Below are 57,671 nucleotides of genomic sequence, written 5' to 3' on the forward strand. Positions count from 1 at the left end.
GGGGCCGCGCTGCGCAGGGCGCGGCGCATGCCGGCGAACCCGAGGCCCTTGTCGGCGACGACGACCACGGCGCCGGCGCGCCAGACGGCGTACACGGCGGCGGTGAGGTCGGCCGAGGGCTCCACGAGCAGGGCGACGCGCTGCCCGGGGCGGATGCCGGTGACGGCCAGTCCGGCGGCCAGGTGCCGCACGCGGGAGGCCAGCGCCGACCAGGTCACCGTCGCGCCGCCGACCTCGACCACCGCGGGCGCGTCGTCGCCGGACCGCTCGTCCAGGGCGGTCCAGGGACGGCGCCCGGCGTCGCCTGCCGGGCGGGCCGCCGACCCGGCCGGGGCGGTCCCGAGGTCGGTGACCCACTGCGCCACGGCCTCGGCGTACTGCGGGGCGTCCTCGGGGAGCAGGTGCGAGGCCCCCTCGTAGCGGTGCAGCCGGGCCTGCGGCATCCGGCGGCGCAGGTCGGCGAGGTAGCGCTCGCCGAAGACCGGGTCGCGGGGGCCCCACAGCAGCAGGGCCGGGACGTCGAGGGTGCGGATGCCCTCGGCGATCGCCTCCTGCACCGGGCGGGACGGGTGGCCGGGGGCGAAGGGGATGTCGGCGACGAAGTCGCCCACCGCCCGGCGCCGCTCCGGCGACCGGTAGGGCGCGGCGAAGGCGCGCCGGACGTCGCCCGGCAGTGCCGGGCGGGACAGCGCCGTCGTCGCCTTGACGAACACCGGCGTGCCGACGGTGACGGCCGTGCGCACCCCGGGCGCGTGCGCCATCCGGATCAGCGCCGGGCCGAGGTCGCCCTCGGGCATGGCGACGGCGGTGTTGGCGAGGACGACGCCGCGCAGGTCCTGCCGGTGCTCCAGCGCCCAGCCGAGGGAGATGACGCCGCCCCAGTCGTGCCCGACGGTGACCACCGGGCCGGTGAGGCCGAGCGCGGCGGTGAGGTCCCCGAGGTCGGCCACCCGCTGCCGCAGCGACCGCGGCTCGGGCAGCCGGTCGGAGAACCCCATGCCGAGGTGGTCGGGGGCGAGCACCCGCCAGCCGGGTGGGGCCGCGGCGAGCAGCCGCCGCCACAGGTAGGACCAGGTCGGGTTGCCGTGGACGCACAGCAGCGTGCCGACCGGGTCCTGGACGCCGTTGTCGAGGACGTGCCAGGTGTGCTCGGCCCCCGCGGCGTCGGCGACGGCGAGCGTGCGGGACCACGCCGGGTCCAGCCCGGGCAGTGCCGGCACGACGGGGGAGGGCGACTGCCCTGCGCCGCCCGCCGTCACCAGGCGAGCTCGAGGCAGGAGACGTTGAGGCCCGAGCCGATGCCCATGAGGAGCACGCGGTCGCCGCCGGCGAGGGAGTCCTGCTGGCCGGCCAGAGTGTAGGGGACCGACGCCGGGCCGAGGTTGCCCCGGGTCGGGAACGTCGTCGGGACCAGGGCGGGGTCGATGCCGAACCGGTCGCACATCGCCTTGGTGTGCACCTTGGAGACCTGGTGGACGATGTAGCGGCTCATGCCGCCGGCCCAGTCGACGTCGGCGGCGGCGTCGGCCCACATGTCCTCGGACAGCGCCAGGCCGGCGTCCAGCAGGCCCTTGAGGTCGGTCCGCATGAGGTCGTTGTCGCCGACGCACAGCTCGTGGTGCTCGGTGCCCGCGCGGCTCACCGACGCGACCAGGCGGTGCCCCTCGGGGTGCCGGTCGGCGCGGCCCAGCACCATGGCGACGGCACCGGAGCCCAGCGTCAGGGTGGCGAACTGGGCGATCACGTCCTTGGACGTCGTGCCCGGCTGGTCGAGCCGGTCGAGGGTGCGCTCCTGCACCGGCTGCGAGTCCTCGCCGTTGACGACGAGGGCGTACTCGACCAGGCCGGAGTCGATCATGGCGGCCGCCAGCTCCATGCCGTTGACGAAGCCCAGGCAGGCGTTGGTCACGTCGAAGTTCTGACAGGAGCGCGGCAGGCCGAGCGCGTGGTGGACCGCCACCGCGGTCGAGGGCTCGAGGTACTTCCGGCTGACCGACGTGTTGATCATGAGGCCGATGCCGGCCGGGTCGACGCCGCTCTCGCTGATCGCCTTCGCGCCGGCCTCGGCGGCACCGTCGACGAAGGTGACGCCGTCGGCCCACCAGCGGCGCTCGCGGATGCCGGCCAGGCGCTCGAGCAGGCCGCGCCGCAGCCCCACGCGCTGGTAGGTCCCGGCGAGCGCGTCGTCGAGCGCGTCGGAGGTGACCACCCGGGTGGCGTCGGCCGTCTGCAGCGCCAGGACGGCGGTGTTGCTGAACCGGTGCGTGGCGTTGCCGTTCGTGCCTGAGCCGTTCATGTGTGGGCCGATCATCCGTGGGGTCCAGTCCTCTGAAGGGCCGACCTCTCACGCGCCGCCCTCGTCGTCGGGTCCACTACCCGGCCTTCTCCCTGCCATTCCGCGAGCCCCGACACCCCAGGAACGGTACGTGCGCCCGCGTGGAGGGGTCCGGTCGGCCGGGACGGCACCCGGCTCACGGGGCGTCGAACCAGGTGACGTCGACCGGCTGCGTGGTGAAGGGGTTGGCCCACTCCGACGGCGTCCCCGTGATCGGCTGGGCGTCGGTGACGACCACGAAGGGCGTCCCGGGGTAGACGGCGAGCACCCGGGCGGTGGAGGCGAGCATCTCGGTGCGCTCGAGGAGCTCGCCGCGGCGCAGCTGCTGCGTCGTCCGCTGCCCGCGCAGCTCCTCCCCGACCTCGGCGACCCAGCGGGCGCCGTCCTGGGTGAAGGCGATCGCCTGCACCCGCCGTCCCGGGGGAGCGGGCTCGCAGCCGGCGAACTCGGCGAGGGCCTCGTAGAGCCGCTCCGCCTGGTCGTCGTCGCTCGCCCGCGGGAGGAAGAAGGCAGCCATGCGCGCATCCTCTCCGCCGCTACCGACGATCGGCCGACGACGGTGTCCGTGCCGGGTCCGCGCCGGCCCGCTGCCGCCACCGGACCGCCGACCACACGCTGGTCGCCGAGGCCCGGCGCTCCGGCGGGTGGGCGCCGACCAGCACCGACAGCGTGGCCGGCATGACCGCCGCTCCCCCCGCCCCGGCCAGCCCCCGCAGCACGATGACGTGCGGGCGAGGGCGGCGCAGATGACGGCGAGGAGAGGGCCGAGTCGGCCCCGGATCGCCCGGACGTGGGGGATGCTGTTCCAGACGACCGATTGACACGCTCGTGTCAGGCGGGCACGGCACGGAGGCCGGATGTCCCAGTGCACGACCCCCGGGCGTCTGCTGGACGCCGCGGAGGAGCTGCTCGCCGTCCACGGACCGGCGGGCACCTCGGTGCGCCAGGTGCTGCGCCGGGCCGGCGTCGCCAACGCCGCCGCGGTGGGCTACCACTTCGGGGACAAGGCCGGTCTCGTCGCGGCGGTGGGCCGCCGGGTGGTCGACGGGGTGGTCGCCGACCGCGAGCGGGTGCTGCAGGACCTGCCGGACGCGGCCGGCGTCGAGGCGCTGGTCGACGGCTGGGTGCGGCCGATCGTCGCGCTGCGGTGCGCGGGGCGGGGCCGCTACGCCGCACGCGTCTTCACGCGCCTGTTCGACGAACCGCGGGAGCGGTGGGAGGCCAACGGCGCGGCGGCGGTGCGGGCCTCGGCCGACCGCTACTGCGCCGCCCTGGCGCCCCTGCTGCCGCACCTGGGCGGGAGCGAGCTGGCGTGGCGCTGGCAGTGCGTCACCGCGACGACGGACTTCTACGCCGTCGGCGCGCTCGACTCCGGCGAGCCGGCCCCGCGCCCGGACGACGTCGACCGGCACGTGCGCCGGCTGGTGGTGCCGGGGAGCGCGCTGCTGCGTGCGGACGCGACGGACCGACGGGGGACGGGATGAGGGCACTCGTGGTGGGCGGCGGTGTCGCCGGCCCGGTCACCGCCATGGCGCTGCAGAAGGCGGGCATCGACGTCACCGTGCACGAGGCGCACCCGGCTCCCGCCGGTGACGTCGGCGCGTGGCTCGGGGTGCAGGTCAACGGCCTCGACGCGCTGCGGGCGGTGGACGCCGAGCAGCCGGTCCGGGACGCGGGCTTCCCGACGCCGGTGATCGAGTTCCGCAACGGGTCCGGGAGGGTGCTCGGGACGCTGCCGACGGGCCGGGACGGCGCCGACGGCGTGTCGCTGCGGCGGTCGGACCTCTACCGGGTGCTGGGCGCCGAGGCGCTGCGCCGCGGCATCGACGTCCGCCACGGCTCCCGGCTGGTCGCCGCGCGCACCGGCCCCGACGGCGTGCGGGCCAGCTTCGCCGACGGCACGACGGAGTCCGCCGACCTGCTCGTCGGTGCCGACGGCGTCCGCTCCACCGTGCGCGCGCTGCTGGACCCGGGTGCCGCCCCGCCCCGCTTCGTGCCGGTGCTCAACACCGCCGGCTACGCCGAGCACGCACCGGCCGGTGCCGAGGTGGGCCGGCTGACGATGGTCTTCGGCCGGCGCTCCTTCTTCGGCTGGCTCCCGGCCCCGGACGGGCGCACCTGGTGGTTCGCCAACCCGCCCGCGCCGCGGGAGCCGGCGCCCGACGAGGTCGCCGGCAGGTCGGACGCGGAGTGGCGCGCGCTGCTGCGCGACCTGCACCGGGTCGACCGCTCACCGGCGGTCGCCCTCGTCGACGCCACCCCGCACGCGCTGCGCGGGTGGACCACCTACGACGTCCCCGCCGTCCGCCGGTGGCACGACGGGCGCACGGTGCTCGTCGGCGACGCGGCGCACGCCACCTCACCGGCCGCCGGGCAGGGGTCCTCGCTGGCCATGGAGGACGCCGTCGTGCTGGCCCGCTGCCTGCGCGACCTGCCCCTGGCCGAGGCGCTCGTGGCGTACGAGCGGGCGCGCCGCGAGCGGGCCGAGCGGGTCGTCGCCCAGGGGTTCCGGACCAGCAGCGCGAAGGCGCCGCCCGCCGTGGGCCGCGTGGTGCGGGACCTGGTGATGCCGCTGGTGCTGCGGCGGCGCGACCCGCAGGCCTGGGTGCGCGACCACCACCTGGAGTGGGACGACCCGGTGGAGGCGGTCAGCGCGTGACAGGCTCGGCGCATGACTCGCGTCGGCCTGGTGCTGGGTGGCGGTGGCGTCGTCGGGCAGGCCTACCACTCGGCCGTGCTGGCGGTGCTGGAGCACGACTTCGGCTTCGACGCGCGCCGCGCCGAGGTGGTCGTCGGGACGTCGGCGGGGTCGATCACCGGGACCCTGCTGCGGCTCGGCGTCTCGGCGGAGGACCTCGCCGCCTGGACGGTGAAGGCGCCGCTGTCCGGTGAGGGCGACGTGATGCGCGCCGTCGCCGCGACGCCCGTCCCCGAGCTGGCGCCCTTCCGCCCGCTCGACCTGCTCCGCCGCCCGCTGCGGCTGCCGGGCCCGTCGATGGTGCACCGGGCGCTGACCCGGCCGTGGCGGTTCCGGCCGATGGCCGCGGGGATGGCCCTGCTGGCGCCGGGACAGCACGACATCGTCGAGCAGCTGGCCGCGCTGCGCGAGCTGGAGGAGAAGGCGCCGGGGTGGCCGGCCGCCTCGCTGTGGATCACCGCGGTCCGCCGGCGGGACGGCCGCCGCGTCGTCTTCGGACGTCCCGGCACGCCGCCGGCACCGCTGCACCTCGCCGTCGCGGCCTCGTGCTCGGTGCCCGGGTACTTCGCGCCGGTCCGCATCGACGGCCGCAGCTACGTCGACGGCGGGGTGCACTCCCCGACGAACGCGGCGGTGCTCCGGGGTCTCGGGCTCGACCTCGTCATCGTGGTCTCGCCGATGAGCGGCTCGGCCGGGTGGTCCCCCGACTTCTTCGCCGCGGCCCGCCGGCACGCCACCCGGCTGCTGGACCGCGAGGTCCGGGCGCTGCGGGCGGAGGGGATCGCGACGGTGGTCTTCGCCCCCGGTGCCCGCGAGCAGCAGGTCATGGGCAACGACATGATGTCGCGCGCCCGCCTGAACGAGGTCATCTCGGAGTCGTTCCTCGCCGCGGGCCGGCAGGCGGCCGAGCCCGCGGTCGCCGACCTCGTCCGGCGGGCGGCCGCGGCCGCATAGCGGCCCCCGCGACGTGCCGGTGGGGCACAGCGGAGTCCCGCCGTGCCCCACCGGAGCGATCAGAGGGCGATCAGATCGCGCGGACGTTCTCCGCCTGGGGGCCCTTCTGGCCCTGCGTGACGTCGAACTCGACGCGCTGTGCCTCCTCCAGCGACCGGTAGCCGCTCCCGGAGATCGCCGAGAAGTGGCAGAAGACGTCGGCGCCGCCGCCGTCCTGCTCGATGAAGCCGAAGCCCTTCTCCGCGTTGAACCACTTCACGGTGCCCTGCGTCATGTCGTTCTCTCTTCCGTACTGGGGTGTCAGGACGGCCGAGTGCCGGTCCCGGGTCGCCGCACCGACCGGCAGGACCGAGAGGAACGTCAGGCAGAGACGACTGCGGACGTTCGGGAACGAAGCAGAGGTACGACAGCGACCGAGGTCGACTGTACGGGTTCCTCACCGTCGCGGGGGCCGGCGCCCCCGCCGGGAGCCGGACCCGCCGGGACCCGGCCGTCGGTCCCGCCCGCACGGACCGGTGGGCCGCGACGTCCACGAGCGGCGCGCGCCGCCGTCCTGATCAGGCGAGGTTCCGCTCGATGGCCGCGCGGGCGACCTCGAGGACCGCGGTCCGTCCGGGGACCGGCCGACCGGGTGGCGCCGGCGCCACCGGGGCGCCGCGGCCGACGGCGGGAGCGTCCGGGGCCCGGTCGGCCGCCGCGTCGATCAGCGCGGCCGGTTCCGGGTCGCCGAGGCGGCGCAGCAGGTCGGCGAGGTTGCGGAGGGTCGTCCACTGGTGGGTCCAGTTCCCGGTGCGGGCGAAGTAGTCGACCACCTCGCGGTAGCCGCTGAGCGCCTCGCGGACGTGGCCGGCGCCGGCGCGCGCCGTGACCAGCCCGACGGTCGCCACGCCGACGAGGAAGGTGGCACCGGAGGCGCGACAGAGCTCGACGGCCCGGAGGTAGTGCTGCGCCGCCGGTCCGAGGTGCCCGGCCCGGTTCTCGATCTCCCCGGCGACGTAGTGCCCCCAGCCGACCATCGAGGGCGACACCGCGTCGTCCAGTCCGCGCGCGTTCAGCGTCCGCGCCCGGTCCAGGTCGCCGGCGTAGGCGCTGGCGAGGGCGGCGATGCCCAGGTTCTCCCGGTGCCGACCCGCGCCCGTCACCGCCGCGGCGAGGGAGTGCTCGACGGCCTCCGCGTACGCCCCGCGCGCCAGCGCGACCACCGACAGCGGCAGCAGGCACTGCCACCTCCCGGCGTCGTCGGTCGCCAGGTCCAGCCCGGTGCGTGCGAGCCGCTCGGCGCGGGGGTGGTCCCCGCGGTGGTAGGCGGCCTCGGCGGCGGTGCCGAGCACGGCGGCCGCGCGCGGGTGGGTGGCCGTCGCCGGGTCGCCGGCCAGCTCCTCGGCCCAGCCGCGGACCTCCACCAGGTCCCGGTAGCCCACGGTCTCGAACAGCGCGGTGATCACGGCGGCGGCGGCGTCGAGCGATCCGCGGCTGCGGGCCAGCCGCCACGCCGCCCGCAGGTTGGGCAGCTCGCGGCGCAGGACGGCGTCGGCCCGGGGCTCGTGCTCGGTGCGCATCGTGGCCCCGATCCAGCCGGTCAGCTCGACGGCCCAGCGCAGCAGCCGCCCGGTCGCCGCGCCGTCCTCGCCGGCGGCCGTGAGCCGGTCGAGGCCGAAGGCGCGCAGGGTCTCCAGCAGGCGGTACCGGGGACCCCCCTGCAGGTCGGCGATGACCATCGAGGCGTCCACCAGGCGCGCCAGCACGCTCCCGGGGTCGCCGTCGAGCCCCAGGTCGGCGGCGAGCCACTCGGCGGTGTCCAGGCTGAACCCGTCGACGAAGACCGCGAGGTGCCGGAAGAGCCGCTGCTCCTCCCCGGCGAGGAGGCGGTGGGACCACTCGACGGTCGCGCGCAGGGTGCGGTGCCGGGGGTCGCCGCTCGGACCGGCCCCGCCGAGCAGGTCGAGCGAGCGGTCGAGCCGGTCGCGCAGGTCGGCGAGCGAGAACGTGGACAGCCGCCGGGCGGCCAGCTCGATCGCCAGGGGCATGCCGTCGAGCCGGGTCACGACGTCGGCGACCGTGCGCAGGTCGGCCCGGGGGAGCGGTGGACCGGAGCGGACCCGGTCGGCGCGGTCGAGGAACAGCGCCACGGACGGGACCCGGGCGAGGTCCTGGCCGGGGCCGGGCAGCGGGAGCGGTGCCAGCCGGAAGGTGTGCTCGGCGGCGAGGCCCAGCGGTTCGCGGCTGGTGGCCAGCACGGACAGCCGGGGACAGGCGGACAGGAGCCGGCCGACCGTGTCCCGGGCGACGTCGAGCAGGTGCTCGCAGTTGTCCACCACCAGCAGGCCGGGCCGGTCGCCGAGGACGGCCAGGCAGGCCGCCAGGACGTCGCCCTGGACGACGTCCAGGTCCAGGGCGGCCGCGAGCGCGTGCGGGACGGCGGCGGGATCGGTCACCGGCCCCAGCAGCAGGACCGTCGCGCTCCGGTCCCCGCGGACGACCTCCTCGGCGAGCCGGGTCTTGCCGACGCCGCCCGGCCCGACCAGCGTGACCAGCCGTTCCCCCGCGAGCAGCCGGTGCAGCGCCGCGGCCTGGGCCTCGCGGCCGAACAGCCGGGTCGTCGGCCGGACCGGTACCTCGTGTCGGGGGGACGCCGGCCCCGCGGCGCCGCCGGCGATCCCGCGCTCGAGCCCCGCCAGCGCCGGGGACGGGTCCAGCCCGGCCTCCTCGGCCAGCCGGGACCGGTACCGGCGTCCGGTCTCCAGTGCCTCCGGCGCCCGGCCGGTGGCTGCCAGTGCGCGCATCAGCAGCAGGACCGCCGGCTCGCGCAGCGGGGCCTCGGCGACGGACGCGGTGGCGAGGTCCACGACGCTCCCCGCCTCGCCGGCGGCGATGGCCGCGGCGACCAGGGCGTCGGTCACCTCGCAGCGCAGTCGCGCGCACTCCTCGACCGCCGCGGCGACCGGCGCGACCTCGGTGAGGTCGGCGAGGAGGGGGCCCCGCCAGATCGCGTGCACGCGGCGCAGGAGGGTGTACGCCGCGGCCGGCTCCCGCGCACCCCCCTCCCGTGCCGCCGCCAGCAGGGCCCGCGCCTCCGCCAGGTCGAGCTCGTCCTGGCCGAGCGCGAGCCGGTAGCCCTCCTGCCAGGTCTCGAGCCGGACCGCGGCGGGACCCAGGTGCGCCCGCAGCCGGGACACGTGGCTGTGCAGGGCCTGCCGGCCCGACTCCGGCACCTCCGCGGGCCACAGCGCGTCCACCAGGTGGTCGACCGGCACGACCCGGCCCTCCGCGACCGCCAGCAGGGCGAGCACGGCGCGCCGCTTCGGGCCGCGCACGTCGACCGCCTCGCCGCCGACCAGCAGGCGCAACGGCCCGAGCACCTCGACCCGGACCCGTGGCCCGCCTCCTCCGGCCATGTCCCCACCCCGGCGGTCAGCATGCCCGCCTCCCGGGGCGGACGGGGAGGGGAACGGAGCTGCCAGCGCCGTGACAGCGCCTGCCAGAGCCGTGCGAGCGCGCCCCCCGACCGTGAGTGGCGACCGGCACCGTGCCGGCGGGACGGGAGGGACATCCAGATGGACCACGCACAGCTGGCCGAGTTCATGGGACGGGTCGTGTCGGACCTCGGCGCGACCGGCGCCGCCGGCGGGGTGGTGATCGGCCACCGGCTCGGGCTCTACCGTGCACTGGCCCAGGGCCCGGCCACGCCCGAGCAGTTCGCGGAGCGCACCGGCTGCCACCCGCGCTACCTCACCGAGTGGCTGCGCGGTCAGGCCGCCGGCGGGTACGTGACCCACACGCCCGCGACGGGGGAGTTCTCCCTCACCGACGAGCAGGCGTTCTGCCTGGCCGACCCGGACGGCCCCAACGTGCCGGCGGCCTTCCTGACCGGCCTCGGGTACCTGCGCGCCGAGCCGAGGCTCACCGAGGCCTTCCGCACCGGTGCCGGCATCGCCTGGCACGAGCACGACGAGGACGTCTTCGTCGGGTGCGACGCGTTCTACCGCCCCGGCTACGTGGCCGACCTGGTGTCGAACTGGATCCCGGCGCTCGACGGCGTCGAGGCCAAGCTGACCGCCGGTGCGCGCGTCGCCGACGTGGGCTGCGGGCTGGGCTCCTCGTCGCTGCTGGTCGCCGAGGCCTACCCACGCACCACCGTCGTCGGGTCGGACCTGCACGCGCACTCGCTGGAGCTGGCGCGGCAGAAGGCCGCGGAGGCAGGGGTCGGGAACCGGGTCGTCTTCGAGACGGCGGCGGCCCAGGACTTCCCCGGCGCCGACTACGACCTGGTGATGATGTTCGACTGCCTGCACGACATGGGGGACCCGCTCGGGGCAGCCCGGCGGGTGCGCGAGGCCCTGGCTCCCGACGGCACGTGGCTGCTGGTGGAGCCGTTCGCTCCCGACCGCTTCGAGGGCACCGTCGACCCGGTGGCGCGGCTGTACTACGCCGGCTCGACGTTCCTCTGCGTACCCAACGCGCTGTCCCAGCCCGGCGGCTCCGCACTGGGCGCGCAGGCCGGGGAGACGGCGGTCCGCGAGCTGACCGCGCAGGCCGGTTTCACCCGGTTCCGGCGGGCGGCGCAGACACCGTTCAACGCGGTGTACGAGATCCGGCCCTAGCACGCCTCCCCTGTGGCGGCCGTGCCCCGGCGCGGCCGCCGCAGGCCCGGGTGCCGTCCCCCGCCCTCCACCCGACCTCCCGAGAGGAGCCGACATGGCCATCGAGGACTACCGGCCGCTGCTGATCGCCGGCCTGGTCGTCACCGAGGTCGCCCTGTGGCAGTGGCGGATGGTGGTCGCGGCCCGCGGCCACCGCACGGGCGCCTTCGCCCTCGGGGCCGTGGGCGCCGTCCTGCAGATCACGGCGATCACCCAGGTCGTGTCCGGCGTGTCCGACCCCCTGAGCGTCACCGCGTACGCCGTCGGGGTCGGGGCCGGGGTCCTCCTCGGGATGCTCGCCGGGGACCGCTTCTCCCCGGGGGCGGTCCGGATGACGATCGTGACCCCCGAGGACGACGTCGCCGAGGCCCTGTGGTCACGCGGCTGGCCGGTGACGGTGCAGGAGGGCCAGGGTGCGACCGGTCCGCTGACGGTGCTGTCGGTCGCGGTCGAACGGCGGCACGAGGCCCGGCTGCACCGGGACCTGGCCGTGCTGGCCCCCGACGCGTCCTGGGTCACCGACGACCTGCGCCGCCGGGCGCCGGTGCCACCCGTGCCGGTGTGACCCGCGGGTCCGGACGGGCCGGCCGTCCACCGAGGAGGGCGCGGTGCTCCTCAGGGAGGGGGCGCCGGGTCCGCGGGTCCCGGTGCGGCATCCCCGGCACTGCCGGCCGGGACCCCCGCCGTCCGGGCGCGGAGGGCCTCGACCTCGGCGGTCAGGGCGCCGATCCGCTCGCTGGCGCGGCGTGCCGTCGCCTCGGCGTCGGCCGCTCGCCGGTCGGCGTCCTCCGCGCGCTGGGCGGCCCGCGCCGCCTCGGTGAGCGCCTCCTGGCGGACCTGCTCGGCGGCCGTCGCCCGGTCGGTCGCCTCCTGCGCCCGGGTGCGCGCGTCCCGCTCGCCGCGGCGGGCCTCGTCCCGCTCCCGCTCGGCGTCGCGGGCCCGTTCCCGTGCGGTGGCCACGGCGGTTCGCGCCTCGTCCCGGGCGGTGACGGCCGTGTCGCGCTCCGCCGTCCGCGTCCGGACGGCCTCGGTGAGCGTGCGCTCGGTGACGCCCCACTGCGCGCGGGCCTCGACGAGGGCGTCGTGCTCGCGGGCGGCGTCCTCGCGGGCGCGCCCCTCGGCCCGCCGCGCCTCCTCGGCGTCGCGCTCGGCCGCCTCCCGCCGGGTCTCGGTGTCGCGCACCTGCCGCCGGGCGGCGGCCCGCTCCTCCACGGCCCGGTCGCGCTCGGCCTCCACCTGCTGGCGGGCCGTCTCGGCCTCGCGGCGCGCCTCCTCGGCGAGCTCCACCCGGTGCGCGGCCTCGGTCCGGGCGTCGGCGACCTCCTGCTCGGCGGCGCCGCGTGCGGCCTCGGCGGCCCGCTCGGCCGCCTGCCGTGCCTCCTCCGCCGTCCGCCGTCCGTCCTCGGCCCTCTCCCGGGCCTCCTCGGCCTCCGCGCGGAACCGCGCGGCCAGCCGGGCCTGCTCCTCGGCGCGCAGCTGGGCGGCGTGGGCGGCGTCGACGTCGGAGCGGGCCTGGGCGATGCGGGCCTCCACGGTCGTCTCGTCCCGGTACTGGTCCAGGGCCTCGACGGCGGCGGTGAGCAGGGCGGCCTGCGCCTCGGCCGCGGCGGCGGCCTCCCGGGTCGCCGCCGCCCACCGGCCCACCAGCTGCCGGACGCGGCCCTCCGGGGGGAGGTCCTCGGCCAGCGCTGCGGCGGTCGTGGCGAGCCCGGCGGACCGCCGGCCGGTGGTCCGGGCCCGGGCCTGCCGGGCCGTCTCCGGGTTGTGGTCGGGGCGCGCGCAGAACTTGGGGGAGGGGCCGCTGCGCCCCGGGACCCGGGGCCGGGGCGGCTCGGTGCAGCCGGGGAAGGCGCACCGCCCGCCGTCCTCCTCGTCGACTGCACCGGTCACGGATGAACGATAGACGGACGGACGCACAATGGACCATCCATCCATCGTGGTGGGTCGACGTACTCCTGGAGGGATGGCGAGTTCACTTCCGAGAACCACCTACTCTGCGAAGTGATCGGTGACAGGTGTGCAGCAGCCAGGGGGAGCGTGCGATGACCCGTCCGACCGGCCCGGAGGGCGACCGGGAGGCCGCCGTCGTCCCGGCGACGACGGACGACGGACTGCTGCTGCCCGGTGACCTGACCTCGGTCGGCTCGTACGTCGCCGCGGCGCAGGCCGACGCCACGCGGGAGGCCTACGCGCGGGACGTGGCGGCCTGGGCGACGTGGTGCGCCGGCCGGTCGCTGCCGAGCGCGCTGCCCGCCGACCCGTTGACCGTCGCCGCCTGGCTCGCCGCGATGGCCGACGAGGGGCGCAGCCCGCGGTACGTCTCCCGGCGGCTGTCCGCCCTCAACGACGCGCACCGCACCGCCGGGCACCCCGCGCCGGGGGACAGCGAGGGCGTGCGGCGGACCCTGGCCGGGATCCGGCGGACCGCCGTCCGGGCCGGCTACCGCCCGCGCCGCGCCCGCGCGGTGGACACCGCGACCGTGCGGGCCCTCGTCGAGGACCTCCCCGACACCCTCGGCGGACTGCGCGACCGCTGCCTGGTCCTGGTCGGCTACGCCCTGGGCCTGCGCGCCTCGGACCTGTGCTGGCTGCGGATCGAGGACCTCACCCCGGCCGGGCACGGCGGCCTGGACGTGCTGCTCCGCTTCTCGAAGACCGACCAGGAGGGCGCGGGGGAGACCCTCGCCCTGGCGGAGGGCGTCCGCGAGGTCACCTGCCCCGTCCGCGCCGTCCGCGCCTGGCTCGCCGCACTGGCCGAGCAGGGCGTCACCTCGGGCCCGCTGTTCCGGTCGGTCGGCAAGGGGCGCAGCCCGCGGCTCGGGGCGACCCCGCTCACCACCCGCAGCGTCGACCTCGTCCTGGCGCGCGCCGCCCGGCGCGCCGGCGTCTCCACCGAGGGCCTGTCGCCGCACTCGCTGCGGCGCGGCTTCGCCACCACCGCCTACGCCCAGGGAGTGTCGGAGAAGGAGATCAGCCGGACCGGCCGGTGGCGGTCCCTCGTGGTCCGCTCCTACGACGCCTCCAGCCGGTGGGCCGACCCGGCCTCCGGCTCGCTGGGCCTGTGACGCACCGGCTCGACCGGGTGGCGGTCAGGCGCCCGCCTCGAGGAGGTCGCGCAGCTGCTCGGCCCGCTCGGCGTCCCAGCCCGGCGGCTGCAGGACGGAGGCCCAGGCGTCGACGTACTGGGACCGGTAGACGTGCCCGTGCCCGTCCGGCACGTTGCCGGCGAACGGGAGGTCGGCGGTCACCTGCCAGAAGGTGACGAACGGGATCCACCGCACCGCGTCGACGACGTCCTCGCCCCGGTCCTCCTCCAGCCAGGTCGGGCGGGCGTACACCAGCTCCGGGGTCCACCACACGACGGGGTCGGAGGGGTGCAGCAGGTACAGCACGCGCGAGCCGTCCCACGGCTCGGTGGCGGGCGCGATCTCCTCACCGGGGTCGTCGGTGAAGCGGACGGTGCGGCCGTCGCGGTACTCCGGCTCGACCTCGGGGCTGCCCTCGTCCCGGTCGTCGACGAACTCCCGGTACAGCGTGTTGAACTGCGGTGGGCCGGCGAAGACCGCCCCGCCGGTCCGGTTGCGCATGTCGTACTCGCCGCTGAACGCGGTCTCGGCGCCGAAGGAGCCCAGGCTCTCGCCCGCCACGACCAGGCGGGGGCGGTCGTCGAGCGGCAGCCGGTTCCAGCGCTCGTACACCGCGTCGAAGAGCTCCCGGCCGGCCTCGCGGGCCCGGTCGCTGTCGACCAGGTAGGAGATGAACGACGGCAGGTAGGAGTACTGGATCGCCACCGCGGCGCTGTCCCCGCCGGCCAGGTACTCGACGGAGTCCACCGCACCGGGGTCCACCCAGCCCGATCCCGTCGTGGTGACGACCACGAGGACGCCGCGGTCCAGGCCGCCGGCGCGCACGAGGTCGTCGACGGCGAGGCGGGCGCGCAGCTCGGCGGTGGGAGCGGAGTCCAGCCCGGCGTAGGCGCGCACCGGCTGCGGGGCCGGGGCCCCGGTGAACGCCGCGATCTCGTCGGCCGACGGCCCTCCCGCCACGAACGTGCGGCCCTCCCGGCCGAGGGACGCCCAGCTGATCAGGGACCCCGGTCCACCCGACCGCTCGGCCCCGGTGGGCGCGACCACCCCCTCGTCGGTCCGGTCGTCGCGGACGGAGAAGACCTTGTCGGCGGCCGCGACCAGCTGGTCGCGCACGACCCCGCTGAGCAGGAGCGCCGAGCCCACCAGGACGACGGCCCAGCCGGCCGCCCGGGCGGCGCGGGCGCCGATCCACCGGTCGAGCAGCAGCGCGATCCAGCCGCAGACGCGCCGCACCGCGCGGGACAGCGCGACCAGCAGGACGAGGACGACGCCGGCGACCGCAGGCACCACGACCACGGACAGCGCGCTGTCGGCGGGGGCGTCCATCAGCTCCCGGATGCGTGCCTGCCAGTAGCGGCCGTACGCGGTGGCCGCCACGAAGGAGACGAGCGCGACCCCGCCGAGGACGAGCCACGAGCGCCGCCGGGCGGGCCGCGCCTCCCGGTCCACGACCGCCCGCCAGGCGCCGGCGGCCAGCACCCCGACGCCGTAGCCGAAGGCGGCGGTGATGCCGCTGATCAGCCCCTGGGTCAGCCCCGTCCGCGGGAGCAGCGAGGGGGTCAGCGACAGGCAGAGGAGGACCAGCGCACCCACCAGGCCGGGCAGGGTGTAGCGGAACGGCCGTCGCCGCGGTCGTCGCCGGACCGATCGCCGTGCGCGCTGCGGGTGGCCCGTGTCGGTCCGGGTGCGGTCCTCGGGGACCGTGAGCTGGTCCACCCGGCACATCCTCTCCCCGGAGGAGCACCGTGGGTGCCCTTCGGGACCTCGTGACCTCAGGGCGCCGGCGTCCGGGTCCTCGTGGCGTGTCGTCCGGCGGTCGCCGAGGGGTCGCGCGTCAGCGGCCGGCGCCGGCCGGGACGGGCTCGGCGTCGACGGCCGACTCCGGCGCCCTGCGCCAGGCCGCACGGTCCAGGGACACCACGGCCACCACGGCGACCACGAGGACGCCGCAGTAGACGTAGGCGGCACGGTCGGCGTCGGCACCGTCGAAACCGAGCATGCCGAAGGTGAACGCCCCCTGGCTGGCGTGGAACAGCACCGCCATGAGCAGGCTGCCGCCGGACCGGTTGAACAGCCAGACGTACAGGAAGGTGATCACCACGGTCGAGGGCAGTCCGATCCAGCCGAGGTTCCCGAGCGCGACCAGCGGGACGTGCCAGCCCGCGGCCAGGACGCCCAGCACCCCGGCCGCCGCCAGCGGGGACAGCCGGTCCTGCAGGTGCGGCAGGGCGTAGCCGCGGAAGCCGGGCTCCTCGCCCAGCGCGCTGTCGGCCGGGTTGACCAGGCGGATCGCCAGCAGCAGGGCCACGTCGGCCCAGACGATCGAGGAGAGGTCGGGTGCGGGAGCGCCGGTCCAGGACGTGACGAGGCCGGTCACCAGCACCATCAGCACGGGGAGGCCGAGTGCGACGAGGTACCAGACCCAGCCGACCCGCCACCGGACCAGCCGCGAGCCGAGCTCCCGGAAACCCCGCCGGCCGTCGACGACCGCGATGACGACGAGCGCCGCCACGAGCGGACCGCCGGGGAAGAAGGGGGTCCCCAGCGAGAACCCGGCCGCGTCGAACGCCCAGGGCGTCCACGACAGCACGTAGGCGAGGACGAAGAAGCTGGTCAGCCGGTGCTGTCGCACCCAGGACACGGTGCTGGACATGGGGGCCTCCGTCGGGTGAGGGGATCGGGACCGAGGGTGGGCCCGGCGACCGGGACGGGACCAGCAGGCAGACCCTCGACCGTCCTCAGGGCTGACCCTGCAGCCGGCGGCCGCGACGCCGGCCAGGCCGCGGTGGTCCGCGGCCGGCGCAGCCGCCCGACCCCACGCGTGATCGGCACTGGACGCCGTCCCGCGACGCTGAGCAGAATCCGGTCCGCGCCGGGTGCGACGGCGCCCGGGCCGGACGACGGGAGCCACCGGGTGGACGGTCTTCTCGGGGTCGACACGCTGGTGGCCGTCGCCGCCGTGGCGCTCGTGGCTCCGCTGGTGGTCGGGTTGCTGCCGCGGCTGCCGGTCCCGCAGGTGGTCCTCCTGCTCGCCGGCGGCATGCTGATCGGACCGCAGGTCCTGGATCTCAGCACCCCCGGCGAGGTCCAGGTGCTGGCCGACGTCGGCCTCGGCTTCGTCTTCCTCCTCGCCGGTTACGAGGTGGACCTGCGGCTGTTCGGCCAGGACGCCGGCCGACGTGCGGTCGTGGCCTGGTCCGCCTCGGTCCTGATCGCGATCGGTGTGGTCGCCCTGCTGTCCGGAGCCGGGGTCGTCCGCGCCTTCGTGCCGGTGGCCCTCGGCCTGACCACCACCGCGCTGGGGACCCTGCTGCCGATCCTGCGGGACAACGGCCTGCTGCGCGGCCGGCTCGGGAGGTACCTGCTGGCGGCGGGAGGGGTGGGGGAGCTGTTCCCCGTCCTGGCGATCGCCCTGTTCCTGGGCACGCAGAACCGGTTCACCGCGCTGGCCTCGCTCGGGGCCGTCGCCGTCCTCGCGCTGCTGCTCGGCCTGGCCCGCCGCGCGGTCCGGGCGGGCGGGCGGCTCGCCTCGGTCATCACGCGGGGACAGGACGAGACCGCCCAGATCACGCTGCGCGGGACGATCCTCCTGCTCGTCGTGCTCATCGCCGTGACGGACCGCTTCCACCTCGACGCCGTGCTCGGCGCGTTCCTCGCCGGCGTCGTCCTCCGCCGCTGGGTGGGCACGTCCTCGCCGGCCCTGGAGTCGAAGCTGGACGCGGTCGGCTACGGGTTCTTCATCCCGGTCTTCTTCGTGTACTCCGGCGTGGCCCTCGACCTGCGCTCGATCGCCGAGGCGCCGCTGCGGGTCGTGCTCTTCTTCGTCCTGATGCTCGCGGTCCGGGGGCTCCCCGCGCTGGTGGTCTACCGGGGCGTGCTGGACCGGCGCGAGCGTGCCCAGACGGTCCTGGTGACGGCCACGGCCCTCCCGGTGCTGGTGGCGCTGACCGAGATCGGCCTGCGCAACGGGACGATGCTGCCGGAGAACGCCGCCGCCCTGGTCGGCGCCGGCGTGCTCACCGTCCTCGTGTTCCCCGCCGTGGCCGTCGCGCTCGGTCGGCCGGGCAGGGACGTCGTCCCGGCAGCCGCCGACCCCGGCGGGTCGCGGCCGCCGTCCGCCGGCTGAGCCGGACGGGCGCGGTCAGTCCCGTGGTCGTCCCCGGTCGGTCCGCCCACCGGGCACGGTGCCGCGCACCGGTGTCGCCGACCCGGCGGAGCGGCCGGGGCGCGGGCGGAGCAGCCGGCGCACCGCGGGCCCCGCGGCCAGGGCGGTACCGCCCAGCGCGATCACCCCGACACCGACGTCCACGGAGACGCGTCCCTGTCGCTGCCAGTAGACGTCCCGCAGGTCCAGCAGGAGGGCGAACTCGTCGACGACCAGTGCCATCCCGGTCCCGTAGCCCAGCGCCACGAGCGGGTGCCTGCGGGTGCGGTCCTCCCCACGGACGGCCACGCCGCCGATCACCGACAGCAGCGCGATGCCCCACAGGTAGTGGTGCAGGTGCATCCCGCCGGGGGTGACGTCGCGGAACGGACCGCGGCCGTCCCGGATGCTGTACGTGATGGCCCGGACCGTGCCGAACGTCGTGGCGAAGGCCAGCCAGGACAGCACGGCCGCCCGCCGCAGCGGAGGGAGCTCCTCGCGGAAGGCCCGGGACACCGCATCGGCCGGGAGCGGTGCGGGGAACTCCACGGCGGGCAACCTAGCGCTCCGGACGCGGGCCAGGGGCGTTGCCGGCGGCGGGACGACAGGCGGGATCCCCGCGGGTGGCGTAGGACTGCGCGACGAGGAACGGGGACGAGGAACGGGGGTACGACACGTGGCACCCGACCGGACGTCCTTCGTCCTCCCCGGGCTCACCGCACCGGCCGAGATCGTCGTCGACCGGTGGGGGGTGCCGCACGTGTACGCGGCGACCACCGACGACGCCTTCCGGGTGCAGGGTTTCAACGCCGCCCGTGACCGGCTCTGGCAGATCGACCACTGGCGGCGGCGGGGACTCGGGCAGCTGGCCGAGGTCTTCGGGCCGGAGCACGTCGACCGCGACCGTGCCGCACGGCTGTTCCTGTTCCGTGGGAACGCGCGGCGTGACTGGCCGGCCTACGGGCCGGACACCGAACGCGCGGCGACGGCCTTCGTCGAGGGCGTCAACGCCTTCGTGCAGCTCACGCGGGAGGACCCCGCTCTGCTGCCCGCCGAGTTCGGGCAGCTGGGCTACCGGCCGGCGTTCTGGGACCCCTCCGACGTGACCCGCATCCGCAGCCACGGGCTCTTCTCCAACCTCCGCGACGAGGTCGCGCGGGCCCTGACGCTCCGGGACCACCCGGCCGCGGTGGAGGACCTCCGCAGGAAGCGGGAGCCCCCGCGGCCACTGGTGGTGCCCGAGGGGCTGGACCTGAGCCTGATCCCCGACGACGTGCTCGCCGTGTACGACCTGGCCACCGTTCCGCCGGTGTTCGGGGCGCCGTCCCCGGACGCGGTGCAGACGGGGGTGCTCCCCGAGGGCAGCAACAACTGGGTGCTCTCCGGCGCGCGCACGGCGACCGGCCGTCCCCTCCTGGCCAACGACCCGCACCGGGCCGCCGCGGCGCTCCCGGGGCTCCGCTACCTCGTGCACCTGAGCGCGCCCGGTCTCGACGTCATCGGCGCCGGTGAACCGGCGCTGCCGGGGATCTCCATCGGCCACAACGGCCGCATCGCCTTCGGGCTCACCATCTTCCCCGTCGACCAGGAGGACCTCTACGTCTACGCGACCGACCCGGACGACCCACGCCGGTACCGCTACGGGGACGGCTGGGAGGCGATGCGGGTCGAGCGCGAGACGATCGCCGTCCGGGACGGGGAGCCGGTCGAGGTGGAGCTGCTGTTCACCCGGCACGGGCCGGTGATCCGGACCGACCCGGCCACCTCCACGGCGTTCGCCGTCCGGGCGGCGTGGCTCGAGCCGGGGATGGCCCCGTACCTGGGCAGCATGGACTACGTGCGGGCCCGCGACTGGGACGAGTTCCTGGCCGCGATGGGCCGCTGGGGAGCCCCGCCGGAGAACCAGGTCTACGCGGACACCGACGGGACCATCGGCTGGAAGGCCGGAGGGCGCACCCCGCGACGGCCCAACTGGGATGGCACGCTGCCGGTGCCCGGGGACGGCCGGTACGAGTGGGCGGGCTTCCTCGACGCCGACGAGCTGCCGGTGACGGTCGACCCGCCCTCGGGCTTCGTCGCCACGGCCAACGAGATGAACCTGCCCGCGGACTTCCCACCCGACCGGCACGTCTCCTACGACTGGTCGGCGCCCTACCGGCGGCAGCGCATCGACGAGGTCCTGGGCGGGACGACGGCGGCGACGCTGCAGGACGCGGTGGCGCTGCAGAACGACGTCCTCAGCGTCCCCGCCCGCCGGATCCTGGCCCGGATCCGGGGCCTCCCGCTGCCGGACGACGTCGACGGGCTCGACCTCCTGCTCGGCTGGGACGCCGAGCTCCGGGCCGACTCGGCGGCCGCCGCGCTGTTCGAGGTCTGGTACCGGCGGCATCTGCGACCGGCCCTGCTCCGGCAGGCCCTGGCGCAGGTCGTCGACCCGGGTGCGGTGCCGGCCGCCGCCGCGAGGATCGCGGGACAGGAGGACGTGCTGGCCGACGCACGGGTCGACGTCGAGCTGGTCGAGGACCCCGGCGACCGGCTCGGGGCGGACCCCGAGCAGTTCCTCGCCGGCGTCGTGGCGACGACGGTGCCGGCGGCGGTCGCCGAGGTGGAACGGCTGCTGGGGCCCGACCGGGCGCGGTGGGCCTGGGGACGGCTGCACGTCGCCCGCATGGCCCATCCGCTCGCGGCCCTGCTGACGGGGCTGCCCGAGGACCGCCTCGTGGCGGGTCCGCTCCCGCGCGGTGGCAGCGGCGACACCGTGGGCAACACCGCCTACGGACCGGACTTCGTGCAGACCGCCGGCGCGACGTTCCGCATCGCCGTCGACGTGGGCGACTGGGACGAGTCCCTGGCGATGAACGCCCCCGGCCAGTCCGGCCGCCTCGGAGCCCCCCACGCGACCGACCTCTTCGGCCCCTGGGCCCGCGGGGAGGCCTTCCCGCTCCGGTACAGCCGCGAGCAGGTGGACGCGGTCTCCGAGCTGCGGATCACCGTGCACCCCTCGCCCCCGACCGCCTGACGCGGATGGCGGGTCGCGGGGCTCCCCGTCCGCGACGACGGGTCGTGCGCTCCGTGCTCCGGGCGGCGCTGGTCGTCGCGGTCGTGTTCGCTGTGCTGGTGGGTCTGCTGTGGGGTCTCCAGCGGCGCCTGGTCTACCTCCCGGGCGGCGGCCCCGTGCCCGCGGCCGCCGACGCCATCCCCGGCGCACGCGACGTCCGGCTGACCACCGCCGACGGCCTGACCCTGGGCGCCTGGTTCGTCCCCGGCCCGACCCACGACGCGCCCGCCGTCCTCGTGGCCAACGGCAACGGCGGGCACCGGGGCCTGCGCGCGCCGCTGGCGCGGGCCCTGTCGTCGGCCGGGCTGGCGGTGCTGCTGTTCGACTACCGCGGCTACGGGGGCAACCCGGGCAGCCCCAGCGAGGCGGGGCTCGCCCTCGACGTCCGGGCCGCGCGCAGCCACCTCCTCGAGGAGGCCGGTGTCCCCGAGGACCGGCTGCTGTACTTCGGCGAGAGCCTGGGCTGCGCCGTCGTCACCGAGCTGGCCGTCGAGCACCCACCTGCCGGGCTGCTGCTGCGGTCGCCGTTCGTCGACCTGGCCGCCGTCGGCAGCGAGCACTACCCGTTCCTGCCGGTCCGGGCGCTGCTGCGCGACCGCTACCCGGTCGCCGAGCAGGTCGCCGAGGTGCGGGTGCCCACGACGGTCGTATACGGCGGCGGCGACACGATCGTCCCCCCGGAGCAGAGCCGGCGGGTGGCCGACGCCGCCGCGCAGCTGCACCGCCGGGTCGAGGTGCCGGGCGCCGACCACAACGACGCCGTCCTGCTCGACGGCGAGGCCCTGGTGGACGCCGTCGTCGAGCTCGCCGCGCTGACCGACGGGCGGTGACCCGGTGCGCCGCCCGGCTCAGCTCACCGCCGGCGCGCGGGGGTCCCCGTCCGGGCCGGGTGCCGCCGCCTCGGCGAACTCCTGGTAGGCGGCGAAGGCGCGGGGACCGTAGACGGTGCCCGGTCCGCCGGTCATGGCGATGGTGACGCCCAGTGCCTCGGCGACCTCCTCCGGCGTCGCCCCGGTGCGGGCGGCGCCCCGGGCGTGCGAGGCGATGCAGCCGTCGCACTCCTCGCTGACCGCGATCGCCAGGGCGATCAGCTCCTTGGTCTTCTCGTCCAGCGCACCCGGCGCGTACGCCGCGGCGTGCATCCTCCGGTAGCCGTCGTAGACCTCCGGTATGGCCCTGCGCAGCGCGCGGGACGGTTCGCGCAGCTCGTCCTGTACCGCGTGGCCGTAGCTCATCCACCGATGCTGGCACCGCGCCGCCGCTCCGGCGCGACGACCGCGGCGGCCACGGGGAGGGACACGCCGTGCCGTGCCCGTGCCGATGGACGTGCTCGACCGGGCGATCCACCATGGGGTGGACGGCACGACGGGTGCCGTCCCAGGGAGGACACGTGACCGACCTCGAACCCGTGGAACCCGACGCCGTCCTGCCCGGGGCGGCACGTCCGGTCGTCCTCCCGGCGGCACGGCCGGCGGCGGGGTCGAGGAGCCGCACGATCGTCGCCGCGGGGATCCGGGCCCTCACCAGCGGGTCACTCCTCCCGGTGGCGGCGCTCACCGTCGCGGCGGTCACGGCGGCCAGGGCGGCGGCGGCGGTCGCCCGCCTGGCCAGGGGGGACGGGATGCCGGCCGGGCCCGAGGTCGTCGGCCGCCTCCCGGGAGCGCCGGCTCCGGGCCCGGCGTCCCAGGTCTCCACGTTCCAGGTCTCCACGCTCCAGGTCTCGTGGACCCAGGTCGAGGTCCGTTGGCGCCGGTGACCGGTCGACTCGTCGGCTGACCTGCCGCACGACGACCACGGAGGGCCTCCCGCGGCGCACGGGACCTGACGGCCCGGCCGCGCGACTCCCGCGACGGATCGGCGAGGAGTCCGCGGGGGTCGCGCAACCAGGCCGTGCAGGAGGGCCCGGGTACCTGCCGGGGCGTGCCGGTCAGACGGTCTCGGGTACCCGCAGGTGGGCCAGGGCGAGATCGAACTCGGCGACCTCGAGGACCTCCATCCCCATCCGGCTCGCGAACTCCTCGCGCAGGGTCGTGAACTGGTCGCGGGTGCCCGCCATCGCCTCGCGGTCCTCGAAGACGACCGCGGAGGCGCACCGGCCGTCCCGGCGGTCGATCATGAGGCTGTTGCTGCAGAACCCGGGTGTCTGCTCCCACCAGGGCATCAGGCTCTCCCGGTAGGCGTCGGTCACCCGGTCCAGGTGCGCGGGGTCGGTCCGGGCCCACGTCACCCGCGCACAGGCGCCGTCCCCGGCCCGGTGCGCCCGGTGCAGGACGGCGATCTCCCACTCCTGGACCTCGGGCGTGGCACCGAACCTCTCGGCCGCGCGTTCCCGGGACGCGCGGACCCGGTCGGCGCCCGCCTGCATCGCGTCCTCGGTCTCCCACGCGCTGGTGACGATGCACCGACCGGTGTCCGGGTCGCTCAGGACCGAGAGACCGGTGCAGCCGTCGAGCTGGGTGACCATCGGCATGACCTCGTCGCGGACGAAGGCGACGACGTCGTCGACGGCCTCCGGCCGGACCCGCACGGTGGTGGATCGGGCGTACATGCCACCACTCCTCCCTGGGAACGGCGACGCCCCTGCGGCACCGCCGCGCGGCCCACTGTGCTCTCCTCCCCGGCCTCGGACAACGGCCGAGGCCGCCCCGTGTCGGGACACCCGGCGCCCGCCGGGACGTCCGGTCACAGGTCTCGCCGGAGGTGCCTCTCGGCGATCTCCCGCACCTTGTCCACGCGCACGGCGTACCGCGGCACGTCGGCGAGGAAGTCGGTCGTCAGCCAGGCCCGCACCGTCTCGAGAGCCAGACCCGATCCGATGACCTTCGCGCCCAGGCACAGGACGTTCGTGTCGGAGTGCGAGCGGGCGAGTGTGGCGCAGAACGGGTCCTGGCACACCGCCGCGTACACGCCGGGGACCTTGTTCGCGATCAGCGCGCTGCCGTAGCCGACCCCGTCGACGAAGACGCCCCGGTCGAACCGGGCGTCACCGACGGCCAGCGCGGCGGGGTAGACGAAGTCCGGGAGATCGCACGCCGTGGTGTCCCCGGTGCCGAAGTCGGTGACGTCGTGCCCGGCGAGGAGCTCCTTGACCTCCTCCTTCAGCGACCAGCCCGCGTGATCACCCGCCACCGCGATCCGCATCGCAGCTCCCCTCCCGTGTGACGACGGTCCCCTCAGATGCCGGTCTCGGCCGGCAGGACGCCCCGCTGGACGGCGTGCACCAGGTCGGCGTGGTCGCGCTCGGTCTGGTCGGCGTAGGCACGGGCGAACCGGCAGAGAGCCTGGCGCACCTTCGAGCCGCTGCCCAGGTAGCCCGCGATCATCGACGCCCCGCTGGTCCGGGCGTGCCCCTTGGCCAGCAGGTACCCGCAGATGCCCGCGTACGAGACCAGCGCGCCGACGTCGATTCCGGCCACGGTGATCGCGCCCTTCATGTCCCGGAACTGGCGGACGTAGTACTGGACGTCGCCGACGCTCGTCCAGCCGAGGAGCGGGTCGCTCACCGTCTGCACCGCCTGCTGGTACTCCACGACGCGCTGGCCCTGGTGGGCGTGCCACGCCGACTCGCCGTGCACGAACGGCGCGACCACCGAGCGCCGGGCCTGCTTGAGCTGGAGGAACAGGACGTCGTCGGCGCTGCTGCCCTCGCACAGGGCCACCCACGCGCGGAGCCCCACCGAGCCGACGCCGACCACCTCGTGGGCGATGTCGACCAGGCGGTAGCCCCCCACCACCCCGGCCCAGTGCGGGGGCAGCGTGGTCAGGTAGGCGTCCAGCGCCTCGGCCAGCTGCTCCGCCTCGGCCGGCCGCGGTCGGGTGATCAGCGGTGGCTCGGCCACGATCCGCCGCGCACCGTCGCGCTCCTCGGTGATCCGGGGCAGCGCCCGGTCACCCGTGCGCCGGCGGGCCCGGCGGGCCGACGTCTCGATCTCGGCGCGCAGGGCCGTGCCGGGCGCCGTCCGCAGCAACCGGTCGACGTCGAGGTGCTCGTAGGAGCGAGCGAGCAGCGGCTGCTCGGCCAGTGCGGCGATCTGCAGGCGGTACTCCTCGACGCACCGCGCCACCGCCTCGCCGCACGCGGTCTCCGCCGCCCCGTTCTCCCGGCCCGCCACCCAGACGCTCGTGGTGGGCCGACGCAGGTCCCACTCCCACGCCCCCGGGTGCGCCTCGTCGAAGTCGTTGAGGTCGAACACGAGGTCGCGCTCGGGGGAGGCGTAGAACCCGAAGTTGCCGAGGTGCGCGTCGCCGCACACGACCGGCGTGATCCCGGTGGCCGGCAACGCGGCGAAGTCCACGGCGTGCACGGTGGCCGCCCCCCGCAGGAAGGCGTGGGGGGAGGCGATCATCCGCCCGACGCGCACGGGGACCAGCCGGTCCACTCGCCCCTCGTGGGAGCGGGCCACCTGGTCGACGACGTCCGGACGGTCGGGTGGGGGAGCCCAGTCCCCGAGCGCGGAGCGTGGTGCGCTGCGGCGCAGCTGGCGGCCGAGCGCGTAGCGCGCCGCGCGCGGCGGGGCGCTGTGCCGCAACGAGGAGAACCCGCGGTCGTCGGCCGACGCGAGGACGGTGTGCGTCCGCCGCCCCGCCCGGATCCCGGTCACGCCAGGAGCCTCGCAGCGGGACGGACCAGGGACCAGGGACCAGGGACCAGGGACCAGGGAGACGCCCGCTGCCACCCGGACCGGAGGTCCCGCTCCGAGGGCCGGCCCAGCCGCACCTCCCAGCGGCACCTCGTCCGGACCTGCTGCCGTGTCGGCAGCTACTCCAGGATCTCCCGTCCCTTGCCGACGACGGTGATGCCGGCCTCCGAGACGACGAGGCCGCGGGCGCGGTCGTCCTCCTCGTCCACGCCGATCTCGACGCCCTCGCCGATGCGGACGTTCTTGTCGACGATCGCGTCGCGGACCACGGCGCGGCGGCCGACGTGCGTGCCGTCCAGGACCACCGACCGCTCGACGGACGCCCAGCTGTGCACGACGACACCGGGGGAGAGCACCGACTCGCGGACACAGCCGCCGGAGACGATGACGCCGTTGGACACGATGCTGTTGATCGCCCGGCCGACCCGGTCGCCGTCGTCGTGCACGAACTTGGCCGGTGGCCGGGACGGGATGTGGGTGAGGATCGGCCAGCGCTCGTTGTAGAGGTCGAACGCCGGGGTCTCCGCGCACAGGTCCATGTGTGCGTCGAAGTAGGAGTCCAGCGTGCCGACGTCACGCCAGTAGCGCTCGGTGCCGGGCTTCTCCCCGGGGATCTGGTTGGTCGTGAAGTCGTGGACCTGCGCCGCGCCCTGTCCCACGAGCATCGGGACGATGTCCCCGCCCATGTCGTGCTTGCTGTCCTCGTCGGCGGCGTCGGTGCGCAGCGCGTCGAGCAGCGCCTCGGTGCTGAAGACGTAGTTGCCCATGGACGCGAAGGTCTCGTCGGGGCGGCCGGGCAGTGCGGGCGGGTCGGCGGGCTTCTCCAGGAACGCCTCGATCCGCCGTCCGTCGTCCGCGGTCTGGATGACGCCGAAGGCAGTGGCCTCGCGGCGGGGGACCGGGATGCCCGCGACCGTCACCCCGGCGCCCCCGTCGAGGTGCTGGCGCCACATCTGGCCCGGGTCCATGCGGTAGACGTGGTCGGCGCCGAAGACGACGACGAGGTCGGGGCGCTCGTCGTTGATGAGGTTCAGCGACTGGAAGATCGCGTCGGCCGACCCGGTGTACCAGCGCGGGCCGAGGCGCTGCTGGGCCGGCACCGTGGTGACGTAGTTGCCGAGCAGGTTCGACAGTCGCCACGTCGTGGTGATGTGCCGGTCGAGGCTGTGGCTCTTGTACTGCGTGAGCACGGCGATCTTGAGGATGCCGGCGTTGACGAGGTTGGACAGCGCGAAGTCGATCAGCCGGTACAGGCCGCCGAAGGGCACGGCCGGCTTGGCCCGGTCCTCGGTCAGCGGCGCGAGCCGTTTCCCCGCACCGCCGGCCAGCACGATCCCCAGGATCCTCGTGGCCGCCATCCCACACCTCCTGATCCGCCCCTCGGGGGGCGTCGGTGACCGGTCGTCCCCGCGGCGGACGGACGCCTGCGGTCCCGGCTGCGGACGGGCGAGCGCCGTGAGCTGGGGCACATCATGCTCGTGCGGGGACCGGCACTGGAACCGGGGCGCGGTCGTCCGTGCGGAGCCGCCGCAGCCGGACGTGCCGGGACCGTCCGGTCCGGCCACCACGGAGGCGGAGCAGCGGCCCGGCGGCGTGACCCGGCCGCGGATCGGGAGCACCCGCTCCGGTGGCGTCGGGCACGACCAGGGAGCAGAGTCGTCGGTGACCTGGCTCACCCCGCACCCGGACCAGGGGGGCGACCGTGGCACTCGCGATCGGCGTCGACATCGGGGGTACGAAGGTCGCGGCCGGGGTGGTGGACGAGCAGGGTGTCATCGTCGCCACCTCCCGACGTGACACGCCGTCCCAGGACCCGGCGAAGATCGAGGAGATCATCGGGGACGTCGTGCGGGAGCTGCAGGCCGCGCACGAGGTCGAGGCGGTGGGGATCGGAGCGGCCGGCTTCGTCGACGCGGCCCGCTCCACCGTGGTCTTCGCCCCCAACCTGGCCTGGCGGGACGAGCCGCTGCGGGCCGCCGTCGAGGCGCGGTGCGGCCTGCCCGTCGTCGTGGAGAACGACGCCAACGCGGCGGCCTGGGCGGAGGCCCGGTTCGGTGCCGGGCGGGGGGAGGGCTACCTCGTCATCCTGACCCTCGGCACCGGGTTGGGGGGTGGCCTCGTGGTCGACGGCCAGCTCTACCGGGGACGGCTCGGCATCGCGGGGGAGTTCGGCCACCTCACCGTGGAGCCCGGGGGCCGGCGCTGCGGCTGTGGTGGCCGGGGCTGCTGGGAGCGCTACGCGAGTGGCCGGGCGCTGGTCCGTGAGGCGCAGGAGCTGGCCTCGATCTCACCCGCCATCGCCGGCCGGCTGCTCGAGCTGGCCGGCGGGCAGCCGGAGGCGATCACCGGGCTCGCGGTCACCCAGGCGGCCCAGGACGGCGACGAGGCAGCCCTCGAGGCGTTCCGGGTGGTCGGCACCTGGCTCGGACACGGCATGGCCAGCCTCGCCGCCGTCCTCGACCCGGGCGTGTTCGTCCTCGGCGGTGGGGTGTCGGCCGCGGGAGAGCTGGTGCGCGAGCCGGCCACGCGCACGCTGCACGAGCGGATCACCGCCCGGGCGTACCGGGAGGTGCCGGGCGTCCGGCTCGCCGAGCTCGGTCCGGAGGCGGGCATCGTCGGCGCCGCGGACCTCGCGCGGCGCCGGTGAGACAGCACGGGGGGACGGCACGCGGGGGACGGCACGCGGGGGACGGCAGGGCCAGGCGGCACAGGGTGTGGCGCGGGGGACGGCGGAGGGGGATCCGGTGAGCGAGCACGGTTCATTCGATGAGAGCGCGTCCATCTACGACGACACGGACACCGGGAGCGGACGCAGTGCGGTGCGGATCGCGTCCGTGGCCGCGCTGGGTGGTTTCCTCTTCGGCTACGACAGCGCGGTGATCAACGGCGCCGTCGCCGCCATCGAGGACCGGTTCGACGTCGCCGCCGGGCCACTGGGCTTCGCCGTGGCCTCGGCGCTGCTGGGGGCCGCGGCCGGCGCGCTGACGGCCGGGAAGTTCGCCGACCGCTTCGGCCGGCTGTTCACGATGAAGGTCGCCGCCGTCCTGTTCTTCGCCAGCGCGCTGGTCACCGGGTTCGCCCCCAACCTCGCGATCCTGGTCATCGGCCGGATCGTCGGCGGCATCGGTGTCGGCGTCGCGTCCGTCATCGCCCCGGCCTACATCGCGGAGGTCGCGCCGGCCCGGATCCGCGGTCGCCTGGGGTCGCTGCAGCAGCTCGCCATCGTCAGCGGCATCTTCCTGTCCCTGCTGGTGGACTTCGCCTTCGCCAGCGCCGCGGGCGGATCGCGCAACGAGTTCTGGTTCGGCCTCGAGGCCTGGCGGTGGATGTTCCTCGCCATGGCCGTCCCCGCCGTCGTCTACGGCGTGCTGACCCTGACCATCCCCGAGTCGCCGCGGTACCTCATCGCCACCCACCGGATCCCGGAGGCGCGGCGGATCCTCAGCACCCTGCTGGGGGAGCGGGGCCTCGACATCAAGATCGAGCGGATCCGGGAGACGATGGAGCGGGAGACACGGCCGTCGTGGGCCGACCTGCGCGCCCCGCGGTCCGGTCTCCTCCCGATCGTCTGGGTGGGCCTGGGCCTGTCGGTCTTCCAGCAGTTCGTCGGGATCAACGTGATCTTCTACTACTCGAGCGTCCTGTGGCAGGCCGTCGGCTTCAGCGAGAACAACTCGCTCATCATCACGGTCATCACGTCCGTGCTGAACATCGCCACCACGCTGATCGCCATCGCCAGCGTCGACCGCTTCGGCCGGCGGCCGCTGCTGCTCATCGGCTCGGTCGGGATGGTGGTCACCCTCGGCACGCTGGCCGTCGTCTTCGGCACCGCACCGCTGAACGCCGAGGGCGCCCCGGTGCTGTCGGACGTCACCGGGCCCATCGCGCTGATCGCGGCGAACCTCTTCGTGGTCGCGTTCGGCATGTCGTGGGGGCCGGTGGTGTGGGTGCTGCTGGGGGAGGCGTTCCCGAACCGGATCCGCGCCGCAGCGCTGGCCTTCGCCGCGTGCGCTCAGTGGGTGGCCAACTGGCTGATCACGGTGAGCTTCCCGTCGCTCTCGGACATCTCCCTCAGCCTGGCGTACGGCCTGTACACCGCCTTCGCGGTGCTGTCCCTCCTCTTCGTGCTGCGCTGGGTCCGGGAGACCAAGGGCGTGGAGCTGGAGGACATGCACGGCAACACCAGTGCCGTGGCCGCCGACGTCCGTCGCCCCGGCTGACGACCGCACCCACGGTCGAGCCGCCGGAGCGCGTGCGAACACGTGGTCCGGCGGCTCGCGGGTCCCTAGACTCCGACCCCTGGAGGTCGAGGCACGGAGGTCGACGCACGGAGGTCGATCACATGCGCAGGTATCTCGTGGTCGCGAACCAGACCCTGGGCGGGCGGGAGCTCCGGGAGGAGATCCGCCAGCGTGTGGCGGCGGGGGACGCCTCCTTCTACGTGCTCGTGCCCGACACCCGCGCGGCCAACTACCACGTCGTACCGGCGGCCGGCGGCCTCGTGCCCATGCCGAGCCTGGCCACCAGCTACGGCGGGCCCGGGACCGACGAGGAGGCGACGGAGGAGGCCCGGGGGCGGCTGTCCCGGGTGCTGGCCGAGCTCGCCGAGCTGGGTGTCGAGGCCGAGGGGCACCTGGGGAACCCCCATCCGCTGGAGGCCGTCCAGGAGGCCCTCAGGGACCACGACTTCGACGAGGTCATCGTGGCGACCCTGCCCAAGCGGATCTCGCGCTGGCTCGGCTCGGACGTCCCGCACCAGATCGAGCGCCGCTTCGGTCTGCCGGTCACCACGGTCGTCGGTCGCGCCTGACCGGTCGAGGACCAGCGGCGCGTTCCCGCCGGTGTCAGCGGGCCAGGAAGTGCACGCCGAGCCACAGCCAGGCGAGCAGGACGGCGGCGCGACCGGCAGCGGTCCGCATGGCGGCGCCCACCGCCTGGGCCGCGGTCGCCGGGCCGGGTCGGCAGCGGGCCCAGGCCTCGACGGCCAGCCCGGCGAGGAGCAGGCACACGACCCCGGCGACGCCCGCCGCGGTGCCGCTCACCGGGCCCGTGCCCGGCGGCGGGGGCGGGCGAGCAGCCAGGCCCCGGCGGCCAGCCAGCACACGGTGGCCGCGCCGCGCAGCACCGGGTGCGCGAGGAGGGGATCGGCCAGGTCGCTCACCGTCGGCACGTCGTCGTCGGCCAGGGTCACCAGTTCCCACGCCCCGGCCGCCACCAGCCACCCGAGCCAGGGCAGAGCGCGCCGGCCCACCGGCGGGGCGGCCTCGCCGGACCGCCGGGCCAGCCCCAGGCCGGCCACGACCGCGCCGGCGGTCCCGACGGCGAGGAGCGCGGCCGGGGACAGCTCGCCCCCGACCACGACCACGGCGACGACCACGGCGCCGGGCACGGCCACCGCCACGGACGTGAGCCGGCGCGCGACGGGGGAAGACCTCACCCGTGCATGCTCGCCCACCCGGCCGCGGGAGAGCCCTCGCGTTCGCCGCTCCGCTCGTCCTCGTCCTCGGCGCCTGGAACAACCTCGTCGTCACCCGGCTGCCCGGCCACCCCGCGTCCTACGTGCCGGCCAACGTGACGGCCACGGTCCTGCTGCTCGTGGCGGCCCGCGCCGTCGGCCTCTCCTGGCGGGACCTGGGCGTCGACCGGCGCCGGCTGCCGGCCGGTCTGCGGTGGGGCGGGGTGCCCTCCGCCGTGGTGGCAGCGGGCTGCGCGGCCGGTCTCGCGATCCCGGCGCTCCGGCCCCTGTTCGCCGATGCGCGGCTCGCCGGAGCCGACGGCGGCGAGGTCGCGTACCAGGTGCTGGTGCGCATCCCGCTCGGCACCGTCCTGTGGGAGGAGGTCGCGTTCCGCGGCGTGCTGCTCGCGGCCCTGGCCAGGATCGTCCCCCCGCCGGCGGCGACCGGGACCGCGGCGGTGGTCTTCGGGTTCTGGCACGTCCGTCCCACGCTGAGCGCGGTGGCGGCCAACGACCTGGTCGAGGGACCGGTCCTGCGGGGTCTCGCCGTGGTCCTCGGCTGCGCGGTCACGGCCGCGGCGGGGGTCCTCTTCGCCTGGCTGCGGGTCCGGAGCGGGAGCCTGCTGGCACCCGTCCTGCTGCACCTCGCGACGAACACCCTGGGCACGCTCGCGGCGGCCGCGGCGCACCGCCTGGACTGAGCAGCCCGGGGACCGGGCGCAGGATGTCCCCGTGCCCGCCGCCCCGCCGTGCTACGTCGCCCTCGGCGACTCCATCTCCATCGACGACTACGCGGGCGGCCCCGGGCGGGGAGGCGCCGGCCTGCTGTTCCGCAACCGCGACGACGACTTCCCCGACTGGCGCGGCCGTGACCTCCTGTCCCTGGACCCGGCGACGACGTTCGCGCTGCTGGCCTCGGACGGCGCGACGACCCGCACGCTCCTGCAGGCCCAGCTGCCCCGTCTCCGGGCGCTGCCGGCACGCCCCACGCTGGTCACCCTCACGATCGGCGGAAACGACCTGCTGTCCGTGTACGGGGACACGGCCGCCGCCCGCGAGGTCGTCACCCGCGTGGCGGCGGCCGTCGACGCGGCCCTGGCCGAGCTCGCCGGTCTCCTGGCACCGGGCGGTCGGGTCGTCGTCGGCACCGTCTACGACCCGAGCGACGGGACCGGGGACACCGCCGCCCTGGGGCTGCCGCCCTGGCCCGACGCCGTCGCGGTCATCGGCGAGCTCGACGACGCGCTGCGCGGTGTCGCGGCGCGCCACGGTGCCGCGGTCGCCGACATCGCCGGGGTCTTCCGCGGCCACGGGCTCCGCGCGGGCGACCCGTCGCAGCACGCGGCGCGGCCGGCGCAGCGGCGACTGTGGTTCTGCGACGTCATCGAGCCGAACGCGTGGGGGGCCGGCGGGGTCCGGACGGCCTTCTGGGCGGCGCTGCACGGCTGACGGCCGGCCGGGGGCGCCGCCGAGGGGACCTCAGGAGACGCGCAGGTCGCCGGCCCCGAACTCGGGCACCCCGCCGACGACGGTGGCCACGACCGAGACGTCGGCGATCCGGGCGGGGTCGACCGCGTGCAGGTCGTCGCTGAGCACCACCATGTCGGCCAGCAGCCCGCGCGCGAGCCGGCCCTTCTCGTGCTCCTGGTGGTCGGCGTACGCCGAGCCGTACGTGTAGGCGCGCAGCGCCTGGCCGACCGTGAGCGCCTCCTCCGGGGTGAACGGCTGCCCGGAGCCGGTGCGCCGGTTGACCAGGTCGTGGATGCCCAGCAGCGGAGCGCCCTGCACCACGGGGCAGTCCGAGCTGCCCGGCACGACGATGCCGGCGTCGAGGAAGCTCCGCTGCCGGTAGCACAGCCGGCTGCGCTCGGGCCCGAGTGCCTGCAGCATGCCGTCCCCGATCTCGCCGACGAAGTGGCCCTGCGGCACCGGGACGACGCCGAGGGCGGCCATGCGGGCGACCTGGTCGTCGCCGGCGACGCCGGCGTGCTCGACGCGGTGCCGCACGCCGGGACGCGGGGAGCGGCGCTGCGCGTCCTCGTAGGCGTCGAGGACGACGTCGAGCGCGGCGTCCCCGATCGCGTGCGTGGCGACCTGCCAGCCGTGCGCGTGAGCGGCCAGGATCCGCTCGTGCAGGGTCGCCGCCTCCTGCACCAGGAAGCCGCTGGTGCCGGGCGGGTCGGCGTAGGGCTCCCGCATCGCCGCCGTCCGGCCGATGAGCGAGCCGTCGGAGAAGACCTTCACCGCGCCGATGCGCACCCACTCGTCGCCCAGTCCGGTCCGCACGCCGAGGTCCAGGCCGAACCACGGGTGTCCCGGCTCGACGTCGCCGGTCTCGTGGAGGGTGTCGATCGCCGGCATCAGCGTGGCCCGGACGCGGAGGACCCCGCGCTCGCGGGCGGTGAGGAACGCCGCCAGGTCGGCGGGGCCGTTGCCGGCCAGGCCGGCGCAGATGCCCGGCTCGGTGATGCTGGTGGTGCCCTCGGACAGCGCCACGTCGCTCGCCATCCCGATCCCGCGGACCCAGTCCTCGAACGGCTCCGGGCGCAGGACCGCCTGCGCCAGCTCCTGGGCCCGCTCGGCGAGCAGGCCGGCGGGGCGGCCCCGGTCGTCGCGCCCGACGTGCCCGCCGGGCACGTCCGGCACGGCGTCGAGGTCGGCGAAGCCCGCCCGGCGGAAGCCCTCGGTGCTCAGCACGCCCATGTGCCCGGAGTTGTGCGTCAGCCAGACCGGCCGGCCCCCGGCCGCCCGGTCGAGGGCCTCCCGGGTGGGGTGCCCGCCGATCTTGTTCTGGTCGTAGCCGTGCCCGAGGACCCACGCGCCGGCCTCGAGCGACGCGGCGCGCTCGGCCACCCGCGCGTACAGCTCGTCCAGGCCGGCGACGCCGGGGGAGGTCAGGTCGACCTGGCGCAGCCGCTGCCCGCGCATGCTCAGGTGGTGGTGGGCGTCGTGGAACCCGGGGACGACGGGAGTCCCGCGCAGGTCGACGACCGTGTCGGCCGTGCACCCGGCCAGGTCGTCGTCGAGCCCGACGACCCGTCCCCGCCACACACCCAGCCGGCGGGCGCGCGGCCGGTCCGGGTCGCCCGTGGTGATGTCGCCGTCGACGTAGAGCACGTCCAGCCGCACCGCGCCGTCCTCCTCGTCCGCGGGGGCGTCAGGGCGTGCCGCGTGTCGCGGCGGCAGCGCCGGACACCCCGGCGCCGACGACGAGCACGTCGACGTGTCCGGCGTCCCGGACGTCCGCCCGACCCTGCTCGGCGTCCTCCGCGGGTGCGGTCGTCGTCATGCTCGGACCTCCGGGGGCGCGGAGTGGTGCAGGCCACACTACGGGCGGCTGCCAGGCTCCCGCGATCGGACGGCGCGGCCGGGACGCCGCCCGTCGGGACGGACGCCGCCCGGTCGGGGGAGTGCACCACGCAGGGCCGCGAGTGAGGATGGGGTCCCGCGATCACGAGGACTCGTGGGCGACCGGCCGGCCGCTGGGGCGGGCCGCAGGGACCCCGATGGACGGTGACCGTGGACGGCGACCGCAGCGCCGCACTGCTCGTCCGCATCTGGCTCGAGGACGGCGCACAGTCCTTCCGCGGCCGGCTGACGACCCTGGACACCTCGCCCGGTCGGCGGGGGACGGAGGAGGCCACCGTGGCCCTGGCCGCGTCCCCCGACGACGTCCTCGACGCGGTGCGTGCCTGGCTGGACGCCTTCCTCCGCGACGCGCGGAACTCGATTGACAGCGACGGGTGAGCAGCCGACGATCACCAGCCGTCGGTACCTGAACTCCTCCCGTTCCCACACCGACGGGTGCCCGAGGGGGATGCCCCGTGACCCTCGCACCACCCACGCGGGTGACCCTGCTGGACGGCTTCGCGCTCTGGCTGGGGGACGACGCCGCGGTGCCGCTGCGCGACCTGCCGCGCGCGGTCCAGCGCCTCGTCGCCCGCCTCAGCCTGTCGCACTGCCCCGACCGGAACGTGATCGCCGGCCAGCTGTGGCCCGACGTGCCCGAGGACCACGCACACGGCAGCCTGCGGTCGGCGCTGTGGCGCCTGCGGCGGGTGGCGCCCGGGACCGTCGAGGTGTCGGGTGGCTCGCTGTCCCTCTCCGCCGGCGTGTGCGTCGACGTCCGCGAGCTCGAGACGTGGGCCTCGCGTGTCCTCGACCCGCAGGTCCGCGGGGACGACCTCGCGCTGCCGGGGGAGGCGCTGCGCGGGGTGCTCCTCCCCGGCTGGGACGAGGAGTGGGTGCTGCTGGAGCGGGAGCGGCTGCGCCAGCTGCGGATGCACGCGCTCGAGGCCCTGGCCGACGAGCTCGTCGTCGCCGGGCGGTTCGGCGAGGCCGTCGAGGCGGCCTACGCCGCGGTGCACGAGGAACCGCTCCGGGAGAGCGCGCACCGTGCCGTCGTCCGGGTCCACCTGGCCGAGGGCAACACCGCCGAGGCGTGCCGCGCCTACGAGGCGTTCCGCGACGTGCTCGCCGACACGCTGGGGGTCGCGCCGACGCACTCCATGACCGGCCTGCTCGCGCGGGTCCGCCCCCAGGCGTACGCCGTCGCGCCGGCACGGGTGCCGGGGGCGCGGGAGGGCTGACCCGCGCCGGCCCGCCGTCCCCCGGGGCTGGGCCGGACGGCGGGCGTCCCCGGCGTCATGGGGCCACTACAGTCTGCGCATGAGCCGGGCGCTCAGGTACGCACCGCCGCTGACCGGTCGGGGCCTGATCCTGCGGCCCCGGCTGCTGGCGCCGCTGCACACCCGCTTCGAGCGACCGCTGACGGCCGTCGTGGCGGCGGCCGGCTTCGGCAAGACGACGCTGCTCGCCCAGGCCGTGCAGGAGAACGCCCTGTCCCCGCTGGGCGTCGACGCCTGGCTGACCTGTCAGCGCGACGACGCCGCGCTCTCCTTCCTCGCCTCGGGCGCCATCGCCGCGCTCGGGGTGTCCGCACCCGCGCCCGACGACCCGCGGACGGCCGCCGTCACCGTCGCCGAGGCCATGTGGGGTGCGGCGCCACGACACGTCGCCCTGGTCCTCGACGACGCCCACCTGGTCGACCCCGGCTCACCCGGCGGCTCCTTCCTCGCCGCCCTGGTCGAGGAGCTGCCGCGCAACGGTCACCTGGTGATCGCCTCCCGGCCGCCGCTGGCGGTGCTGCCCACCGCCCGACTGCTGGCCAACGGGGACGCGGTCGTCCTGCGGGAGGGGGACCTGCAGTTCGGGGACGACGAGGTGGCCGCCTTCGCCGGGGCCCGGCAGGTGTCCCCGGAGCTGCTCCGCGAGATCGGGGGCTGGCCGGCCCTCGCCGAGCTGACGGCGACCGCGGGCCCGGCGGCGGTCAGCGGCTACGTCTGGGAGGAGCTGCTGGCCCGGCTCCCCGCCGACCGCCTGCGGGCGCTCGCCCTGCTGGTGGCCGTGGGCGGTGCCGACGAGGAGATCGCCGCGACGCTCCTCGGCGAGCACGTCCACCTGCGCGAGCTGCTCGACGGCCTGCCGCTGGTGGTCCGCGGGCGGTCCGGGTGGTGGTCGCTGCACTCCCTGTGGGGGGTCGTCGTGCGGGACCTCCTCACCCCGGCGGAGGTCGCCGGGGCGCGCCGGGCGGCCGGCCGCGTGCTGGCCCGCCGGCGGCGCTACCACGACGCCGTGGAGCTGCTGACCGACGCGGGGGCGTGGGACGACGTGCGGGACGTCGTCGTCGAGGTCTGCGAGGTCGGGACGCCGCTGGTGCCACCGGACGTCCTGGAGGCCTGGCTCGCCCGGCTGCCCCCGGAGGTGCAGGACAGCCCGGAGGGCCTGCTCCTGGCGGCCATGGTGGCCGAGCCCACCAACCCGGACGCCGCCGAGCGGCTGCTGGAGCGGGCGTCGGCGGCCGCCCCCCACGCCGCCGAGGTGGGGTTCGCCTGCCTGAACGCGCTCGTGGAGGTGGCGTTCCGGCGGTCGGACCGGGCGCAGATGAAGCGGTTCATCGAACGGCTGACCGCGCTGGCCGCCTCCGGCTCCGAGCGGGCGGAGGGGTGGATCGCGCTCTTCCGCGCCCTGCTCGCCCGCAGCGCGGACGAGGTCCGCGCCCACCTGGCCCACCCCGGTCTGGTCTCCGGGGCGCCGCTGAGCCCGGTGCAGGAGTGGCTGCGGGCCCACCTGCTCCTCCTCAAGCTCGGCGAGCCCGAGGCGGCCGAGGCGGTCGCGCGCCGGGCGATGGCCCACGCCGTCCCCAACCTCGCCGTCCTCTCCTGCTGCCAGGTGGTCGAGTCCCTGCGGCTGCGCGGGCGGCTCGACGAGGCCGAGCACCTCCTGTCCGCGCTGCTCGGCGGCATCCACCCGGCCAAGGTGCTCACCTCCCCGGAGACGGTGAGCTGCGCCGTCGTCCTGCTCGAGGTCCTCGGCCGCAGCCGGGAGGCCGACGAGCTGCTCGTGCGGACCCGCCCGGCCGTGGCCGCCTCCTCGGTGGCCTGGGCACCGGTGGCCGGCGCCCTCGCCGAGGCCTTCTGCCTCGCGTCCCGGGGTGAGGAGGACCGGGCGGCCGCGGTCCTGCGCGGGGTTCGCCACCTCGGCCTGGCGCGCACGCAGCTGGCTCTGCAGGTGTCGTCCGCGGCGCTGCCCCTGCTCTACGTCCTCCTGCCCGAGGCCCGGGACGTCTGGGACGCCGAGCCGCCGGCCGGCTGCCTCGCCCACCTCCACGAGCTGGCCCGGGCGCTCGCCGCGTTCCGGGACCGCGGCTCCGTCACCGAGGTCGCGCAGCTCTCGCCGGAGGTGCGGCGGCTCGCGCGCGCGGTCCTGCCGGCGCCGTGGACGGCGGAGCTGGCCCTCGGCCTGCTCGCGTCGGGCCGGGACGAGGTCCGGGCCGAGGGGCGGGCCACGGTGGAGGACCTCGGTCCCCGGGTGCGGGCCACGCTGCGCGCCCGGGCCGGCGGACCACCGGGGGCGGTCGCCTCCGCCGCGCGCCGGTTGCTGCGCGAGCTGCCGGCGACGCCGGCGCACCGGCTGTCCCTGCGCGTCCTGGGGCCGATGGAGCTGCGCCGGGACGGGGTGGTCGTGTCCGCTCCCGAGCTGCGCAGGGAGCGGGTGCGGCAGCTGCTGGCGTACCTGCTCGTCCACGACCGGCCGACCCGGTCCGCCGTCACCGCCGACCTGTGGCCGGACCTCGACGAGCCGGCCGCCGGGCGCAACCTGCGGGTGACCCTGGCCTACCTGCACACGCTCCTCGAGCCCGACCGCGGCGAGCTCGACCCGCCCTACTTCGTCCGGAGCTCCGGACCGTGCCTGCACCTGGAGGTCGACGGCGCGCTCGAGGTCGACGCGCGCACGTTCGAGCGGGATCTCGACGAGGCGGCCCGGCTGGATCGGCAGGGGGTGCCGTCGGCGGCCCTCCCGGTCTACCTGCGGGCGGTCGGCCTGTGGCGCACCGACCACCTCCCCGACGTCCCGGGCGGGGAGTGGCTGGACTGGGAGCGCGAGCGCCTGCGCGGTCGTTTCGTGGCGGCCGCCGTCCGCGCCGGGGAGCTCCTCCTCGCCCGCGGCGACACCGGGGCGGCCCGCGCGCTGGGGGAGCGGGCGCTGCACGTGGACCGGTGGTCGGAGCGCGCCTACCAGCTGGTGGTGGCCGCGCTCCTGGAGGCCGGGGACCTCGTCGCCGGCCGGCAGTGGTCCCGCCGGTGCCTCCGGGCCCTGGCCGAGCTCGGCGTCCGCCCGCAGCCGCGGACCGTCGCGCTGGACCGGCGGCTCGCCGATCTCGGCGCGCGCCCCGGGCCCGGCTGACGTCCCGCTAACGCCCCCCTCCGACCCTGCCTCCAGCGGGCGGCACGCCGCCCGCGAGGAGGGGAGGGGACGTGGAGCCCGCAGAGGTCACGGCACTGGTCCACCGCGCCACCGCCGGGGACCGCGCGGCGTGGGACGCCCTCGTCGCGGAATACGACGGCCTGGTGCGCTCGGTGGCCCGCGGGTGCCGGCTGGGGGAGGCGCAGACCGCCGACGCGGTCCAGATGACCTGGCTGCTGCTCGTCGAGCACCTGGCCGCGATCCGCGAGCCGGAGCGGCTGGCCGGCTGGCTGCGCACCACGGCCCGCCGGGTGTGCCTGGCGATGGTGCGCGGGGCGGACCGGGAGCGGCCGACGGACTCCTGCGACCGGTACCCGGGCGACCTGCCGGACAGGTGGGGTGGCACCGACGAGGCCGCCCCCGAGGTGAGCGCGGTGCGCCGGGACCACCAGGTGCTGGTGCGCCGTGCGGTGGCGACGCTGCCGCCGCGGCACCGGCAGCTGCTGGACCTGCTGGTCGCCTCGCCGCCGGTGAGCTACGAGCAGATCAGTGCCGGGCTCGGCATGCCGGTCGGCAGCATCGGCCCGACGAGGGCACGGGTCCTCGCCCGGCTGCGGACGACGCTGGAGTCCGCGGGCCTGCACGACCTGGCCCTGCAGTGACGGGCGGCGGGGTCACGGGCCGGCGGGGTGACCGGACGGCGGGTTCACCGCCCGGCGAGGTGGCCGATCGCGGTGACGCTCGGGAGGAAGCAGTAGGCGCCGCCGCGGGTGGTGACCAGCCGGGGCAGGTCGGTGAGCCGGGCCCTGCCGCCGCCGGGGGAGGCGAGGGGCAGCGTGCCGCCGGCGCCCAGGAAGGGGTCCTGCGTCCGGCCGAGGCCCGGCGCGAACCGGCCGTCGTTGGCCCACTGGCTCATCACGAACTCGAACTGGTCGCGCAGGCTCACCCCGATGAAGAGGCCGAGCATGCCGCGGTCCTGCCCGTCCCGGGGGTGGGCGGGGTCGTGGGGCGGGCCGTAGGTGAGCCCGCGCCGCACGATCCGGTGCTTGTGCCCGCCGTTGCCGGCGACACGGGAGTCCCGCGGGTTCATCCGCCGGACGTGCGACCCGATCGGGCAGCGTTCGCCCCTCGGGTCCGCGGCGTAGTCGAAGTCGTTCAGCTCCTCCGCGGGCACCGGCGGCTCGGGGGTGCCGGTGTCCGCGGAGAGGACGAGGGGGGTCCCGTTGCGCCAGCGCCCGCACAGCTTCGCGGCGACGAGCTCCGGTGACGCGCCGGTGCGGCGGGACTGCTCGGCGAGCAGGTCGTGGAAGGCGTCGACGTCCTGGGCCAGCATGCGGAACGCCGCGAAGCTGCCGTTGCGGCCGAGCGCTGGCGGCTGCGGCACGGGGTAGGTGTGGTCGCGGAACTGGCTGGGGTGGCCGAGGAGGAAGGCGCCCGCCGGCGCCACGGGGAGCCGGTCGGGCGGTCCCGGTGGGGGCGTGTCGCCGACCGTGGGCTGGGAGATCCCGTCGACGTAGCCGAAGTGGTCCACGCGGTCGCCCAGCAGGGCGGCGTCGAGCCGGCACAGCTCCGTCAGGCCCGGGCCGGTGCCGGCCAGGAGGTCGTCGGTGACCCGCTCCACCGCCGCGGGGGTCTGCCCGAACAGCGAGACCAGCAGGTGGAACCCCGGGTCCCGGAAGACGGGCAGCCAGTGCTCGGGGGCGTTCGGGCCGACGTCCCCCACCCGGTCCGCCCGTGCCTCGGCACCCGCGGTGAATTCCTCGGGGAAGGTCGCCAGCGACTCCTCGGGGACCCCGAGGGCGCGCAGACCGCCGGCGGTCACCGCCAGGTTGAGGCAGCAGTCGGGCTTCTCGGTCCAGGGCGTCCCGGTCGTGACCTGGGGACGGCGCGGGTCCCCGTCGACGAGGGAGCCGAGCAGCTCCCGGCCGGCGGCGGGGGAGTCGACCCGCAGCACCAGGTGGCGCGCGCGGGGCATCGTGTAGCCGCGGAGGACGAGGCCCTGGACGTCGGCGAGGTCGAGCACCGGGGTCCCCGTCAGCTGCCGCTGTCCGCGGCGAGGACGTCGAGCACGGTCCGCTCCGGGTAGGCGCTGTAGAACGGCGGCAGGCACCGCAGGTCGTTGCGGCGCACGTAGTCGAGGAACTGCTCCCGGTGACGCTGCACGGGCAGCGGCGGGGCGCCGTCCACGTGCTGCAGCAGGTCGTTGAAGACGTCCCCGATGTGGTCGACGAACTCGTTGATGTACACGGCGAAGTCGCCGTCGTAGGTCGTGATCACGGCGAGCCGGTCCTCGTCGATGAAGACGAAGCGCGCGAAGTGCACCGTGGCGATCGTGTCCAGGGCCGCGACGACCGGGTTCTGCTCGCGGGGCAGCGACTGCAGCGCCTCGAGCTTGGCCTGCAGCGCCCGGCGGTCGTCGGCCGACCGCACGGTCATGACCAGCGTGAGCGGGTTCTGCACCGGGTCGTCGGCGTGCTGCGTCGCGGTCATCCGCGCCACCTCGTCTCGTCGTGTGCCGTGCCGTCCGTGCCGTCCGGCCGGGCCGACCCTCCGGCCGCGGCGTCACCGCCGCGTCACCCCGGCGTCACCGCGCGCCGTCACCGCCGCCCGTGTATCAGCGGCACCCCCGCGCCCCTCTGCTGGTCGACGTCGTCACTCGTGATGGAGGACCGCTGATGGACCAGCTCCTGCGTGCCGCTCCGGACAGCGGACCGCGCGTCACGTTGCTCGACGGCTTTACCGTCCGGGACGGCGGAGCCGCGGACCGTCCGGTCGGCGGTGAGCTGCCCCGGGCGGCGCAGCGCGTGGTGGCCCACCTGTGCCTGGCCGGCCGGCCGGCGCGCACGGCGGTGTCGGGCTCCCTGTGGCCCGACGTCCCCGAGGACCGGGCCCAGGCCAACCTCCGGTCCGCGCTGTGGCGGCTGCGCAGGTCCGCTCCCGGGCTCGTCGAGGTGTCGGGCGGCACGCTGCGGCTCGCGGTCGGCGTGCGGACCGACGTGCGGGAGCTGCGCGCCTGGGTCGAGCGCGCCTGCGACCCCCGGGCCGGCGGGCACCGGGTGACCCTGCCGCGCCCGGAGCTGCTGGGTGACCTGCTCCCCGGCTGGTACGACGACTGGGTCCTGCTGGAGCGGGACCGGCTCGCCCAGATGCGACTGCGCGCGCTGGAGACCGTGGCCGGCCGCCTCGCCGCCGCCGGCCGGCACGGGGAGGCGCTGCAGGCCGCCTACCTGGCGATCCGGTCCGAGCCGCTGCGGGAGAGCGCCCACCGGACCGTCGTGCGCGTGCACCTCGCCGAGGGCAACCTGGCCGAGGCGCTCCGGGCCCACGACACGTTCCGGGACCTGTTGCGCGACGAGCTCGGCGTGCCGCCGACGGAGCAGATGACCCGGCTGGTCCGGGGCGCCACCCGGCTGCGGCGGGCCGCCTCGTGACCGCGGGGGACCGACCGGTCGGGAGGGGGTGGGGTCGGTGCTGGTGCTGTTCGACCTCGGGGGCACGCTGGAGTCCGACGGCGTCCTCCGGCCGAGGGCGATGGAGACCCTGCGGGAGCTGACGGACCTGCGCAGCGGTGGGCGTCCGGCGGTCGTCCTGGGGCTGCTGTCGGACAGCCGGGCCCCGGCGGGGCCGGCCGACGTCGCCGCGATCGTCGCGGAGTACCGCACCCTGCTGGGCGAGCTGGGGATCCGCCGGTTCTTCGAGCCGCTGTCGCGGCACGTGACCCTCTCGGCCGAGGTGGGGGTCCGCAAGCCGGCTCCGGCGGTGTTCCGGGCCGCCGTGGCGCGGGCCGACCCCACGCTGGGCTTCGGTGACGTCCTCTTCGTCACCGAGGACGCCGGCCACGTGCGGGCCGCGCGCCGGCTCGGCATGACCGCCGTCCAGGTCCGGCCCTCCGGGGGTGCCGGCGGGGACGTGGCCGCACTGCCCGACCTCCTCCCCGTCGTGCGCGACCTCCTCACGCGCGGGCCGGCCGGCCTCGCCGCCACCCCCGGGGAGGCCCGGACGCTGCTGGGTGGTCATGTCGTCGTCACCGGTGACGGCGCCGCCGACCGCCGGCCCGCCCCACCCGGGGAGCTCCGGGTGGCCGGGGCCGCCGCGGAGCAGCTCGTCCTGGTCGTGCAGAACGGCGAGTCGTTCCGGGTCGACCACCCGGAGGTGCCCGTCCTCCTCGACGCGGGCCGGCACCTGGTCGTCGAGCTCGAGCCGGAGGTCGCGCGGCGGCTGGAGGGCTCCGGGGGCTCCTGCTGGACGCTGCGCCCGCTCCCCGCCGGTGCGGTGGTCGCCGCCGCTCCCGCCGTCGAGGGACTCCGGGAGGTGCCGGACCCGGTGCGGCGCTGCGTGGACCGCCTCTCCAGGGAGGAGCTGGCGGCCGACCTGGCCACGCTCGTCGCCCACTCCACGCGGCACTCCGCGAGCGGGTCCTTCGACGCCGCCGCGAACTGGGCCGCCGCCCAGCTGGCCGCAGCCGGGTTCACCGTCACGACCCAGCCGGTCCCCCGCGGGGGAGGGCGCTGCCGGAACGTCGTCGCCGACCGGTCCGGTACCGGCCCGGCGCCCCGCGACGTCGTGCTGGTGACCGCGCACCTGGACTCGGTCAACCGGCTGGGTCCCGAGGCGCCCGCACCGGGGGCGGACGACAACGCCTCGGGCAGCGGGGGTGTGCTGGCGCTCGCGCGGGCGCTCGCCGGGTCCCTCGCCGGGTCCTGGGCCCTCCTCGACCTGCGCCTGGTGCTCTTCGGCGGCGAGGAGCAGGGGCTCCTCGGGAGCCGGCGCCACGTCGAGGAGCTCTCCGGCCCGGAGCGGGCCCGGGTCCGGGCGGTGGTCAACATGGACATGATCGCCGGCCGGAACACACCGGAGCGGGGAGTGCTGCTGGAGGGCGCCGCGGTCTCGCGGGACCTCATCGACGCGCTCGCACGGGCCGCGGCCACCCACACGGGCCTGGCCGTCACCGTGGGCCTCAGCCCGGCCAACAGCGACCACGTGCCGTTCATCGACGTCGGCATCCCCGCCGTCCTGACCATCGAGGGCGCCGACGGCACCAACCGCAGGGTCCACACCGAGCAGGACACGCTGCCCCCGCTGGACCTCGACCTGGCGCTGGAGGTCCTCCGCATGAACGTGGCCTTCGTGGCCGAGACCCTCGCCGGGGGCTGACGCGACGGCGGTGACGTCGCGGTGATGGCGGCCGGGCAGCCTCGGGAGGACGACGCGGGCGTGCCACACGCCCCGACCCGCGATGCGGGACAGGCGAGAGCCGGACAGGGGACGACATGGCCACCGGAGAGCTGCCGCAGGACTTCCACGCCCTCTACGACCCGGGCGTCCGTCGCGTCCGCGGTGGTCCGCCCGCGGCAACCGCGCCGTCGCCGGGCGGGGAGAGCCGGCCGGCCGGCGGTGCCGTCGACCTGCGCGTCGACCAGGACGAGGCCACCGGCCTGCCCAACCGCGTGGCGGGCCTGACGCCGGGCGCGCCTCCCACCGCCGAGGGTGGCGGCTCGCCCGAGGAGGCGGTCGGCCGCTTCCTCGCCGAGCGCGGGGACCTCTGGCAGCTCTCCCCGCAGGACGCCGGCGGCGTCGCCGTCACGTCCGTGAGCGGCAGCCGCCTGCGCACCGCCCACCTCGTCCAGCGCGTCGACGGCGTCGAGGTGTTCGGCTCCGACGTCACCGCTGCGATCGGCCCGGCCGGCGAGGTCGTCTCCGTAGCGGGCCAGTTCTTCCCCGGAGCGGCGGAGGCGGGCCGGGCCGACCGGGCCGCCGGCACCACCCCCGAGGAGGCGATCGCGCTCGCCGCGTCCGACCTCACCGGCCTGCCGTACGAACCCTCGTCGTTCGTCCTCGAGGAGGACGAGGGGGCCGGCGCGGGGGCGTTCCGCAGCTACCGGGCCGACGGGGCGGGCTCGGGAGAGCGGCCGGCCTTCGAGCGCCCCGTCCGGCTCCGGGAGGTGCTGTTCCCGCTCGGTGGGCGGCAGTTCGCCCGTGGCCACCACCTCGAGCTGTGGATCAGGACCTTCCCGGCCTTCGGCTACGTCGTGGAGGTGGCCGGGGAGCCGGAGGTCCTCTTCCGCAAGAACCTGCGGGCCGACGTCGCCTTCGGCTACCGGGTCCACAACACCGGGGACGCGGTGTGCCGGCCCGAGGACGGGCCGGCACCCGGCTCCCCGCACCCGACCGGCGTCCCGGACGGGTTCCAGGCACCGACCGTCCCCGAGCGCCTCGTCACCCTGGAGAGCCTGCTGCCCGGCCGGCCGTGGCTCCCGGACGACGCGACGACGACCGCGGGCAACAACTGCACCGCCTACGCCGACCTGTCCCGGCCCGACGGCCTGGGCCCCGGTGACGTCCTCGGCCGGGTGACCGGTCCGCACGTCTTCGACCACACCTACGACCACTCCCGGCCGGCCACCGACCCGGAGAACCTCCAGGCGAGCCTGGTCGGGATGTTCTTCCACGTGAACTGGCTGCACGACCGCTGGTACGAGGCGGGCTTCGACGAGGCCGCCGGCAACGCCCAGCAGGTGGACCTCGACGGCACCGGCGGGGTCGGGGGCGACCCGGTCCTCGCGGAGGGCAACGACTTCAGCGGCACCGACAACGCGAACATGCAGACACCGGCCGACGGCGCCAGCCCCCGGATGCAGATGTTCGAGTTCCGCGCGGTGACGCCGTCGCGGACCAGCAACCACGAGGCGCTGATCACCTTCCACGAGATGGGCCACTACGTCACCAACCGGCTGGTCGGCAACGCCAGCGGGCTCGCCAACCGCCAGGGCAAGGCGATGGGGGAGGGCTGGGGGGACTTCTTCGCCATCTGCATGACCTCGCAGGCCACGGACGCGTTCGCGACCGGCGTCTTCCCGGTCGGCGGGTGGACCGACCGGGCCCCCGGCTTCGACGACAACTACTACTTCTCGATCCGCCGCTACCCCTACTCGGTGGACACCGCGAAGAACCCGCTGACCTTCCGGCACGTCGGCGACGGCGCCCTCCTGCCCGCCGGACCACCGCGCAACCCCAACGGCGGCGGCGCGAACAGCGAGGTGCACAACGCCGGGGAGGTGTGGTGCACGGCGCTGTGGGAGGTCTTCGTGGGCCTGGTGGCCCGGCACGGGCACGCGGAGGCGGAACGGCGGGTGCTCGACCACGTCATCGGCGGGCTCAAGCTCACCCCCTCGATGCCCACCTTCACCCAGGCCCGCGACGGCGTCCTCGACGCGGTCGCCGCGCTGGACCCGGGCGACCTGGCCGACGTCTGGGCGGGCTTCGCCAAGCGCGGCATGGGCGTGGGGGCGGTCTCCCCGCCCGCGACCTCGACGTCACTGGCCGGTGTGGTCGAGAGCTTCGCCACGCCGTGAGGGCCGGGCACCGACCCCAGGAGGCGGAGCGGGGGACCACGTCCTGGTCCGGGCCGTGTGACGCGCCGGTGACGCCCCGGTGACGACCGCCGGGTGGGCTGGGGCCGTGACCGACGTGCTGCCCACGACGACGTCCGACGGCCTCCTCCCGGGGACCCCGGACGAGGCCGGGGCCGAGGGCGCCCGCGCCGAGGCGATCCCACCAGGGGTCCGGGGACGGCATCCCGCTGCGCGGCCGGGCGGCACCGGCACCGGCGCGCCGGCAGCGGCCGGCGACCGCCGCGACGCGAGGGAGGGCCCCATGGCCACCGACACGACGACCACCGACCCGACGGCGGGCGACCCGGTCGGCCCCAGCGCGGACGGGACGGGCGACCGTCCCCGGGAGCGGGGGCGCCTGCTCGCCGCGCTCGGGCGCCTCGTCCGCGCCGGGGACGCGGTGTCCCTGGCCGACCTGGACGTCTCCTCCGTCGACGTAGGGTACGTGACCACCGGTGGCCGTCGGGTCCCGGAGGTCTCGATCCGCTTCACCCTCGACGGGGAGCCCGCCGGGCCGGCGACGTCCCCGTCCGGGGGGACGACGGCGGCGCCGGAGGCCCGCGCCCCCGCAGCCGTCCCCGAGGTCGCCGAGGGCTACGACCCCTCCTTCCTCGGCGTCGAGGTCCCCGCGCCCGTGCCCGGTGCCGCCGTCCGCGCCGACGTGGCGCCCACGGTGGACGGCGACACCGTGGTGGAGCACGTGCACTTCTCCCTGCAGATGAGCGCCTCCCGCCGGTTCGCCCTCTGGGTCGCGTGGAACATCGACGGTGGCGCCCTGAAGGCGCTCAGCCGCAGTGGCCAGAGGTTCGTCAAGGACCCGCAGGTCGCCGAGGACCTCCAGGTCGGCGACGAGCTGTACGCGGGCAACCGCCTCGATCGCGGCCACATCGCGCGCCGGGCCGACCTCGTCTGGGGCAGCCTGCCCGTCGCCGAGCGGGCGAACCGCGACTCCTTCTGCTTCACCAACATCGCGCCGCAGATGGACGACTTCAACCAGAGCGCGCGGAACGGCGTGTGGGGACGGCTCGAGAACGCCGTCCTCGCCGACGTCGACGTCGAGGACCTGAGGGTGAGCGTGTTCGGCGGGCCGGTGTTCGCGGCCGACGACCGCGTGTACCGCGGGGTCCGGCTCCCGCGCGAGTTCTGGAAGGTGATCGCCTTCCGCGAGGCCGGTGCCCTCCGCGCCCGGGCCTTCCTGCTGACGCAGGCGCTCCACCAGCTCGAGGCGCTGGACCTCGACGAGTTCCGGGTGTTCCAGGTGACGCTCCCCGAGGTCGAGGCCAGGACCGGGCTGCGCTTCCCGGACGTGCTGCGGGCGGCCGACACCCTGGTGCTGCCGGAGCTCGTCCGGGAGCGCGAGCCGCTCGGGAGCGTCGCCGACATCCGCTGGTGACCGCCGGGCCGCCGGTCCGGCCCCCGCCGCGACCCACCGCCGTCCGGTGGTATCACCGGGCCCCGCCGCCGCCTCTCCCTGGTGTCCACCACAGCCGTCCGCCGACCGGCGGACGGCTGTGGTGAGCGACCGGTACCTGCGAGGTCTGGGAGGCGGGCCGTGGAGCCCCGAGCGCACGAGACGTCCTCACCCCTGCTGCGCGCCCTCGAGGCGGCCCACGCGCTGGGCCGTGCCGACGGGCGCCTCGCGGTCGAGATCGAGCCGGCCGGCGACCCGGCCGGCGAGCCGGCCGCGGGAGGCGCGTGGTGTCACGGGCTCGCCCCCGAGGACCTCGCCCGACTCGTCTGGGACGGCGGAGCGGGCGCCGTGACCACCGGGGCCGTGCCCGGCGGCGTCGTGCTCAACGCCCCGCTGTGGTACGCGCAGGGCTTCCGCGAGGCCCTGGCCTGCGCCCGCGCCCAGCAGGCCCGCGGTGCCGTGGACGGCACCCGTCCCGCGGAGCACTGCCGGCCGGCCGCGAGCTCGCCCCCGTGTGCGCTGGTGTGCCGCGCGCTGCCGGCACCCCGGTCCGGCGACGGTCACTGACGCCGCGCGGCGGGCCGACGCGCCGCCCGTCACCGGTCGGATCCGCCCCCTGCCTTGCCGTGCGGCCCGCCGCGCAGGATGCTGCCCGTACCCCGACGCCGGAGAAGACGGCGTCGTGAACGCCCCGGTGCAGGCACGGGGGCGTACGCGTCCGAGTCCCCCAGGAGGAGTCGGTGACAGCCACCCAGACACGCACGAGCAGAACCGGCGACAAGCTCTCCGGCCGGGTGGCCTTCGTCACCGGCGGCACCCGGGGGATCGGCGCGGCGATCTGCCGCAGCCTGGCCGCCCAGGGCGCCGACGTCGCGGCCGGCTACAGCGGCAACACCGAGCGGGCCGAGATGTTCGTCAAGGACTTCGCCGGCGCCTACCCGGACAGCCGCACGAGCGTGCACCGCGGCGACATCGCCAGCCCGGACGACTGCCGGCGCACCATCGCGGAGGTGATCGAGCAGCACGGCCGGCTCGACATCCTGGTCAACAACGCCGGCATCACCGTCGACCGCACGGTGCTGAAGATGACCGACGACGACTGGCGCCGGGTCATCGACGTGAACCTCTCGGGCGCCTTCTACCTGTCCCAGGCCGCGCTCCGGCACATGATCGAGCGCGGCAGCGGGCGGATCGTGATGATCTCCTCGGTGATCGGGGAGACCGGCGGCATCGGCCAGTCGAACTACTCCTCGGCCAAGGCCGGGCTGCTGGGCCTGACGAAGACGCTGGCCCGGGAGGCCGCGATGCAGGTGCAGCGCTCCGGCAAGACCGACGGGCCGGGCATCACGGTCAACGCCGTCACGCCGGGCTACACCGCCACCGAGATGCTCGAGAGCGTGCCGGACAAGGTGCTCGACAACCTCAAGGGCAAGATCCCGCTCGGCCGGCTCGGCGAGCCGGAGGAGGTCGCCCGCGTCGTGCACTTCCTCGCCGCGGACGCCTCGGGCTACATCACCGGGCAGGTCTGGGGGGTCAACGGCGGCCTGGACATGTAGCGCCCGCCCGGACGTGCCGCGCCCGCCCGGGCGGGTCGCGCCCGCCCACCCCGTCAGTCCAGCGATCGAGGAGAGGTGCCCGGTGTTCGACCGCATCGCCGTCGTCAACCGTGGGGAGCCGGCCCTCCGGCTCATCCGTGCGGTGCGGGAGCTCAACGCCGAACAGGGCACCCGGACCCGCGTCGTCGCCCTGCACACCGAGGCCGAGCGCCGGGCGACCTTCGTGCGCGCCGCCGACGAGGCGGTGCTGCTCAACGAGACGGGGGCCGGTTCCCCGTACCTCGACCACGCCGAGCTGGGTCGGGCGCTGCGCGCCTGCCGTGCGGACGCGGCGTGGGTGGGCTGGGGGTTCGTCGCCGAGGACCCCGCCTTCGCCGAGCTGTGCGCCGACCTGGGCGTGACGTTCATCGGGCCGCCGCCGGAGGCCATGCGGCTGCTCGGCGCCAAGATCGAGGCCAAGGTCCTCGCCGAGAAGGTCGGCGTCCCCGTCGCGCCGTGGAGCCACGGCCCGGTCGAGGGCCCCGACGACGGCGGGCGGCACGCCGAGGCCATCGGCTACCCGCTCATCGTTAAGGCGCGCAGCGGCGGCGGCGGCCGCGGGATCCGCGTCGTCCGCTCGCCGGACGAGCTCGCCGACGCGCTGGTCCGCACCCGGTCGGAGGCGGAGAAGAGCTTCGGCGACCCGGTCGTGTTCATGGAGCGGCTGGTCGAGGGCGGCCGGCACGTCGAGGTGCAGGTGATCGCCGACCAGCACGGCACGGTCTGGGCGCCCGGCGTGCGTGACTGCTCGGTGCAGCGGCGCAACCAGAAGGTGCTCGAGGAGTCCAGCTCACCGGCGCTGAGCCAGGAGCAGGACGCCGCCCTGCGCGAGTCCGCCGTCGCGCTCGTACGGGCCGCCGGGTACGTCGGCGCGGGCACCGTCGAGTTCCTCTTCCAGCCGGAGGAGCAGCTCACCACGTTCCTCGAGGTCAACACCCGGCTGCAGGTCGAGCACCCGGTGACCGAGGCGACCACCGGCCTAGACCTGGTCAAGCTGCAGCTGCACGTGGCCGCCGGCGGCCGGCTCGAGGGCGACCCGCCCGGGGCGAACGGTCACGCGGTGGAGGCCCGGCTCACCGCCGAGGACGCCGAGCAGGGGTTCGCGCCGGCACCGGGCCGCGTGGAGCTGCTGCGCCTGCCCACCGGTCCGGGGGTCCGCGTGGACACCGGTATCAGCGTCGGCGACGTCATCCCGCCGCAGTACGACTCGATGATCGCCAAGGTCATCGCGTGGGGCCGGGACCGTCCCGAGGCGCTGGCCCGGCTGCGCTGCGCGCTGCAGGAGACCACCGTCGTCCTGCGGGGCGGCACCACCACCAAGTCCTTCCTGCTGGACCTCCTGGACCGCCCCGAGGTCGTGGCGGGCACCGCCGACACCGGCTGGCTGGACCGCGCCGGCACCGCCGACGGCCCCCGGCCGGCCGGGTCGGCGTGGGTGGCGCTCGTGCAGGTGGCGCTCGACCTGGCCGAGGCCGAGGAGGAGCAGGAGCGGCTGGCCTTCCTGGCGTCGGCCCGCGGCGGGCGGCCGCGGGCCCCGCACGAGGTCGGCCGCACCATCGAGCTCGGCATGCGCGGGCAGGTCTACCGGCTGACCGTCGCCACCGTGGACCGGGACCGGCACCGCGTCGGGCTCGACGGCCGGGTCGTCGACGTCGAGGTGGACCGGCTCGGCCCCCTGGAGAGCCGGCTGACCATCGGCGGACGGCGGCACTCGGTGGTCGCCGCCGAGGCGCCCGGGTCCTCCCTGGTGGAGGTCGACGGCGAGACGCACCGGGTGAGCCGCGACGTCGGCGGCATCGTCCGTGCCCCCGCCCCGGCCGTGGTCGTCGCCGTCCGCGTCGCGCCCGGTGACGAGGTCGTGGCCGGCCAGCCGGTCGCGGTCCTGGAGAGCATGAAGATGGAGACGGCGGTGCGCGCGCCGTTCGCCGGCCGGGTCCGCGAGCTGCGGGCCGCGGTCAACAGCCAGGTCGACGCCGGCGCCCCGTTGCTGAGCCTGGAGCGGACCGGCGGGGACGTCGAGGAGGCCACCGGCGAGCGCGTGACCCTGCCGGAGGAGGCACAGACGCCGGACGGCGACCCGCGGAGCCGGGCGCTGGCCCGGCTGGCGTCGCTGCGGGCGCTGGTCACCGGCTACGACGTCAGCGGCGGGCACGCGAAGCGGCTGGTCGCCGAGTACGCCGCCGCCCGCGACGAGCTGCCCGTCGACGACGCGCAGCTGCTGTCCGCCGAGCTCGACGTGCTGGTCACCTTCGCCGACCTGTCGGAGCTCTCCCGCAACCGGCCGGCCAGCGAGGAGGAGGAGGCCGACACCCAGGTCCACAGCCCGCGCGAGTACTTCCACGCCTACCTGCACTCCCTCGACGCCGAGCGGGAGGGACTGCCGGAGGCCTTCCGTGCCCGGCTGCAGCGGGCGCTGGCCCACTACGGCGTCGAGGACCTCGAGCCCAGCGCGGCGCTGACCGAGGCGGTTCACCGCGTCTTCCTCGCCCAGCAGCGCGTCGGTGAGCAGCTGCCCGCCGTCTCCGCGCTGCTGGACCGCTGGCTGACCGCCGACCGACTGCCGGAGGGCCCGGCGCGCGCGGAGCTGGGGGAGGTCCTCGACCGGCTGGTCGTGGCCACCCAGCTGCGCCACCCCTCGCTGGGGGACCTGGCCCGCGCCATCCGCTACCGGTACTTCGAGGAGCCGGTCGTCCAGCAGGCCCGGCAGGAGGTCCTCGACCGGGCCCGTCAGCTGCTCGAGGCACTCGACGAGGCCGCGGCGCGCGGTGACACCGCGGAGCAGATCCGGCGGATGGAGGCGCTGGTCGCCAGTCCCGAGCCGCTGATCCGTCTGCTGGCCCAGCGCTTCGAGCGGGAGACCACGGTCCCGGACCCGGTCCTCGAGGTCCTCACCCGCCGCTACTACCGCAGCCGCAGTCTCGAGGACGTGCGCTCGACCCTGCTCGACGGCGACACCTGCGTCACCGCCGGGTACGACCTCAACGGCGACCGGCTGCACCTGCTGGCGCTGATGACCGACAGGACGCGGCTGCCCCAGGCGCTGGCGTCGGTGGCGGGCGAGCTGGCCGGTGTCGCCGACCCGGCCCAGGTGGTCGTGGACCTCTACGTGAACTGGCCCGACCGCCCGGCCGACGCCGACGCCGTGGCCGAGCAGCTGCACGGTGTGCTCGTCGACGTCCCGGCGCTGCGGACCGGCCGGCGGGTCACCGTCACCGTCTGCACCCCGGACGGCGAGGCCGAGACGCTGACCTACCGGCGGACGCCGGACGGGGCCGGCCTGGTCGAGGAGCGCATCGTCCGCGGTCTGCACCCGCTGACCGCGCAGCGGTTCCAGATCTGGCGTCTCAAGGAGTTCGACGGCGAGCGCGTGCCGTCGGCCGAGGACACCTACCTGCTGCACGTCACGGCCAAGGAGAACCCGAACGACGAGCGCTTCGTCGCGATGGCCGAGGTCCGCGACCTGACCCCGCTGCACGACGAGCAGGGCGAGGTCGTCGGCTTCCCGACGGTCGAGCGCCAGCTGACCTCCTGCCTGGACAGCCTGCGGCGGGCGCAGTCCCTGCGCCGGTCCCGCCGGCCGCTGGAGCACAACCGGGTCTACCTCTACGCCTGGCCGTCGATTGAGGTGCCGCTGTCCCAGGTGGCGACCTTCGCCCGCACGTCGGCGCCGCTGACGATCGGCGCCGGGCTGGACCAGATCGTGCTCCTGGCCCGCCTGCAGGAGGAGGAGGGCCGTCCACCCCGCGACGTGGCCCTGCGCTTCTCCTACCGGCCCGGCACCGGCGTGCGCATGGACGTGACCGACCGCCCCACCGCGCCCATGCGCCCGCTCGACGACTACACCGCGAAGGTGCTCAGCTCGCGCGCCCGCGGAGCCCCCTACCCCTACGAGCTGGCCCCGCTGCTGGCCGGGCCGGACGGTTCCTTCGTCGAGCACGACCTGGACGAGGACGGCCGGCTGGTGCCGGTCGAGCGCCCGCCGGGTCAGAACCGGGCGGGCATCGTCGCCGGGCTGGTGACCACGCCGACGCCGCGCTACCCGGAGGGCATGACGCGGGTCGCGCTCTTCGGCGACCCCACCAAGGCCCTCGGCACCGTCGCCGAGCCCGAGTGCGCGCGGGTGGTCGCGGCGCTGGACCTCGCCGAGCAGCGCGGCATCCCGGTCGAGTGGTTCGCGCTCTCCTCCGGCGCCCGCATCTCGATGGACAGCGGCACCGAGAACATGGACTGGGTCTCCCGCGCGCTGCGCCGGATCATCGAGTACACCCAGGCCGGCGGCGAGATCAACGTCGTCGTCACCGGGATCAACGTCGGCGCCCAGCCGTACTGGAACGCCGAGGCCACGATGCTGATGCACACCAAGGGCATCCTCGTCATGACGCCGGACAGCGCGATGGTGCTCACCGGCAAGCACTCCCTCGACTACTCCGGCGGGGTGTCGGCCGAGGACAACTTCGGCATCGGCGGCTACGACCGCGTGATGGGCCCCAACGGGCAGGCGCAATACTGGGCGCCGAACCTGACCGGCGCGCTCGACGTGCTGTTCCGGCACTACGACCACACCTACCGGGCGCCGGGGGAGCGCTGGCCGCGCCCGGCCGAGACCTCCGACCCGCGGGACCGCGACGTGCGGCCCTTCCCGCACGAGCACCCGTCCAGCGAGTTCACCACCGTCGGCGACGTCTTCTCCGCCGAGGCCAACCCCGAGCGCAAGAAGGCGTTCGACATCCGCACGGTCATGCGGGCCGTCACCGACCAGGACCACGCGGTCCTGGAGCGGTGGGCCGGCATGGCCGACGCCGACACCGCCGTCGTCCTGGACGCCCACCTCGGCGGGCACCCGGTGACGGTCCTGGGCGTGGAGTCCCGGCCGATCCCGCGGCGGGGCAGCTTCCCGGCCGACGGGCCCGACCAGTGGACGGCGGGGACGCTGTTCCCCCGTTCCTCGAAGAAGACCGCGCGCGCCATCAACGCCGCCAGCGGCAACCGGCCGCTGGTCGTGCTGGCCAACCTGTCGGGCTTCGACGGGTCACCGGAGTCGCTGCGCAACCTGCAGCTGGAGTACGGCGCGGAGATCGGCCGGGCCATCACCAACTTCGACGGCCCCATCGTCTTCTGCGTCGTCTCCCGCTACCACGGGGGCGCCTTCGTCGTCTTCTCCGGCGTCCTCAACGACAACATGGAGGTCCTGGCCGTCGAGGGCTCCTACGCCTCGGTGATCGGGGGCGCCCCGGCCGCGGCGGTCGTCTTCTCCCGCGAGGTGGACAAGCGCACCGGCGCCGACCCCCGCGTGCAGGAGCTGGAGGCCGCACTCCGCTCGGCCGACGCCGTCGAGCAGGCCCAGCTGCGGTCGCAGCTGGCGACCCTCCGCAGCGCCGTCCGGTCGGAGAAGCTCGGCGAGGTCGCCGCCGAGTTCGAGGCCGTCCACGACATCGAGCGCGCCCGCCGGACGGGCTCGGTGCACGCCATCATCCCCGCCGCCGAACTGCGGCCCCGCCTCATCGCCGCCGTCGAGCGCGGCATGGAGCGCGCCGCCGACCAGAGCTGACCCCCCCGGAGCTGGACCCGTCCGACCGAGAGGACTGCCGTGAACGCCTTCGTCCTGAACCGGCACGGCCGCATGGTGTTCCCCTCGAACATCATGCCCGAGCTGGACTTCTCCACCATGGAGACGCTGGAGCAGCTGGACAGCGTCATCCGCCGTGACTTCGAGACCAAGGCCCCGAGCGGGACCGAGATCCTGGAGAGGGTGCGGACCGGCGCGTACGCCAGCCGGTACGACCTGATGCGGGACCTCGCCTTGAACCTGTTCTGGGCCAACCGCTTCTCGATCACCATGTACGACAAGCGGCCGACCCGCTGGGGCGACCTGCCGCGCAACCGATCCGACGTCTTCCTGCCCGTCCTGGAGCCCTGGGAGGACGGCGAGGCCAAGGTCAGCGGCGTCCAGGAGGCCTACCCGCAGCTGCCGTCGAAGTGGAACGAGGGCTGCGAGGACCGCATCTTCGACATCCTGTTCGACGTCTTCGCCAACCGCCGGCACCACGCGTCCACGCTGCCGGCGCTCAAGCCCACGGTCGCGGAGTTCCTGGAGCAGCCGGGCAACCTGACCTTCCGGCTGCCGCACTACGACCCGGACTACCCGGTCTACGACTACACCGACATCCTCGACGTCTCCGAGGACGTCCCCGAGCTCGAGGCGCTGCACCGCTGGGCGATGGTGCTGCACAACCAGTACCCGTGGGAGCGCTCCCAGGTGGAGCTGGCCGACGCCAGCCAGCTCAAGGACGAGGACTGGGTGGTGGCCTTCCACCCCCGCGACAAGGAGGTGCGCGCCTTCCTGCGCCGGCTGGGCGCCGGTGCCGAGCCCCGGCACGTCGCGGGGCCCCGGGAGTCCCGGCCGCCGGTCCGGCCGTACCCGGAGCTCGACGTGCGGCAGCGCTTCTCGGTGCGGCCACGGATCGAGGCGCTGGCCGCGGTGCACGGCGACCAGGTGTGCAGCAACGACGACCTGATCCGCAACACCGCCTACAACTGGTCGCCGATGAGCGCCGAGGAGATCGCGTCCAAGACCGGCATCGAGCAGCGGGAGTACAGCTCGCTCCCGCTGGAGGAGCTCGCCCTGCAGGCCGCCGAGGCAGCGCTGGACAAGGCCGGGCGGCAGCCGGAGGAGATCGGCGGCGTCCTGGTCTGCACCTGCACCAGCTCCCGGCTCATCCCGTCGCTGGCCACCTACCTCTGCGGTCAGCTCGGGATGCACCAGGTCTACGCCGCCTACGACATCATCGCCGCCTGCGCCGGCATGCCCTACGGCGTCGCCGACGCCGTCCGGATGCTGCAGGAGGTCGAGCGGCCGGTCCTCGTGGTCTGCGTGGAGAAGTTCTCCGACAAGATCGGCAACGTCCGCACCTCGCGGATGATCTTCGGGGACGGCGCGGCGGCCCTCGTCGTGGGACCCGCACCCGAGGGTGCCGACGGCGACATCGACTACATGAAGACCTACGCCAGCGGCCCGGCCAGCGAGGTGAACTCGATCCTCTGGCCCAACCCCGAGTTCGACAACAACATCACCGTCTTCGGGCCGCAGGTGAAGGCGCTGGCCGGCCGCTACCTCTCCCAGATGATCGACGAGCTGGGCCAGCTGCCGGCGCCGGAGGGCCGGGACGGGTCGCTGATGGACGCCATCGACCTGATCGTGCCGCACCAGGCGAACAAGACGATGGTGATCCAGCTGGCCGAGCGGGCCGGGCTGACCGCCGACCAGCTGTACTTCAACATCGAGCAGGTCGGCAACACGTCCTCGGCCAGCATCCCGCTGGCCATCCACGACGCGGTGCGCGACGGGGTCATCACCGAGCCGGTGCGGGTCTTCGCGCCGGGGTTCGGCGCGGGCGCCGTGGCCGGGTACGCCGTGATGCGGGTCGACCCGGCGGTCGTCGCCGTCCAGACGGCGTCCGTGCCGCAGGAGCACGGTGCGGAGATGCCCGCGCCCGGCCCGTCCAGCGACACCGGGTCGGCGTCGGAGGGGATGCGGGAGGCCTTCGGCTGAGCGAGGACCTCCCGGCTCGCTGCCCCGGGAGTGAGTGTGCGCCGAGGCGCGGTCCCTGTGTCAGGGACCGCGCCTCGGCGCACGTCGTCGCCTGCCGGCCTGGCGTCAGCCGGGGCCGGGACGGCGGTCGCGCACGTAGGAGCCGGGGGCCGGCTCCAACGGCGGGTGCGCGGCGCTGCCCAGCGTCTCCGGTGCCGGGATCTCGTCGCCGGAGCGCTCGACCGCCCACGCCGACCACGGTTCCCACCAGCTGCCGGTGTGCTCCTCGGCCGCCGCGCGCCAGGCGTGCGGGTCCGGCCCGGGCTCACCGCCGGTCCAGTACCGGGCCCGGGGGTTGCCCGGGGGGTTGACCAGGCTCTGGATGTGGCCGCTGGAGCTGAGCACGAAGGTGCTCGGCCCGGAGAGCAGCTGGGTGGTCCGGTAGCAGCCGTCCCACGGGGTGATGTGGTCGGTGAGCGCACCGGTCACGAACGTCGGCACGGTGATCCGGCTCAGGTGGACCGGTGTCCCCAGCACCCGGAGCGCCCCCGGCTTGACCAGCGCGTTGTCCCCGAAGACGTCGAGGAACTGCTCGTGCAGCCGGGCGGGCAGGTTCGTCCCGTCCGCGTTCCACGCGAGGACGTCGAACGCGGGCGGGTCCTCACCCATGAGCCACTGCTCCACCAGGTAGTTGAAGATCAGGTCGTCCGGGCGCATCCAGGTGAACATCGAGCCCATCTGCCGGGCCGTGATGACGCCCCGCCGGCGCGAGTTGCGCCGGGCGACCTCCAGCAGCCGCGGACCCGAGAAGGCACCGAGCGGGGCCCGGCTGGAGAAGTCGAGCAGGGTCACCGCGTAGCCGGCGGCGTGCACCCGGTCGTCACCGGTCGCGGCCAGGTGGTTCAGCGCCGTCGTCATCACCTGTCCGCCGGCGCACAGGCCGAGGGTGGTGACGTCGTCGGAACCGGTGATCTCCCGCGCGACGTC

At 75.9% G+C, this 57,671-nt stretch carries 49 protein-coding genes (1 of these 49 running past the window's edge); 27 read left to right on the plus strand and 22 right to left on the minus strand.

Annotation, left to right across the window (positions count from 1 at the left end; translation table 11 throughout):
- From ABQ292_RS00825 to ABQ292_RS00840, 4 genes are all read right to left on the minus strand, one after another.
- Nucleotides 1-1,220: alpha/beta fold hydrolase (locus ABQ292_RS00825; protein WP_369202253.1), on the minus strand; the 1,220-nt coding region annotated here is incomplete at its 3' end.
- Between the two features lie 35 nt (nt 1,221-1,255).
- On the minus strand, nt 1,256-2,296 hold the full coding sequence (locus ABQ292_RS00830) for a 3-oxoacyl-ACP synthase III (protein ID WP_369202255.1): 1,041 nt from the start codon (nt 2,294-2,296) through the stop codon (nt 1,256-1,258).
- A 175-nt stretch (nt 2,297-2,471) separates the two neighbouring features.
- A complete protein-coding gene (locus tag ABQ292_RS00835; protein WP_369202257.1) occupies nt 2,472-2,852 on the minus strand; it encodes a hypothetical protein in 381 nt (126 codons plus the stop codon).
- Nucleotides 2,853-2,871: 19 nt separating this feature from the next.
- Entirely contained in the window at nt 2,872-3,015 is a 144-nt protein-coding gene (locus tag ABQ292_RS00840) for a hypothetical protein (protein WP_369202259.1), read from the minus strand.
- Between the two features lie 177 nt (nt 3,016-3,192).
- Here ABQ292_RS00840 and ABQ292_RS00845 point away from each other — a divergent pair, with 177 nt between their 5' ends.
- The 3 genes from ABQ292_RS00845 to ABQ292_RS00855 are packed head-to-tail and all read left to right on the plus strand — an operon-like array spanning nt 3,193 to nt 5,987.
- Nucleotides 3,193-3,819, plus strand: coding sequence for a TetR/AcrR family transcriptional regulator (locus ABQ292_RS00845; protein WP_369202261.1), 627 nt, complete (start codon nt 3,193-3,195; stop codon nt 3,817-3,819).
- Complete coding sequence (locus tag ABQ292_RS00850) at nt 3,816-4,994, plus strand: FAD-dependent oxidoreductase (protein WP_369202263.1); 1,179 nt, start codon at nt 3,816-3,818, stop codon at nt 4,992-4,994. Before ABQ292_RS00845 ends, ABQ292_RS00850 begins: the two co-directional genes overlap by 4 nt.
- 12 nt (nt 4,995-5,006) lie before the next feature.
- A complete protein-coding gene (locus ABQ292_RS00855) occupies nt 5,007-5,987 on the plus strand; it encodes a patatin-like phospholipase family protein (RefSeq protein ID WP_369202265.1) in 981 nt (326 codons plus the stop codon).
- A gap of 70 nt (nt 5,988-6,057) precedes the next feature.
- Here the strand turns inward: ABQ292_RS00855 and ABQ292_RS00860 are convergent, their stop codons facing one another.
- Both ABQ292_RS00860 and ABQ292_RS00865 read right to left on the minus strand, forming a co-directional pair.
- Nucleotides 6,058-6,261: a cold-shock protein gene (locus tag ABQ292_RS00860; protein ID WP_204694366.1), complete on the minus strand. Its 204-nt coding sequence runs from the start codon at nt 6,259-6,261 to the stop codon at nt 6,058-6,060.
- A 283-nt stretch (nt 6,262-6,544) separates the two neighbouring features.
- Nucleotides 6,545-9,382 carry a BTAD domain-containing putative transcriptional regulator gene (locus ABQ292_RS00865; protein ID WP_369202268.1) on the minus strand — a complete coding sequence of 946 codons (2,838 nt, stop codon included), beginning with the start codon at nt 9,380-9,382 and terminating at the stop codon, nt 6,545-6,547.
- Between the two features lie 159 nt (nt 9,383-9,541).
- Between ABQ292_RS00865 and ABQ292_RS00870 the strand changes: the two genes are divergently transcribed.
- Together ABQ292_RS00870 and ABQ292_RS00875 are read left to right on the plus strand one after the other, a co-directional pair.
- The gene (locus tag ABQ292_RS00870; protein WP_369202270.1) at nt 9,542-10,588 is read left to right on the plus strand and encodes a class I SAM-dependent methyltransferase; all 1,047 of its coding nucleotides are present in this window, start codon (nt 9,542-9,544) and stop codon (nt 10,586-10,588) included.
- A 94-nt stretch (nt 10,589-10,682) separates the two neighbouring features.
- Nucleotides 10,683-11,192 (plus strand): DUF5698 domain-containing protein, encoded by a 510-nt coding sequence (locus tag ABQ292_RS00875; protein ID WP_369202272.1) that lies wholly within the window; start codon nt 10,683-10,685, stop codon nt 11,190-11,192.
- Nucleotides 11,193-11,242: 50 nt separating this feature from the next.
- On the opposite strand, the gene ABQ292_RS00880 is transcribed toward ABQ292_RS00875, so the two are convergent.
- Complete coding sequence (locus ABQ292_RS00880; protein WP_369202274.1) at nt 11,243-12,517, minus strand: coiled-coil domain-containing protein; 1,275 nt, start codon at nt 12,515-12,517, stop codon at nt 11,243-11,245.
- A 152-nt stretch (nt 12,518-12,669) separates the two neighbouring features.
- Between ABQ292_RS00880 and ABQ292_RS00885 the strand changes: the two genes are divergently transcribed.
- Nucleotides 12,670-13,692, plus strand: a complete 1,023-nt coding sequence (locus tag ABQ292_RS00885; RefSeq protein ID WP_369202276.1) for a site-specific integrase — start codon at nt 12,670-12,672, stop codon at nt 13,690-13,692.
- 24 nt (nt 13,693-13,716) lie between these two features.
- Here ABQ292_RS00885 and ABQ292_RS00890 read toward each other — a convergent pair whose 3' ends face one another.
- A complete protein-coding gene (locus ABQ292_RS00890) occupies nt 13,717-15,432 on the minus strand; it encodes an alpha/beta hydrolase (RefSeq protein ID WP_369202278.1) in 1,716 nt (571 codons plus the stop codon).
- A gap of 118 nt (nt 15,433-15,550) precedes the next feature.
- Entirely contained in the window at nt 15,551-16,369 is an 819-nt protein-coding gene (locus ABQ292_RS00895) for a CPBP family intramembrane glutamic endopeptidase (RefSeq protein ID WP_369202280.1), read from the minus strand.
- Nucleotides 16,370-16,630: 261 nt separating this feature from the next.
- Here ABQ292_RS00895 and ABQ292_RS00900 point away from each other — a divergent pair, with 261 nt between their 5' ends.
- Nucleotides 16,631-17,842 (plus strand): cation:proton antiporter, encoded by a 1,212-nt coding sequence (locus ABQ292_RS00900; RefSeq protein ID WP_369202281.1) that lies wholly within the window; start codon nt 16,631-16,633, stop codon nt 17,840-17,842.
- Between the two features lie 15 nt (nt 17,843-17,857).
- Here ABQ292_RS00900 and ABQ292_RS00905 read toward each other — a convergent pair whose 3' ends face one another.
- Entirely contained in the window at nt 17,858-18,409 is a 552-nt protein-coding gene (locus ABQ292_RS00905; protein ID WP_369202282.1) for a hypothetical protein, read from the minus strand.
- Nucleotides 18,410-18,536: 127 nt separating this feature from the next.
- On the opposite strand from ABQ292_RS00905, the gene ABQ292_RS00910 reads away from it, so the two are divergent.
- Nucleotides 18,537-20,879, plus strand: a complete 2,343-nt coding sequence (locus ABQ292_RS00910) for a penicillin acylase family protein (protein WP_369202284.1) — start codon at nt 18,537-18,539, stop codon at nt 20,877-20,879.
- A gap of 44 nt (nt 20,880-20,923) precedes the next feature.
- Nucleotides 20,924-21,748, plus strand: a complete 825-nt coding sequence (locus ABQ292_RS00915; protein ID WP_369202286.1) for an alpha/beta hydrolase — start codon at nt 20,924-20,926, stop codon at nt 21,746-21,748.
- An 18-nt stretch (nt 21,749-21,766) separates the two neighbouring features.
- Here ABQ292_RS00915 and ABQ292_RS00920 read toward each other — a convergent pair whose 3' ends face one another.
- On the minus strand, nt 21,767-22,153 hold the full coding sequence (locus tag ABQ292_RS00920) for a carboxymuconolactone decarboxylase family protein (RefSeq protein WP_369202288.1): 387 nt from the start codon (nt 22,151-22,153) through the stop codon (nt 21,767-21,769).
- 155 nt (nt 22,154-22,308) lie between these two features.
- On the opposite strand from ABQ292_RS00920, the gene ABQ292_RS00925 reads away from it, so the two are divergent.
- On the plus strand, nt 22,309-22,674 hold the full coding sequence (locus ABQ292_RS00925) for a hypothetical protein (protein ID WP_369202290.1): 366 nt from the start codon (nt 22,309-22,311) through the stop codon (nt 22,672-22,674).
- A gap of 171 nt (nt 22,675-22,845) precedes the next feature.
- Here the strand turns inward: ABQ292_RS00925 and ABQ292_RS00930 are convergent, their stop codons facing one another.
- The 4 genes from ABQ292_RS00930 to glgC form a co-directional block, all read right to left on the minus strand.
- A complete protein-coding gene (locus ABQ292_RS00930) occupies nt 22,846-23,466 on the minus strand; it encodes a putative quinol monooxygenase (protein ID WP_369202292.1) in 621 nt (206 codons plus the stop codon).
- A 134-nt stretch (nt 23,467-23,600) separates the two neighbouring features.
- On the minus strand, nt 23,601-24,059 hold the full coding sequence (locus ABQ292_RS00935; RefSeq protein ID WP_369202294.1) for an RpiB/LacA/LacB family sugar-phosphate isomerase: 459 nt from the start codon (nt 24,057-24,059) through the stop codon (nt 23,601-23,603).
- A 32-nt stretch (nt 24,060-24,091) separates the two neighbouring features.
- On the minus strand, nt 24,092-25,519 hold the full coding sequence (locus ABQ292_RS00940) for a DUF2252 domain-containing protein (RefSeq protein WP_369202296.1): 1,428 nt from the start codon (nt 25,517-25,519) through the stop codon (nt 24,092-24,094).
- A gap of 158 nt (nt 25,520-25,677) precedes the next feature.
- Nucleotides 25,678-26,916: a glucose-1-phosphate adenylyltransferase gene (glgC, locus tag ABQ292_RS00945; RefSeq protein ID WP_369202298.1), complete on the minus strand. Its 1,239-nt coding sequence runs from the start codon at nt 26,914-26,916 to the stop codon at nt 25,678-25,680.
- A gap of 344 nt (nt 26,917-27,260) precedes the next feature.
- Here glgC and ABQ292_RS00950 point away from each other — a divergent pair, with 344 nt between their 5' ends.
- The 3 genes from ABQ292_RS00950 to ABQ292_RS00960 all read left to right on the plus strand — a co-directional run bounded on the left by ABQ292_RS00950 (nt 27,261) and on the right by ABQ292_RS00960 (nt 30,368).
- A complete protein-coding gene (locus ABQ292_RS00950) occupies nt 27,261-28,205 on the plus strand; it encodes an ROK family glucokinase (RefSeq protein WP_369202300.1) in 945 nt (314 codons plus the stop codon).
- A 172-nt stretch (nt 28,206-28,377) separates the two neighbouring features.
- Nucleotides 28,378-29,778, plus strand: coding sequence for a sugar porter family MFS transporter (locus ABQ292_RS00955; RefSeq protein ID WP_369202302.1), 1,401 nt, complete (start codon nt 28,378-28,380; stop codon nt 29,776-29,778).
- A gap of 122 nt (nt 29,779-29,900) precedes the next feature.
- Entirely contained in the window at nt 29,901-30,368 is a 468-nt protein-coding gene (locus ABQ292_RS00960) for a hypothetical protein (protein ID WP_369202304.1), read from the plus strand.
- Nucleotides 30,369-30,402: 34 nt separating this feature from the next.
- Here ABQ292_RS00960 and ABQ292_RS00965 read toward each other — a convergent pair whose 3' ends face one another.
- Nucleotides 30,403-30,600 carry a DUF6186 family protein gene (locus ABQ292_RS00965; RefSeq protein WP_369202306.1) on the minus strand — a complete coding sequence of 66 codons (198 nt, stop codon included), beginning with the start codon at nt 30,598-30,600 and terminating at the stop codon, nt 30,403-30,405.
- A complete protein-coding gene (locus ABQ292_RS00970) occupies nt 30,597-30,995 on the minus strand; it encodes a hypothetical protein (protein ID WP_369202308.1) in 399 nt (132 codons plus the stop codon). The genes ABQ292_RS00965 and ABQ292_RS00970 overlap by 4 nt, the downstream gene beginning before the upstream one ends.
- 2 nt (nt 30,996-30,997) lie before the next feature.
- On the opposite strand from ABQ292_RS00970, the gene ABQ292_RS00975 reads away from it, so the two are divergent.
- Together ABQ292_RS00975 and ABQ292_RS00980 are read left to right on the plus strand one after the other, a co-directional pair.
- Nucleotides 30,998-31,714, plus strand: a complete 717-nt coding sequence (locus ABQ292_RS00975; RefSeq protein ID WP_369202310.1) for a CPBP family intramembrane glutamic endopeptidase — start codon at nt 30,998-31,000, stop codon at nt 31,712-31,714.
- A 31-nt stretch (nt 31,715-31,745) separates the two neighbouring features.
- A complete protein-coding gene (locus ABQ292_RS00980; RefSeq protein WP_369202312.1) occupies nt 31,746-32,462 on the plus strand; it encodes an SGNH/GDSL hydrolase family protein in 717 nt (238 codons plus the stop codon).
- Nucleotides 32,463-32,492: 30 nt separating this feature from the next.
- On the opposite strand, the gene ABQ292_RS00985 is transcribed toward ABQ292_RS00980, so the two are convergent.
- Nucleotides 32,493-34,142, minus strand: coding sequence for an amidohydrolase (locus ABQ292_RS00985; RefSeq protein ID WP_369202314.1), 1,650 nt, complete (start codon nt 34,140-34,142; stop codon nt 32,493-32,495).
- A 28-nt stretch (nt 34,143-34,170) separates the two neighbouring features.
- On the minus strand, nt 34,171-34,302 hold the full coding sequence (locus ABQ292_RS00990) for a hypothetical protein (protein WP_369202316.1): 132 nt from the start codon (nt 34,300-34,302) through the stop codon (nt 34,171-34,173).
- Nucleotides 34,303-34,532: 230 nt separating this feature from the next.
- Between ABQ292_RS00990 and ABQ292_RS00995 the strand changes: the two genes are divergently transcribed.
- The 4 genes from ABQ292_RS00995 to ABQ292_RS01010 all read left to right on the plus strand — a co-directional run bounded on the left by ABQ292_RS00995 (nt 34,533) and on the right by ABQ292_RS01010 (nt 39,421).
- On the plus strand, nt 34,533-34,760 hold the full coding sequence (locus ABQ292_RS00995; RefSeq protein ID WP_369202318.1) for a hypothetical protein: 228 nt from the start codon (nt 34,533-34,535) through the stop codon (nt 34,758-34,760).
- Between the two features lie 77 nt (nt 34,761-34,837).
- Nucleotides 34,838-35,602, plus strand: coding sequence for an AfsR/SARP family transcriptional regulator (locus ABQ292_RS01000; protein WP_369202320.1), 765 nt, complete (start codon nt 34,838-34,840; stop codon nt 35,600-35,602).
- A gap of 79 nt (nt 35,603-35,681) precedes the next feature.
- Nucleotides 35,682-38,759 (plus strand): AfsR/SARP family transcriptional regulator, encoded by a 3,078-nt coding sequence (locus ABQ292_RS01005; RefSeq protein ID WP_369202322.1) that lies wholly within the window; start codon nt 35,682-35,684, stop codon nt 38,757-38,759.
- 71 nt (nt 38,760-38,830) lie between these two features.
- Nucleotides 38,831-39,421: an RNA polymerase sigma factor gene (locus ABQ292_RS01010; protein WP_369202324.1), complete on the plus strand. Its 591-nt coding sequence runs from the start codon at nt 38,831-38,833 to the stop codon at nt 39,419-39,421.
- A 44-nt stretch (nt 39,422-39,465) separates the two neighbouring features.
- On the opposite strand, the gene ABQ292_RS01015 is transcribed toward ABQ292_RS01010, so the two are convergent.
- Together ABQ292_RS01015 and ABQ292_RS01020 are read right to left on the minus strand one after the other, a co-directional pair.
- Entirely contained in the window at nt 39,466-40,782 is a 1,317-nt protein-coding gene (locus tag ABQ292_RS01015) for a Dyp-type peroxidase (protein WP_369202326.1), read from the minus strand.
- Between the two features lie 11 nt (nt 40,783-40,793).
- A complete protein-coding gene (locus ABQ292_RS01020; RefSeq protein WP_369202328.1) occupies nt 40,794-41,249 on the minus strand; it encodes a hypothetical protein in 456 nt (151 codons plus the stop codon).
- Nucleotides 41,250-41,434: 185 nt separating this feature from the next.
- On the opposite strand from ABQ292_RS01020, the gene ABQ292_RS01025 reads away from it, so the two are divergent.
- The 8 genes from ABQ292_RS01025 to ABQ292_RS01060 all read left to right on the plus strand — a co-directional run bounded on the left by ABQ292_RS01025 (nt 41,435) and on the right by ABQ292_RS01060 (nt 56,705).
- Nucleotides 41,435-42,190 (plus strand): AfsR/SARP family transcriptional regulator, encoded by a 756-nt coding sequence (locus ABQ292_RS01025; protein ID WP_369202330.1) that lies wholly within the window; start codon nt 41,435-41,437, stop codon nt 42,188-42,190.
- Between the two features lie 37 nt (nt 42,191-42,227).
- Nucleotides 42,228-43,913 carry a M28 family peptidase gene (locus ABQ292_RS01030; RefSeq protein WP_369202332.1) on the plus strand — a complete coding sequence of 562 codons (1,686 nt, stop codon included), beginning with the start codon at nt 42,228-42,230 and terminating at the stop codon, nt 43,911-43,913.
- A gap of 116 nt (nt 43,914-44,029) precedes the next feature.
- Entirely contained in the window at nt 44,030-46,111 is a 2,082-nt protein-coding gene (locus ABQ292_RS01035) for a M36 family metallopeptidase (protein ID WP_369202334.1), read from the plus strand.
- Nucleotides 46,112-46,217: 106 nt separating this feature from the next.
- Nucleotides 46,218-47,543 carry a DNA/RNA non-specific endonuclease gene (locus ABQ292_RS01040; protein WP_369202336.1) on the plus strand — a complete coding sequence of 442 codons (1,326 nt, stop codon included), beginning with the start codon at nt 46,218-46,220 and terminating at the stop codon, nt 47,541-47,543.
- Nucleotides 47,544-47,702: 159 nt separating this feature from the next.
- Nucleotides 47,703-48,128 (plus strand): hypothetical protein, encoded by a 426-nt coding sequence (locus ABQ292_RS01045; RefSeq protein WP_369202338.1) that lies wholly within the window; start codon nt 47,703-47,705, stop codon nt 48,126-48,128.
- A gap of 173 nt (nt 48,129-48,301) precedes the next feature.
- Nucleotides 48,302-49,117, plus strand: coding sequence for a 3-oxoacyl-ACP reductase family protein (locus ABQ292_RS01050; protein ID WP_369202340.1), 816 nt, complete (start codon nt 48,302-48,304; stop codon nt 49,115-49,117).
- Between the two features lie 82 nt (nt 49,118-49,199).
- Entirely contained in the window at nt 49,200-54,704 is a 5,505-nt protein-coding gene (locus ABQ292_RS01055; protein ID WP_369202342.1) for an ATP-binding protein, read from the plus strand.
- 39 nt (nt 54,705-54,743) lie between these two features.
- Nucleotides 54,744-56,705, plus strand: coding sequence for a 3-oxoacyl-ACP synthase III family protein (locus ABQ292_RS01060; protein WP_369202344.1), 1,962 nt, complete (start codon nt 54,744-54,746; stop codon nt 56,703-56,705).
- A 105-nt stretch (nt 56,706-56,810) separates the two neighbouring features.
- On the opposite strand, the gene ABQ292_RS01065 is transcribed toward ABQ292_RS01060, so the two are convergent.
- On the minus strand, nt 56,811-57,671 hold the final stretch of the coding sequence (locus ABQ292_RS01065) for a PHA/PHB synthase family protein (protein WP_369202346.1). Its footprint extends 870 nt past the window's final position; only the last 861 of its 1,731 coding nucleotides appear in the window; its start codon lies beyond the right edge, outside the window; the stop codon is at nt 56,811-56,813.

Origin of the sequence: Geodermatophilus maliterrae (genome assembly GCF_041018925.1) — a bacterium.
Classification (GTDB): Bacteria; Actinomycetota; Actinomycetes; order Mycobacteriales; family Geodermatophilaceae; genus Geodermatophilus; species Geodermatophilus maliterrae.

What these genes read in the sequence shown, in the direction of transcription:
- ABQ292_RS00830 (WP_369202255.1), bottom strand. Translation starts at nt 2,296, where the DNA reads ATGAACGGCTCAGGCACGAACGGCAACGCCACGCACCGGTTCAGCAAC.
- ABQ292_RS00835 (WP_369202257.1), bottom strand. Translation starts at nt 2,852, where the DNA reads ATGGCTGCCTTCTTCCTCCCGCGGGCGAGCGACGACGACCAGGCGGAG.
- ABQ292_RS00840 (WP_369202259.1), bottom strand. Translation starts at nt 3,015, where the DNA reads ATGCCGGCCACGCTGTCGGTGCTGGTCGGCGCCCACCCGCCGGAGCGC.
- ABQ292_RS00845 (WP_369202261.1), top strand. Translation starts at nt 3,193, where the DNA reads ATGTCCCAGTGCACGACCCCCGGGCGTCTGCTGGACGCCGCGGAGGAG.
- ABQ292_RS00850 (WP_369202263.1), top strand. Translation starts at nt 3,816, where the DNA reads ATGAGGGCACTCGTGGTGGGCGGCGGTGTCGCCGGCCCGGTCACCGCC.
- ABQ292_RS00855 (WP_369202265.1), top strand. Translation starts at nt 5,007, where the DNA reads ATGACTCGCGTCGGCCTGGTGCTGGGTGGCGGTGGCGTCGTCGGGCAG.
- ABQ292_RS00860 (WP_204694366.1), bottom strand. Translation starts at nt 6,261, where the DNA reads ATGACGCAGGGCACCGTGAAGTGGTTCAACGCGGAGAAGGGCTTCGGC.
- ABQ292_RS00865 (WP_369202268.1), bottom strand. Translation starts at nt 9,382, where the DNA reads ATGGCCGGAGGAGGCGGGCCACGGGTCCGGGTCGAGGTGCTCGGGCCG.
- ABQ292_RS00870 (WP_369202270.1), top strand. Translation starts at nt 9,542, where the DNA reads ATGGACCACGCACAGCTGGCCGAGTTCATGGGACGGGTCGTGTCGGAC.
- ABQ292_RS00875 (WP_369202272.1), top strand. Translation starts at nt 10,683, where the DNA reads ATGGCCATCGAGGACTACCGGCCGCTGCTGATCGCCGGCCTGGTCGTC.
- ABQ292_RS00885 (WP_369202276.1), top strand. Translation starts at nt 12,670, where the DNA reads ATGACCCGTCCGACCGGCCCGGAGGGCGACCGGGAGGCCGCCGTCGTC.
- ABQ292_RS00895 (WP_369202280.1), bottom strand. Translation starts at nt 16,369, where the DNA reads ATGTCCAGCACCGTGTCCTGGGTGCGACAGCACCGGCTGACCAGCTTC.
- ABQ292_RS00920 (WP_369202288.1), bottom strand. Translation starts at nt 22,153, where the DNA reads ATGAGCTACGGCCACGCGGTACAGGACGAGCTGCGCGAACCGTCCCGC.
- ABQ292_RS00930 (WP_369202292.1), bottom strand. Translation starts at nt 23,466, where the DNA reads ATGTACGCCCGATCCACCACCGTGCGGGTCCGGCCGGAGGCCGTCGAC.
- ABQ292_RS00935 (WP_369202294.1), bottom strand. Translation starts at nt 24,059, where the DNA reads ATGCGGATCGCGGTGGCGGGTGATCACGCGGGCTGGTCGCTGAAGGAG.
- glgC (WP_369202298.1), bottom strand. Translation starts at nt 26,916, where the DNA reads ATGGCGGCCACGAGGATCCTGGGGATCGTGCTGGCCGGCGGTGCGGGG.
- ABQ292_RS00960 (WP_369202304.1), top strand. Translation starts at nt 29,901, where the DNA reads ATGCGCAGGTATCTCGTGGTCGCGAACCAGACCCTGGGCGGGCGGGAG.
- ABQ292_RS00990 (WP_369202316.1), bottom strand. Translation starts at nt 34,302, where the DNA reads ATGACGACGACCGCACCCGCGGAGGACGCCGAGCAGGGTCGGGCGGAC.
- ABQ292_RS01005 (WP_369202322.1), top strand. Translation starts at nt 35,682, where the DNA reads ATGAGCCGGGCGCTCAGGTACGCACCGCCGCTGACCGGTCGGGGCCTG.
- ABQ292_RS01020 (WP_369202328.1), bottom strand. Translation starts at nt 41,249, where the DNA reads ATGACCGCGACGCAGCACGCCGACGACCCGGTGCAGAACCCGCTCACG.
- ABQ292_RS01025 (WP_369202330.1), top strand. Translation starts at nt 41,435, where the DNA reads ATGGACCAGCTCCTGCGTGCCGCTCCGGACAGCGGACCGCGCGTCACG.
- ABQ292_RS01035 (WP_369202334.1), top strand. Translation starts at nt 44,030, where the DNA reads ATGGCCACCGGAGAGCTGCCGCAGGACTTCCACGCCCTCTACGACCCG.